Origin of the sequence: Micromonospora sp. NPDC005171, assembly GCF_040608575.1 — a bacterium.
Classification (GTDB): domain Bacteria; phylum Actinomycetota; class Actinomycetes; order Mycobacteriales; family Micromonosporaceae; genus Micromonospora.
This window is the reverse complement of the sequence record NZ_JBEXIM010000039.1, coordinates 1-54,764: the sequence shown is the minus strand read 5'-3', so window position 1 is coordinate 54,764 and position 54,764 is coordinate 1. Positions and strand designations below refer to the sequence as shown.

Here is a 54,764-nt window from a genome sequence, read left to right as displayed (position 1 = left end):
AGGTACGGATCCAGCCCGCCTCCGGGGAGGCGTCACTGGCCCGCTCCAGCTTGCCGACCTCGCGCATGGCCGCCTCGCGTACCTTCTCCGGCAGCTCGGCGGACTCGACCCGGGACCGGTAGTCGGCGGAGCCGTCCGGCTCGTCCTCGCCCAGTTCCTTGCGGATCGCGGCGAGCTGCTGGCGGAGCAGGAACTCGCGCTGGGACTTCTCCAGCCCCTCGCGGACGTCACTGTTGATCTGCTCGGTGACCTCCTGCTCGGCCAGGTAGTCCTTCACCCAGCCGACCAGCAGCTCCAGCCGGGCGGTGACGTCCGGCGCGGCGAGCAGTTCGGTCTTCTGCTCCAGCGTCAGCCAGGGCGCGTAGCCGGCCGAGTCGGCCAGCTCGGAGAGGTCGGTCATCCGCTCCACGGCGTCGATGACCTGCCAGGCGCCCCGCTGTTGGAGCACGGAGGTCATCAGGGCGCGGTACTCGCGGGCGAGTTCGCGGGCCCGACCGGCGTAGGCGGGTTCGTCGAGTTCGGTCGCCTCGACCCAGAGGGCGGCGCCGGGGCCGGGCACGCCGGAGCCGATCCGGGCACGGGACAGGCCACGGATGACGGCGGCGGGCTCACCCTCGGGCAGCCGGCCGACCTTTTCGATGGTGGCGACCACGCCGACCGGCCCGTACTCGCCGTCGATGCGCGGAACGGCCAGCAGCTTGCGGTCGCCGGTCGCCCGCGCCGCGTCGATCGCGGCCTGGGTGGTCGGGTCGAGGGTCACCGGGATGACCATGCCGGGCAGCAGCACGGCGTCGGTCAGGGGAAGTACCGGAAGAGTTGCCATCGAACACCTGCTATCGCGTTGAGTTGAGCGTGTCTCACTCAAGTAACAAAGCGTTCCCCTTGTTCCGGCATGTGACCCAGACCACTCCTCCGATCGGTCCGGCGGGTCGCCCGGGACCGGCGGGCGACCCGCCGCGACACCTCAGGTGAGCTTGCTCTTCACCGTGTTCTTCACCGAGCCGACCACCCCCGGGTTGGTGCCGTAGAGGCGGGGGTCACCAGGGGGCAGCACCGGCTCCGGCGCGTTCGCCCGCGGGTTGTCGTCGTACCGGAACTCGCCCTTGCCGTCCGGCGAGGGCCCGGACGCCCAGCGCCCCTGGGCGGCGTCGGTGCCCGAGGAGAAACCCAGGTAGGTGTAGGCGTACTCCTCGGTGAGCTCGCCCGGGTCCGGGAACGCCTCCGGCACCGGCATGTCCTCCAGCCCGTCCTCCTTGAGCTGCTCGATCGCCGCCAGCCACATGTTCTGGTGCATCGTGTCGCGGGCCAGCAGGAAGCGCAGCATCTGCTTGACCCCCGGATCGTCGGTCATGTGGAACAACCGGGCGACCTGGAGCCGGCCCTGCGCCTCGGCGGTGACGTTGAGCTGGAAGTCGGCCAACAGGTTGCCGCTGGCGGTGATGAACGCGCCGTTCCACGGCACCCCGTTGGAGTCGGCCGGCAGGGCGCCACCGCCGCCGTGGATGAAGTGCGCCGGGTTCTCGCCGGCGTAGGTCGCGGCGCCTCCGGGATCCTCCGCGATCCCCTCGGTCAGCGACAGCGGCGCGCTGTCCAACAGCCGGGTGATCATCGTGACGATCATCTCGACGTGGCCCATCTCCTCGGTGCCGACGTCGAGCAGCAGGTCCTTGTACTTGCCGGGCAGCCGGCAGTTCCACCCCTGGAAGAGGTACTGGTTGGCGACGGTCATCTCGCCCCACTTGCCGCCCAGCACCTCCTGCAACCGGCGGGCGAACGCCGCGTCCGGGCCGTCCGGTTTGGCCTCGAACTGCAGATCCTTGACGTGGCTGAACATGCGACCTCCTCGGTACCGGGAACAGGTAGCGAGGCCGTTCCCGTCCCGGTGACCCGCGCGGGCCAACCGGTGTCCCGGACGGGTCAGAGCAGCGGGCGGGCCATCGGCAGCAGCACCTCCAGCGCCACGCCGCGGGGCCGTAGCCGGTGCGCCCGCAACGCTCCCCCATCCGTCGCGAGGAGCTGCCGGGCGATCCACAGGCCCAGCCCGGACATCCCCACCGCCGGCGCCGTACGCCGCAGCGCGACCAGCAGCGCATCGTCGACCCGGCCCTCGTCGGTGACCAGGATGCTCAGGGCAGGGCCACGCACTGTGGCGTAGAGCCCGACCTGTCCATCCGGTGGCCCGTGCCGCAACGCGTTCTGCACCAGGTTGACCAGTACCTGTCGAGTGCGTCCGGCCGGCACCGGGCTGGAGGCCGCCCGCCGGGTGGCCCGCGCCCGCCGACGGGTGGCCGGCACCAGCGCGGCGGCCTCCCGCATGAGGCCCGCCAGCGGAACGGCCGGCTCCGACTGCGGGGGCAGCGTCAGCACGCCGGTCCCGGCGGTGGCGTCGCGCAGCAGGCCCTGCAGGTGGGCGGCCTGGTCGCGGGCCAGCTCACTGATCGCCCGCCGGTCGGCACCGGTCAGCTCGCGACGCTCGTCGGCGAGCGCGCGGGTCAGCGAGGTCAGGGTGCTGATCGGCGTCCGGAACTCGTGACACAACACCCGCAGCAGCAAATCCGAATCGGCCGCCGTGGGTCGACTGTCGCCGGGTGTCGGCTCGATGAGGCGCAACCCTCGCAGCAGGTCCCGCAAACCGTGGCGTACGCGCATCCACCCGACTCCCCTCGTTCGGTGCGAACCCGCATGATCGGTACCCGGTGGGGAACGGCGCAGACATGCCGGGAGCCTCCACCTTGCGACTCGTCGTCGTGGACGATCACCCCCTTTTCGTCCGCGGCCTGGAGTTGCTGCTCCCGATCACCACAGACGGCCGCGCCGAGGTGGTCGCCTCGACCGGCGACGCCGCCGCGGCGGCGGGGCTGGTCAGCACCTGCTGCCCCGACCTGGCCCTGGTCGATCTGCACATGCCACCGCCCGGCGGTATCCGGGCGCTGGCGGCGATCCGGCGGACCACCCCACGGGTACGGGTGGTCGCGATGTCGGGTTCGGCCGACCCAGGGCCAGCCGTGGAGGCGCTGCGGGCCGGCGCCGAGGGGTTCCTGCCCAAGACCAGCGAACCGGAGGAGTTGCTGCCCCCGCTGCTGGCCATCCTCGACGGCTGGGCGGTGCTGCCGGCCGAACTGCTGCGCGCCATGCTGCGGCCCACCCGCTACGCGCCCGTCGACCTGGACGGCGAGGAACGGCGGTTGCTGCGGGCGATCGCCGCCGGCCGCAGCACCGTCGACATCGCCGAAGAACTGCACGTCTCGGAACGGACGGTGAAACGGATGACCGCCGCGTTGCTGCGCAAGTTGCGGGTCTCGAACCGGGCCGAGGCGGCCGCCGTCGCCGGTCACAGCGGCATCCTCGGCGAATGAAGCCCCGCCCTCGAACCGATTCACGGTTTTGCTCGGTAACGGAATCGCGACGCGCCGAATGAATGGAAGGCATATTGTTGCGGATTACCGGGGTGATAGGTCAGACTTTGGACACATCCCGCCGCACACAGGGAGTAATCGGCAATGGCGAGAAAAGTAATCACGGTCCTGACCGACGACCTCGACGGTGGGAAGGCCGACCGGACGGTTGAGTTCAGTCTCGACGGCGTGGCCTACACGATCGATGTCTCCGACGAGAATGCCGGCGTCCTGCGCAAGGCGCTGGATCCGTACATCAATGCGGGTCGGCGGATCGGGCGCGGTCCGGTGGAGAGTGCCCGTTCGGTCCGACGGCCGGGGCGACCCGCCGGCGCGGGAATGGATCGGGAGCAGAACCGGGCCATCCGGGAATGGGCCGTCAAGAACGGCTACAAGATTTCCGAGCGGGGTCGGATCCCGGTCGAGGTCGTCGAGGCGTACAAGAGCCGCTGACCAGACTCGACGACGGGGCCCCACCGGAAACGGCGGGGCCCCGTCGTCTGTCCGGGCACCGGTTCCGACGCGGCGGCCGGCCACCCCGGGTTGTCGCCCCGGGTGGCCGGCCGCCGTTGGTCCGTCAGCTCAGTTGACGTCGATGCGCACCGAGTCGAAGGCGGGGGTCTGGTTGGCCCGCTCCATCATCGGCAGGCGGTGCGAGCCGTCACCGGCCCAGACGGAGCACTGCGCGGTACCCGACTCCGGCAGGCCCGGAATCTGGATCGTCACCTCGTCGGGCTGGGCGCCACCGCGGCCGTCCTCGGTCGCGACGAAGAACGCCGGCACCTCCTGCGGCTCCGGCGGAGCGGTCAGGCTGTCCAGCATCCGGCAGGCGGTGTGGAAGTGACCGCGGACCAGGCCCTGGTCGTTGAGCAGCGAGCTCTCCACGTAGTAGCCACCCTGACCGGCGGCCAGGAAGCGGTCCCGGACCAGGTTGCGGGTGCTGACCCGCAGGGTGAAGGGCTGGTTCTGGCCGACCTGCTCGGGGAACTGGGTGATCAGCAGCGACGGGTTGTTGGCCGCCGCGCCGACCTCACCGAACTCGGTGCTCACGCAGCGGTTGCCGTTCTGGAAACCGTCGTGCGGCTGGAGCCGGCTCTCGTCGCAGTCGTTGGCGAGCACGCCGAGCCCGGCGCCGGGCTCGGTGCCGCCGCCGTTGTTGCCGCCGCCGTTGTTGCCGCCACCGTTGTTGCCGCCACCGGGGGTGGTGGTGGGCGTGCTGCCGCCACCGTTGTTGCCGCCCGTGTTGCCGGTGGGCTGCACCTGGCACTCGGCGAGCTGCGCGAGGCCCTGCGGCCGAGGTCCGACCCGGTCGATGGCGGTCGTGATCCGGTCCAGCACGGCGCGCCGCTTGCCGGCCAACGGCTGCAGGATCGCGTTGCGGATGAACGCCTCACCCTTGTTGCCCTCGGCGGCCAGTCGGCGGTCCGCCTCGGCGATCTGGGTTTGCAACTGGGCGAGGTTGCGGTCCACCTCGGCCCGCGCCCGGTCCGGCACCTGCGGCAGTTTGGCCGCCACATCCGGACAGGCGACGGCCGTGCCGGTGCCCACAGTGCCGTCCTTGCCGTCCTCGCACTCGGGGACCGACTGCTGTCCGTCACCCCAGTGATTACGCACCCACCGACCGTTCTGCCAAGTCCGGCTGGTCGAGCCACCGCCAGTCGGCGCGGTCGCGCCCGGGCTCGGCTCCACGCACTGCCCGGAAGCCGGACGTGGCTTATTTGTCCGCCGGTCCTGGGCCGACGAAATCTGAGTCACGGCGACAACTCCGCCGAAGACCGCGAGCGTGCCGACAACTGCCAGCAGACGCTTGCTCCGCGTGTTGCCGGAAGGCCGGCGCGCCCGAGTGGACCTGCGCATCGAATTGCTCTCCTTCTCGATCCGGTAGTGGATTTCTGCCCTCGGCGGACCGACGGATGTGAGTTGGCACGCCGCGGCGGGGAGCCGCCGTGACCTACCCGGTAATGCGTCGATGGCCGACGATGCCCTTTCCGCACCGTCTCACGCGCCCGGTGGACGCGGATGGGGAGATCCTGTTCATTCGCGCAGGAGTACGGTGCGGCGGCCGGGAAGGTTCAACAGACGCACAGGAAATTGCCGCGACCCGACACGGAGCCGGTGCGGAGCTGGGATCAGCAGGTGAAACGGGCGCCGGTCAGTCGGCGCAGAGGTGGTCGAAGGCGAACCCGCCGACCAGTTCGTGGCGGCGCTGGCTCAGCGCGGCGATCTGCGCGGTCCACTCGGCGCGCGGCAGCAGGTCCGCGACCGCGTTCTCCCGCAGTCGCTCCCCCACCGCGACGGTGGCGAGATCCTCGGCCAGTCGGGCCGCGTCGATGCCGCAGGAGAAACGGTGTTCGGTCACCGAGACCCCCTCGACGAGGCACGCGTCGGGGCGTACCTGCACCCAACTCCACCCCTGCGCCGGCCCGTCCACCCAGCGCACGTGCAGCCCTCGCACGATCGGGTCGGCCACCCGCCCGGCCACGTATGCCTCGACCGCCGCCGCGCGGGTCAGCGTGCCGAGGTCGTTGACCGGCCCGGTACGCCCGTCCGGCAGCCGGCCGAGGATGTCGCGGAAGCCCACCGGCGCCGGTTCGGTCGCGCCGGCGGGAGTTCCGCCGGCGGCGTAGCCGCGGGCGTCGATCACGTACTCGACCAGGCGGCGGCCGTGCTCGACGGCCCGCAACGTCGGTGAGCCGATCCGCAGCACGGGCAGGCCGGCGGCGGCGCTGACAGCGTCCTTCAGTCGCTCCACCCGCTGCTCCGCCGAGCCGGCCGGCGGCACCGGGCCGATCTCCACGGCGACGACCGGGCGGCCGGTGTCGGCGGCGTAGACCACGAAGTCGAAGCTGGCGCGGCTCGCCGAGGTCCACTGGCTGCCTGTCACGCCGGGTGGGCGGCCCTGGACCAGATCGCTGAGCCGGCGCGCCGACAGGACGCGGTGGCCGTCACGGCTGAGCAGCGCGTTGCGCCCCGCCTCGGCGGGCATCGCCCGCAGCCAGCCGCCGTCGCCGCTCCCGATGCTCGTCATCTGCCTGATCCATCCGCCGGTCCGGTCGAGCCGGGCCGAGTCTAGGTGGTCGATCATGGGCCACCGACTTCTGATGTGACCGGGATCACAGCAGCGTCGACGTTCCAGGGATGGCCGCCGGGTGTATCCACCCACCGCCGGCACCCGACCGGCCCGGAGGTGACCATGTCGCGACAGCAGTTCGGCTTCCTCGCCGGGTTCCTCGCCGTGGCGGTCTGGGCGCTCGCCGGCGTCGGTGTGGCCGCCCTCGCCGTACTCGCCGGCCTGCTCGGCTGGCTGGTCGTCCGGGTGCTCGACGGCGACCTCGCGGTGACCGGTCTGGGCGACCGCGCCGACGCTCGGCGACGCCGGTGATGACCCGCCCGTCCACCGGGACGAACCCCAGCACCGGGTTGGCCGCCGGGACGGCCGGCTCGCAACACCGCCCGGGCGACGCCGCGGACGTCGCACAGATTGCGGTACGGGCCGCCAGCCTCGTGCCGGGCGTGTCAGTCGTCCGCCCGGCGGCGGTCCGCCTGGACGATTGGTCCGTCGGACTCGACCTGCATCTGATCACCTGGTACGGGCACAGCGTGCCGACGATCGCCGAAACGGTCCGGGCGGTGGTCGCCGAGCGGGTGGCCGCCCAGACCGGGCTCAGCGTGGCGGTGGTGACCGTCACCGTGGACGACCTGCTCGTCCCCGGCGTCGACGGGCCGGGTGCCGACACTGCCGCCCACGAGGACGGCTGAGATGCGCGCCGCCAACCGGGTTGCCTCGTTGCTGCTGGCCACCGTCCTGCTCATCGGCGGCGCGGCGGTGGCCGTCCAGGCGTTGCTGCTCACAGTGCACCGCCCGACGCCGCTGGACACCACCGGCTGGTTCGACGCCCTGAACGGCACCCGGTGGGGCGACCCCAGGGTCCGGGCCGTGGCCGGCGGTGCGCTGCTGCTGGGTCTGGCCCTCCTCGTGGCCCAACTGCGCCGCTGGACACCGGTCCGCCTGCGTGCCGACGACCGCGACGGCTGGTACCTGCACCGACGCTGTGTGGAGCGGCGGCTCGCGGACGCCGCCGGCGCGGTGCCAGGCGTCCGCCGCGCCCGGGTCCGGGTCCGACGGCGCGGCGGCCAGTGGCGTCCCAGGGTCCGCGCGACCGGCGACCCGGCCGCCCGGGCGGAGATCGAGTTCGCCGTGCACCAGGAGTTGCACCGCCTGACCGCGCCCCGTCCCGCCCGGATCGACGTCCGGCTGTTGCCCCGGCGGCGGCCGGCGTGACCAACGCCGAGCACCGACTGTTGTGGACGGTCATCGCGCTGCTGCTGGTGGCCGGCGGCGCGGCGGCGTTGGCGGCCAGCCTCGGCACGCTGCCCGGCGCCGACCCGGCGGCGGTGCTGCTCAGCGACGAACTGGTCACCAGCTGGCGGATGGCCGCGCCGTGGAGCACCCTGGCCGCGGCCGTCGCCGGAACGCTGTTCGCACTGGCCGGGCAGCGGCTCCTGGCCCGGGAACTGCGGGGTGCGGACGGCACGCTGCGCGGCACCCTGAGCCACCCTGGACGCCGGCCGGGCCGGACCCGGCTGGCCGCCGACGTACTCGCCGACGCGCTGGCACGCGACCTGACCAGCAACCCCGGGGTACGCCGGGCCCGGGTGGTGCTCACCGGCCCGCCACCGCACCCCGACGTGTGGATCCGGGTGGACCTCACCGCCGCCGCGCCGGCCGCTGGCGTACGCGAGCACGTTCGCGCCGCGGTCCGCCGATTCGCGGCGACGACCGATTGCCAACCCGCACACCTGGACGTGACCGCCCGCATCGACCCCGGCCGCCCCTGAGCCGACACCGACCCGAGCAGGCATGATCGGGACGGGCGGCGAACGGAGGTACGCGGTGCGGGTGGTGTCGCTGGTGCCGTCACTGACCGAGGCGGTGGCGCTGACAGTGCCGGGTGTGCTGGTCGGGGCCACCGACTGGTGCAGCCACCCGGCCGGGCTCGACGTGGCCCGGGTCGGCGGCAGCAAGTACCCCGATCTGGACCGGGTGCGCGCGCTGCGGCCCGACCTGGTGCTGCTGAACGTGGAGGAGAACCGCCGGGCCGACGCGGAGGCGCTGCGGGCGGCCGGCGTACCAGTGCGGGTCACGTATCCGCGGACCGTTCCCGGCGCGTTGACCGAGCTGGGCGACCTGCTGACCGAACTGGGTGCGCCGACGGAACCGGCCTGGCTGCGGGCCGCCCGACGGGCGTGGGCCACGCCACCCCGACTGGCGTCGACCCGCCGCGCGGTGGTGCCGGTGTGGCGACGGCCGTGGGTGGTGCTCGGCGGCGACACGTTCGCCGGTGACGTGCTGCGCCGCCTCGGCGTGCTCAACGCCTACGACGAGCACCCCGAACGCTATCCCCGTCCGACCCTCACCGAGCTGCGCGAACGAGAGCCCGACCTGGTGGTGCTGCCCGACGAGCCGTACCGGTTCACCGCCGACGACGGACCGGAGGCGTTCTCCGGCGTACCGTGCGCCCTGCTCTCCGGCCGGCACCTCACCTGGTACGGCCCGTCGCTGGCCGAGGCGCCCGCACTGCTCGCCGACCAGCTGTCCCGGCCGGTGCGGGTCGGCTGACCCCGACCGCCGCCCGGCGGTCGAGACGCAGCCCGACGGTCGAGACGCAGCCCGACGGTCGAGACGCCACCCGGCGGCTCAGCCGGCGGGTTTGCGGCGGGCGGCCAGGGTGCTGGCGCCGATGGAGACCGCCAGGGTCAGCACCACAACGGCCAGGGTCAACCAGACCGGCAGCTTGCCGACCGGCGTCTCGGCGAGAATCAGCTTCAGCCCGGCGAAGGCCAACAGCAGCGCGAGCCCGTAGCGCAGGTAGCCGAAGTGGCGTAGCAGGCCGGCGAGGCAGAAGTACAGGCTGCGCAGCCCCAGGACGGCGAACGCCGTGGCCGTCCAGACCAGGAAGGTGTTGGTGGTGATGGCGAGGATCGCCGCCACCGAGTCGATGGCGAAGACCACGTCGGTGGCCTCGATGGCGACGAGCGCCACCAGCAGCAACGTCGCCACCCGCCGGCCGGCCACCCGGGCGGTGAACCGGTCGCCGTGGTAGCGGGCGTCGGTCGGCACCAACCGCCGAAACAACCGGACCACGACGTTGCGTTCCGGGTCGACGTCCGGCTTCCCGCGTACGGCCAGCCGCCAGCCGGTCCAGATCAGGAACGCGCCCAGCACGAAACCGGCCCAGGTGAGCCGGTCCAGCAGTTCCGCACCGGCGAAGATGAACAGCAGCCGGAACACGAGCGCGCCCACGACACCCCAGAACAGCACCTTGTGCTGGTAGCCCGGCGGCACCTGGAAGTAGCCGAAGAGCAGCGCGAAGACGAACACGTTGTCCACCGAGAGCGCCTTCTCCAGCAGGTAACCGGAGTAGTACGCGATGGCCGAATCGCCGCCGAGGCCCCACCAGACGACCAGCCCGAACAGCAGGCCCGCGCCGATCCAGACGGCGCTCCACAGCAGCGCCTCGCGGAGCTCGATGACGTGGTTGTCCCGGTGCAGGAGCACGTCCACGGCGAGCAGCACCGCGATCACCGCGCCGACCGCCGCCCAGGCCCACAGCGGGACCGCGACCGTCGCCTCAGCCACCGAGGCCCACCGCATCGACCACCGCGCACCGCCCGTCAACCAGGCCGGCAGGCCCTTTTCGAGCCTAGGTGAACGCCCGACCCGGCATCGGGCGGTCCACCGAAGTCGGGTCGTGCGCTCCCCAGCGGCTGAGGCTCTGGACGGGCGCAGCCCTCGCTCAGGCGACCGGCATCACCTGACCGGGGTCGGCGACCGTGTCGTCGGCGTCGTAGGCGATCGCGTTTGTCACCCGCACGACGCCACTGACCGCGAGCGAACCGGCGAGATCGACGGCGGAGCGGCGGTCCAGCCGACCGGCCAGAGTCACGTCACCGTGGCGGACCTCGACCGTGACCAGTCCATCCCGCACCGCGAGCACCCGGTGAAGCACCTCCTGCACCACGTCCCCCCGAATCTCGGCGTCCGACCGCAGGTGCACCCGCAGCAGGTCGGCGCGACTGACGATGCCGACCAGCCGGCCCAGGTCGTCCAGCACGGGTAGCCGTTTGACCTGCTCGCGGTCCATCAGCCGGGCAGCGGCGGACAGCGTCGCCTCCGGATCGGTGGTGGCTGCCGGCGCGGTCATCAGGTCGGCGGCCAGCAGGGCCGCACTCTTGCCCCGGGCGCCACGCCGACGGCGGCTCTCGAAGACCCGTCGCAGCGCCGGCTCACCGGCGCGCTCGACCCGGTGCAGCAGATCGAATCACGTCACCCACCTGCCAGGGCCTCATCACGGCCTCCCTCTCGTGGTCCATCTCGGACGCTACGACCGGGCGCCGACCGACGGCAGGGTCGCCGGGCCGGATCGTGAGGGGGTCAGACGTCCCGGGCCGTTGCGGTCTGTCGGCCCTGCCGCCGAGATCGCCGCGGGCGTCCACTGGAGATGCCACCGGGAAGCGCGGTGCGAAGCTGAGAAGGGACGTGGAGACCATGATCGCGACGATCGAGCGGGCCACCGCCGAGAACACCGCTCCGAAGGCCGGCACCGCTCACGAGCGGGCCGTCCGGTACATCCTGGCCGGCACCCGGCTGGCGCTCGGCTGGATCTTCCTCTGGGCCTTCATCGACAAGATGTTCGGCCTCGGGATGGCCACCGAGTCGAAGAACGCCTGGATCAACGGGGGTAGCCCCACCAAGGGATTCCTGACCTTCGGCGTGACCGCCGTCCTGCCTCCGGAGAACAACCCCTTCATGGACGACCACCTGATCTACGCGGCGGTGCTGGCGGTCCTGGCGCTCGTCAACGCCGGCGACACCTGGGGCCTCGGCCGGATGTGGGCGAGGCTGCCGATCGTCCAGCGGACGCCCTGGCTCCGGTGAACACCGCACACCCCCTCGGCGGGCGTCACCAGCACCGGTGACGCCCGCCGCGTCGTCGTCCCACCGCCCGGGCGCGCAGCGCCACCGGGACCGTCGGTGCACGACGGCGGACGGGCCCACGGAGCAGGTTGCGGGTCCGCCGCACATCGGCCACTGGTGATCCGGCAGGATCGACGATGACCGGACACATCACCCAACACGGCAGGAGATCCCCGCATGACCCAGGCAGCAGGCGCCCGTTCGGGCAAGCCCGAGGTTGGTCCGATCGAGGGTGCACCGCCGGCCGACCTCGTGATCGAGGACATCACCGTGGGCGACGGCCCGCAGGCCGAGCCGGGCCAGTTGGTTACAGTGCACTACGTCGGCGTGTCGCACTCCAGCGGCGGCGAGTTCGACTCGTCCTGGGACCGGGGCGAGGCGTTCGACTTTCCGCTCGGCGGCGGTCAGGTCATCGCCGGCTGGGACCAGGGCGTCGCCGGCATGCGGGTCGGCGGTCGCCGCCGCCTGATCATCCCGCCGCACCTGGGGTACGGCGACCGGGGTGCCGGCGGCGTCATCAAGCCGGGCGAGACGCTTGTCTTCGTCGTCGACCTGCTCGGCGTGAGCTGACCGACTGTCGGGGTCGCCGGTCCACGCCGGCGGCCCCGCGCCCGGGTGCGACGGCGGGGGTCACCTCGTCGACAGGGGTCAGGCGGCCAGTTGCAGGTCGGTGGTCGCGACCACCGGGCGACGCGCGGCCTCGATCGGCGAGGCCAGCTCCAGAATCGGCATCACGCGGTGCAGCCCGCTGACGCGCAGCACCCGGGCCACCACCGGGCTCGGGTCGACCAGGACCAACTCGCCACCGCAGGCCCGCACACGCAGATGCGCGGCGAGCAGCGTGCGAACGCCAGCGGCGGAGAGCAGCCGCAGCCCCGACATCTCCAGTTGCAGCACCGGGCGGGCCGGCGCGGACCACAGCGCGGACCGGAACGCGGCCACCGTGGCGATGTCGACCTCGCCGGCAACCCGCACGAGGACCATCTGGTCACCCACGCTGACCTGCACGTCGAGCCGGTCGCTCTGCTCTTCCATGCCCAGAAATCTAGCCGCCACCACCGACACTTTCGCCCCTCCACGGAGTGATTCCGGGTACGCCCAGGGGCATACCCCGAGGTGCCAGATCTCCCTCTCGGGGTGGAGTCAGGGGCCGGGGCGGCGCGCCACGCGGGCGCGAAACCCGGGGGCCGGCCGGGACCGGGGTGGAGAATAGGCCGATGCTGATCCCCCGGCCCCGGCCACCCCGGCTGATCCGCCCCGTCCGCGAGCCGGCGACCAGCCCTCCGGCGCTGGCCGGAGCGTGGGCCCCCACCGACCGCCGGCTCGACCAGGCCGAGCTGCTACCCCTCCCCGCCGGCGCCGTCGGCCCCGAGGACGTGCTGGTCGACGACGCTGGGCGGGTGATCAGTGGCGACGAGGACGGTCGGCTCTGGTGGTGGCCGGTGGACGCGCCGGCCGGCACCCCACCCCAACTGCTGGCCGAGACCGGGGGCCGTCCGCTCGGCATCGAGCTGGACCCGTCCGGCGAGGCCCTGGTGGTCTGCGACGCGTACCGCGGGTTGCTGCGGGTCACACCGGACGGCGCGGTACGTGAACTGACCGGAACGGCACCACCGGTGCACCTGGCCAACAACGCGACGGTGGGCCGTGACGGCACCATCTACTTCACCGACAGCTCCGACCGGTTCCCGGTCTCACACTGGAAGCGGGACCTGCTGGAGCATCGCCCCAACGGTCAGGTGCTGGCCCACCACCCGGGCAGCGGCCGCACCGAGGTGGTGACCGACGGGCTGTACTTCCCCAACGGGATCGCACTGACCCCGGACGAGTCCGCGCTGATGCTCGTGGAAACCAGCACGCACCGCCTGCTGCGCGTCGAGCTGAGCGGCGACGTGCAGGTCCTCGCCGACCTGCCCGCGTATCCGGACAACCTCGCCTCGGTGGGCGACGGAACGTACTGGATCGCGCTGCCCAGCCCCCGGGTGCCGATCGCCGAGCGGCTGCTGCCCCACCCCCGGCTGCGCCAGATCGCCGCCCTGCTGCCCGACGCGATGCAGCCGCAGCCACGCCGCTACGGCCTGGTCGCGCTTGTCGACGGCACGGGCGCGGTCCGCCGGACGCTGCACGGTCCGAGCGGGCACTACTCAATGATCACCGGGGTACGCCAGAACGGCGACCAGCTCTGGCTCGGCAGCCTGACCGGGTCGGGGGTGGCCCGCGTACCCCTGGGGTGACGGCCGAAGTCCACCGTCCCGCCGGTGCGATCGCCAGGGCGGCAACCTGTACCGGACGACGACGGACGAGGAGTTTACCTCCGCCGGCCCTCAGCGCTCCACGGCGCCCCTGGCTGCGCCCGCCGACGCCTGTCGCGGCCGCGCCAGCGAGCGTCAGACCGCGACAGGGCCGGTCCGCCGTGGTGGCGGGCCGGCCCTGTGCTGCGGCAAGGGTGTCTCAGCGGCCGCTGACCGACGGCGCCGGGGCGGGCGATCCGCCAGCCACCGCGCCCGGATGCGCCGGGGCGACAGGTGCGGGCTTGAGCCCGGGCGGCACCGGCAGGGCGCTGCCCCGGGCGAACTCGTCCCAGCTCACGTTCCAGGCGGTCCAGCCGTTGCCCGGCTGCAACTCCACCTCGGTGCCCTTGACGGTGACCAGGTCACCAACCTGCGTCACCCCCATCAACCAGTCGGCCGCGGTGGCGGAGACGTTCGCGCAACCGTGCGAGACGTTGGTGTTGCCCTGGTCCCCCTCCGACCAGGGGGCGGAGTGGATGAACTCGCCGCCCCAGGTGTAGCGCTGGGCGTCGTCGACGTCGACCACGTAGCCACCGTTCGGCTCACCCCGGGTGTCGAAGGTGACCCGCTCGTGCTTCTCCATGATCACCATCTTGCCGCTGGAACTCGGCGTGCTCGGCTTCCCCAGACTGACCGGGATCCGGCGGACCTGCTTGCCGTCGCGCAGCACTGTCATCTGCTTGGTGGCGTTGTCGATCTCCAGTGAGACCTGTCGCCCGATCTTGGAGGTCGCGGTCCGCTCGGCATCACCGACCTTGTCCTTTCCGATCGGCAGCCCCTCCAGACCGGCTCGGACGCTGATGGTCGTACCCGGCTTCCAGAAATCGGGCGCCCGGTAATAGACCTGACTTCCATCCTCAAGCCACGACCAGGTGCCCGGCTGCGGTGGATTGGTCTTTACGAACAACCGGCGCTGGACATCCGCTCTGGCCTCTTTTGGAATTCCCGGGTCGAATGCCACCGTTACCGGCATCGCCGTGCCGTACGTCCGATTACCGTTGAAATAGAGGGTGCTGGTGATCTGCGGCTTGGTCGATTTGGCCATCGTCGTGAACGTGGTGGTGCGGGTGGTGGTGGCGCCGGAGTCACCCGTCGCGGTCACCTCGGCCGTGTAGGTCCGACGCGGTTGCAGCGGAGCGCTCGGCACCCAGCCGGAACCGTCCTCGCGCGGCTCGGCGTTAACCTGCTTGCCCTTGTCGTCCGTGAGGCGTACGCCGGTGACCCGCCCGCCCTTGACCACGGTGCCCACCTCGGCGCTGACCGGGACGTCCCGGGCCTTGTCACCCGGTGTCACGGCGAGCTCCGGTGGGGCGGCGTGCTTCTTGGCCGGGCCGGTCGCCGACCCCCGGTCGACGGTGCACGCACCCAGGACGAGTGGTGCGGCTGCGATGGTTACCGCCAACAGCGTCAATCGCCGCCTAGACGTCATGTTTCAGTCCCCCCGTTTTCGACTTCCCTCCGACACATTCTTGCCCGCTTGAGGAGGCCATTCACGGCATTCGGCAATAACCGGCGGTGCATTTACCGGCGCATTTTCCGACAATGTTCCCGTTGGCGGAACAGGGGTTCAACCGACCCGTGTCATGCGGTCTGCTCCGCTTGAGCGACGCGACGTCGACTGTCCGAATGCCCGAGGGTGCCTGCCGGACCTGAGGTGGCCCGAAGGCCGGGCGGGCCCTTGCCGGACCTGAGGTGGCCCGAAGGCCGGGCGGGCCCTTGCCGGACCTGAGGTGGCCCGAAGGCCGGGCGGGCCCTTGCCGGACCTGAGGGCGGGTTCGATGCGGACCTGCCCGCAGGCCGGCCACGCGCCGTTTGTCCGGTTCATGGTCTTGCGGCGGTCAACCCGTTGCGTGATCGACTCGGGTTCAAGGAAGTCGCGGCGTCAGGACGACCGGGATACCGCGACTTCCATGAACCCGAGTGGATCACGCGCCGGACCGGCCCGAGGCAGGGCTGCGGCCAGGGAGCCGGAACCCGGGGTCCGGGAACGGGCCGGGTCCGGGCGGGGCGGGGCGGGACCGAGGACCGGGCTGGGGCCAGGGCAGTACAGCTAGCGCCGGGACTGGGTCCGGGGCGAGGGTCCAGGGCCAGGGCCAGGGCCAGGGCCGGGCCCGAGGGCCAGGGCCGGGCCCGAGGCCGAGGCCGAGGACTGGGCTGGGGCCGGGGCGGGCTGGGCCGCACGGCGCGCGGGTCCACGTCCACGCGCGGTGCGGTGGGCGTGGGAAGTAGAAGGTCACGCCCGGTGGCGCACCTCGTGGGCAGACTTTTGTCAGTTGAAGCGAAACTTCTGCCGAACGCGACGAAGCTTTGCCTTCGTCCGGGGGCAAGGGTAAGGTCTCGATCTAGATAGAGGGTTGCCCATTCGTCGATCAACTTGCCGCCACCTCTGCCGGGTCGCCGCGTTCCGCTCCCGATGGGTCCGGGCCGCACCCGCGCGCCGTCCCTCACCGTCCAGCCGGAGCCCGCCTCCGGCCTGTTCGGCGCGCCCGGCAGACGGCAGTCAGGTCGACCGCCGCCGACGGCGTACCAGCCGTCAGGAAGGGACCACCACCATGGATCAACAACTCAACCGACCGGAGCCGGCACCGGCGTCCGAGCCGGTCAGTCGGCGTGGAGTGCTGCGCGCCGCGACCGTTTCCGCGGCCGCCGTCGGCGCCGCCGGTCTGCTCGCCGGCCCGGCCGTCGCCGCGCCCGCCGCCTCCACCGCGCCCGCCGCCTCCACCGGGCAGGCCGCTGGCCGGCGTCGGGTGCCGGTGGACCGGATCAGCATTCAGCTCTACACGCTGCGCGACCAGCTCGCCGCCGACCTGCCCGGCACCCTGGACGCGCTGCGCCGGATCGGCTACCGGCGGGTGGAGCACGCCGGTTTCGTCGGGCGCACCGCCGCACAGTTCCGGGCCGCGCTCGACGAGGCCGGGCTGCGGTCCACCTCCGGTCACGTCGGCATCCCGCAGCCGTTCGACGCGGCCACCTGGGAGCAGGCTCTCGCCGACGCCAACGTGGTGGGCTGCAAGAAGATCGTCCACCCGTACTTCGGTCGGGACTCGAGCGGTCAGCCGATCCGGGACCCCGCCGTCTACCGGGCCCTGGCCCGGGACCTGAACCGCGCCGGTCGGCTCGCCGAACGCGCGGGGTTGGACTTCGGCTACCACAACCACCAGCTCGAGTTCGTGCCGCTGACCGGCGGCTCGACCGGGTTCGACATCCTCAGTTCGCAGACCGATCCCCGGCTGGTCCACTTCGAGCTCGATCTCTACTGGACCTGGCGGGGTGCCCACGACCCGGTTGACGTGATCCGGGCCAACCGCGGCCGGATCCGCCAGGTGCACGTCAAGGACCTCGACGTCGAGGGTGGCTTCGCCGACCTCGGCGACGGCGTCATCGATTTCGGTCGCATCTTCGCCCACGAGCGGGAGGCCGGCATCGAGGAGTACATCGTGGAGCGTGACGACGCGGGCACCCCGCCGCGCTCCCCCGCCGACGCCCTGGACACCGCTCGCGTCGGCTTCGACTATCTCGCTTCACTTCGGTACTGAAACCACCCCGGGGGACTCACCTGATGAAAAGGACCGCATTCGCGTCCGCCCTGCTGCTGGTGACGGCCGGTCTGGCCGTACCACCGTCGGCAGCGGCCGCAGCGCCGGCCGCGCCGCCGGACAGCAGCTTCCAGAAAGTGACACTGAACGACTTCCCGGGCGAGCCGATGAGCCTCGCCGTCCTGCCCGACCTGCGGGTGCTGCACACCTCCCGCACCGGTGAGGTCCGCATCCACGACCCGCGCACCGGGTTGAACACCATCGCCGCCGACATCCCGGTGTACGAGCACGACGAGGAGGGGTTGCAGGGCGTCGCCATCGACCCGAACTTCGCCCAGAACAAGTGGGTGTACCTCTACTACTCGCCGCCGATGGACACCCCGGTGGACGACCCGGCGACCCCCGGCGTCAACGAGGGGGACGCGCCGGAGACCGGCACCGCGGCGGACTGGCAGCGGTTCAAGGGCGCGCTGCGGCTGTCCCGGTTCAAGCTGGACGGGACGAAGCTGAACCTCGCCAGCGAGCAGCAGATCATCGACGTGCCGACCGATCGGGGCATCTGCTGTCACGTCGGCGGCCAGATCGACTTCGACAGCAAGGGCAACCTGTACCTGTCGACCGGTGACGACACCAACCCGTTCGCCTCCGACGGTTACGTCCCGATCGACGAGCGGGCCGACCGCAACCCGGCGTACGACGCCCAGCGCACCGCGGCCAACACCAACGACCTGCGCGGCAAGCTGCTGCGGATCAAGGTGAAGGCCGGTGGTGGTTACACGGTGCCGGCCGGCAACCTGTTCAAGCCGGGCACGGCGCAGACCCGTCCGGAGATCTACGCGATGGGGCTGCGTAACGCGTTCCGGTTCGCCGTCGACAGGCGTACCGACAACGTGTACGTCGGCGACTACTCGCCGGACGCCTCCAACCCGAACCCGGAGCGCGGCCCGGCCGGTCACGGCCGGTGGATGCTCGTCGACAAGCCGGCGAACTACGGCTGGCCGTACTGCGTGACGCCGACGATCGCCTACCGCGACTACGACTTCGCCACCGGCGAGTCCGGCGCCAAGTTCAACTGCAAGCGCCCGGTCAACGACTCACCGCACAACACCGGCAAGCGCGTGCTGCCGCCGGTCGAGCAGCCGGAGGTCTGGTACGCAGCCGCCGCCTCGGCCGAGTTCCCGCAGTTGGGCACCGGCGGCATCGCTCCGATGGGCGGCCCGGCCTACGAGTACGACGGGACCAGCACGTCGCGTACCCGCTGGCCGGCGTACTACGACGGGGTGCCGCTGTTCTACGAGTGGACCCGTGACTACATCAAGGAGTTCCGCCTCGACGAGGATGGCGACGTCGACGACATCCGCCCGGTGGCGCCGTCGCTGGTGGTGGACAACCCGATGGACATGGAGTTCGGCCCGGACGGCGCGCTCTACGTCCTGGAGTACGGCGACGGTTACTTCGCCGAGAACCCGGACGCCCAGCTGTCCCGGATCGACTTCGTCCGGGGCAACCGGACGCCGATCCCGAAGATCAGCGGCACGCCGACCGTCGGGCAGGCCCCGCTGACCGTGTCTTTCTCCAGCGCCGGCACGACCGACCCGGACGGTGACAAGCTGAGCTACGCGTGGGACTTCAACGCGGACGGTTCGGTGGACAGCACCAACCCGAACGCGACCTGGACGTTCCCGGAGAACGGCTCGTACACGCCGACGCTGAGGGTGACCGACCGCACCGGACGCTCCGCCTCGGCAACCCTGCCGCTGGTGGTCGGGCCGACCGCGCCGGTCGTCGAGTTCGTCACCCCGGAGGCCGGGCAGCCGTTCCAGTTCGGGCAGACGGTGGCGTACGAGGTGAAGGTCACCGACGACCTGCCGGTGGACTGCTCGCGGGTGAAGGTCACCTACGTGCTCGGGCATGATGAGCACGGGCACCCGCTCTCCACCTCGACGGGTTGCTCCGGGACGATCCCCACCTTCGTGGACGGCGGGCACAGCGGTGCGGACAACCTGACTGCGGTGTTCGTCGCGGAGTACACCGACGCGCCGACCGACCCGGGCGTACCCCCGCAGTCCGCCTCGGCGACGGTGGTGCTGGACCCGACCCCGGTGGCGGGCCTGGCTGGCTGACCAGTTCCACTGTGACAGCGGCGGCGGCCGGAGCATTCCGGCCGCCGTCGCAGGTCGTTCAGCGCCCCCCGGTCTTGCCGGGACTACCGATGGTGGCCGGTCAGCTCCAGTCGCTGTCGACGTGGTTGTCGCGCCAGCGTCCGCCGACCGGCGGGGTGTCCAGCCGCATCCCGTCCTCGGCGTTGCCGGCCAGGTCGTTGTCCTCGACCCGGCAGTCCACGCAGCTGCCCCGCTCGGTGATCCACAGCCCGTGCGTCTGGGTCGGGTTGTCGTGGTTGTCCCAGATCCGGTTGCCGCGGATGGTGGCCGAGTCGAACGGCGCGTTGATGGTGATGCCGGCCCGCCGCCCGGGGGCGGGGTCCAGTTCGTACGCGCAGCCCGGCGGCGGCACGTCCCCGCTCCACGCGCTGAACGCGTCCGGACGGACCGGAGCCAGGGTGAGTTCGTCGCCGCTGTTGGCGGCCACAGTGGCCACGGACCGGCCGACCCGCAGGATCTTGCCCCGGTGCCCGTCGTGCGGCCAGTCGGCGGTCCGGTCCACCAGGCTCCGTTCGCTGTAGCGGACTGCCTCGCCCTTACCGCCGGCGGCTCGGGCGTACTGCCGCCCGTTGTTGCGGACCCGGTTGTTGAGCAGCACGGCGTCGGTCATCTGGTGGTCGATGCGGACGGCGTCCAGCCCGTTGCCCCAGAACTCGTTGCTCTCGATCACCACGTCCCGGACCGGGCCCTGGTACCCGCGCCGGAGGTCGCGCGCGTGGTAGCCGTGCTGGCCGTTTCCGCTGATCCGGTTGCCCCGGACGGTATACGGGCCGGGGCTGTTGCCGATGCTGACCCCGTCCCGCAGGTTGCCGTCGATGACGCAGTCGGTGAGGAGTCCACCCCGCCCGGCCACTGTCGAGGTGCCCTGCGACGACACGTCGAAGCCGGCCTCCAGGTTGCCGGTCATCGTGCAGGCGGACACGATCAGCCCGTCCGTGCCCCAGTCGGAGATGCCGAAGCGGTTGCCCTGGCTGTGGCAGCCGATGATGCGGTAGCCGCGGGGCGGCTCCCAGTAGTCCTTCTGCAACTCCAGGAAGATCCCGTTGGTGCCGTTGGCCAGGGCGGTGCAGTTGGCGATGGTCAGCCGCTCCACCGGTCCCCACCCGCCGACGCCGATACCGATGCCGGCGCCGCCCATCTGCTCGCCGTTGTCCAACCGGCCGCAGCCGACCACGACGACGCCGTCGATCAGGGAGTCCTGGAGGAAGTCGCAGCCCAGCCCGCTGGCCGCGGTGTGGTGGATGTAGAGGTTACGGAACACGCCCCGCACCATGTACTGCAGGCCGAGGCCCTTGGCCAGGTAGTTGTACTCGGCCATCGCCACTCCCGAGCCGTCGATCTGGAAGTCGGCGAACGTGCAGTCGGCGATGTGCCGGTCCCGGCCGGCGCCGTGCTGGAGCGTCGTCCAGAACGCCAACGGGGTCGGGTCGGCCCGGTTGCCCTCGTTGCTCAACATGAACCGGGTCGCCGCCGGGCCGGCTCCGATCAGCGACACACCGCTGCGCCACACCGTGCCGGCGTCCCGGATCGAGTAGATGCCCGGCGGGCAGTAGATCACCCGGGCCCTCCCGTCCGAGGCGTACCCGGCGCCGAGGCGGTCCACCAGGGCGGCCAGCGCCGGCTGGTCGTTGGTCGCGCCGTCGCCGGTCAGCCCGTACTCCAGTGCGTCGCAGTACATTGGCGCGCCGGCCGCGGCGGGCCGATGTACCCGGACCGAGTTCAGTAGCAGCTCGTTCGCCACGGCCACAGGTCGGCTCCCTTCGACGCGTTCGGTGCGTTCCGGCGGGGCCGACTTCCCGGTGGAGCTGCCGGGAAACCCCGGCCCGATGACACCGCCGGGAAACCCCGGGCGTGCGCCGGCCCCGGCGCCGCACGGGCGCCGGGGCCGAGGGGGTACGCGTCAGACGGCGGCGATGAGCAGCGCCGGGCGCTCCACGCAGTCGGCGACGTGCCGCAGGAAGCCACCGGCCACCCCGCCGTCGCAGACCCGGTGGTCGAAGGTGAGGCTGAGCTGGGTCACCTTGCGGACGGCGAGTTGCCCGTCGACCACCCACGGCTTGTCCACGATCCGCCCCACCCCGAGCAGGGCGGCCTCGGGGTGGTTGATGATCGGCGTGGAGCCGTCGACGCCGAACACCCCGTAGTTGTTGAGCGTGAAGGTGCCGCCGGTCAGCCGGGCCGGGGGCAGGCTGCCGGCCCGTGCGGCGGCGGTGGTCGCCGCCAGTTCGGCGGCCAGTTCGGCGGTGGTGAGCCGCTGGGCGTCGCGCAGCACCGGCACCAGCAGACCCCGGTCGGTCTGCGCGGCGATGCCGAGGTGCACCCCCGCGGACTGGACGATGCGCTGCGCCTCGGTGTCGACCCGGGCGTTGAGCTGCGGGAACCGGCGCAGCCCGCTGAGGCAGATCCGGGCCAGCAGGGCCAGGATGCTCACCGGCGCGTCGGGGGTCGCCGCGTTGATAGCGGCGCGGGTCTCCAGCAGCCCGGTGGCGTCCACGTCGACCCAGATGGTCACCTCTGGGATCTCCCGCCGGCTGCGGGAGAGCTTGTCGGCGATCACCTTGCGGACGCCGGTGAGCGGGACGATGACGTCGCCGTCCCCGACCAGGGCCGACCCGACCTGCGGGTCCGGCACGGCGGCGAGCCGGGCGACGGGAGCGGTCAGCGCAGCCTGCACGTCGGCGCGGCGGATCACTCCCCCGGGTCCGGTGCCCCGCACCGTGTCGAGGTCGACGCCGTGCTCACGGGCCAGCCGACGCACGATCGGCGAGATGACCAGGGCGGCGGACGACCGGGTCGGGTCGCCGGACGCGGCGGGCGTGGCACCGGCAGACGGGCCGGTGTCGGCCGGTTCGGGGGCCACCGCCAGGCGGGGTCGACGCCGACGGCGGGTCACGCTGCCGTGGCCGGTGCCGTACCCGATCAGCACGTTGCCGGAGCCGGCCCGCTCCTCCTCGCGGTAGGTGGCGTGCCCGGTCGGTTCGTCGCCCCCGTCCAGCGGGGCGATGGTGATCAACGGCTGGCCGACCGGGCGTACCTCACCGACCGCGCCGTGCAGGGTGACCACCCGGCCGGCGTACGGGCAGGGCACGTCGACGACGGCCTTGGCGGTCTCCACCTCGACCACGCTCTGGTCGACGGTGACCACGTCACCGACGGCGACCCGCCACTCGACGATCTCGGCCTCGCTCAGCCCTTCGCCCAGGTCGGGCAGGAGGAAGACCTGCGTCCGTTCGACGATCGTCATGCCGCCGCCCAACGCGCGTCCGGCTGGTCGTCCCACTGCAGGCGGGCCACCGCGTCGAGCACCCGGTCCACGCCGGGCAGGTGGGTGTGCTCCAGCATCGGCGCCGGGTACGGGATGTCCAGCCCGGCGACCCGCAGCACCGGGGCGTGCAGCGCGTGGAAGCAGCGCTCCTGCACCCGGGCGGCGATCTCCGCGCCGACGCCCGCGAAGCCGGGCGCCTCCTGGATCACCACGCACCGACCGGTACGCCGGACCGAGGCGGTGATGGTGGCGTCGTCGAACGGCACGATCGTGCGCACGTCGACGACCTCCAGGTCCCACCCCTCCTCCCGGGCGGCCTCGGCGGCCTCCAGCGCGACCGGCACCGCCGGCCCGTACGCCACCAGGGTGGCGTCGCGCCCGGGCCGGCGCACGACGGCCCGGCCGAACGGCTCGGTGCGAGCCGGGAGAGACGCCTCGTCGCTGGCGAAGTAGAGCTTCTTGGGTTCCATGAAGACCACCGGGTCGGGGTCCTCGATCGCCTCGCGCAGCAGCGAGTACGCGTCGTCGACGGTCGCCGGGGTGACCACCTTCAGCCCGGGGGTGTGCGCGTAGTACGCCTCGGACGAGTCGCAGTGGTGCTCGACCCCGCCGATGCCGCCGGCGTACGGGACGCGGATGACGATCGGCACGCTCAGCGCGCCCCGGGTGCGGTTGCGCAGCTTCGCGACGTGCGAGGCGATCTGCTCGAACGCCGGGTACGCGAACGCGTCGAACTGCATCTCGACCACCGGGCGCAGCCCGGACATGGCCAGGCCGACGGCGAAGCCGACGATGCCGGCCTCGGCGAGCGGGGTGTCGAAGCAGCGCTTGTCGCCGAAGCGGGCCTGCAGGCCGTCGGTGATCCGGAAGACACCGCCGAGCGCGCCGACGTCCTCACCGAAGACGACGACCCGGTCGTCGGCGGCGAGCGCGTCGGCGAGCGCCGTGTTGAGCGCCTTCGCCATGGTGGTGGCCATCAGGCGTCACCCTCCTCGGTGTGGGCGGCGGCCAGCTCGGCGCGAACCTGCTCACGCTGCTCGATCAGCTGCGGGGTCGGCTCGGCGTAGACGTGGTCGAAGAGGCTCAGCGGGTCGACGGTGGGCTGCTCGTTCATCCGGGTCCGGAGGTCCGCGGCGTACGCCTCGGCCTGCTCGGCGATCTCGGCGACCGCCGCGTCGTCGAGCACACCGCGGGCCCGTAGGTAGGTCTCCAGCCGGGCGACCGGGTCCCGGTCCCGCCAAGCGTCGACCTCGGCGCCGTCGCGGTAGCGGGTGGCGTCGTCGGCGTTGGTGTGCGGTTCCATCCGGTAGGTGTGCGCCTCGACCAGGAACGGCCCCTTGCCGGCCCGGGCGTGGGCGACCGCGCGGGTGAGCACGGCGAGCACCGCGACCGGGTCGTTCCCGTCGACCTGCTCGCTGGGTACGCCGTAGCCGACGCCCTTGTAGGCCAGCGACGGCGCGGCGGTCTGCCGCGACAGCGGGACGCTGATCGCGTACCTGTTGTTCTGCACGAAGTAGACCACCGGCGCCTTGAACACGGCGGCGAAGTTGATCCCCTCGTGGAAGTCGCCCTCGCTTGTGGCACCGTCGCCGATGAAGGCCAGCGCGACCGTGTCGCGACCCTGGTACGCCTCACCGTGCGCCAGCCCGGCGGCGTGCACGCACTGGGTGGCCAGTGGGGTGCACTGCGGTGCGGTGTGCACCTCGGTCGGGTCGTAGCCGCAGTGCCAGTCGCCGCGCAGCAGGGTGAGCACCTCGACCGGGTCGATGCCCCGGGCAACCAGCGCCATCGACTCGCGGTACGTGGGGAAGACCCAGTCGGTGTCGCGGACGGCGAGCACCGCGCCGACCTGGCAGGCCTCCTGGCCTCGCGAGGACGGGTAGACGGCGAGCCGGCCCTGCTTGGTCAGAGCGGTCGCCTGGGTGTCGAAGCGGCGGCCGCGCACCATCCGGCGGTACAGCTCGCGCAGCACCTCGACGGGCGGCTCCGGATAGTCGGTGCGGGCCGGCAGCGGCGTGCCGTTCTCGGCGAGCAGGCGAACCGGCTCGGCGTCGGGCAGCAAGGAGCGCGCCGGGTCGGGCGGGGTGACCGTCCGACGGGTGCGCGGGGATGCCCTGCGGACCGCCTGGGGAGTGGTCGTCACGGCGGAACCTCCTGGGACGTGTGGTGAGCCTATGCTTCCGCTTGTGGATGATTGACTCAAGATCGACACGGAAGGCGGGACGGTTGGCATGCGGAGGGCCCATCAGTGAGCCAGGAGACCGCCGACGAAGCGAGCCGGGGCGCGGGATCGGGACGATCGGCCCGAGCCCTTGACGAGGTGGACCGGCGGATCCTCGACGAGCTGGTCCGCGACGGTCGGACCTCGGTGCGCACCCTCGCCGAACGGATCCACATCTCCCGCACCAACGCGTACGCGCGGGTGGAGCGGTTGCTGCGCGACGGGGTGATCACCGGGTTCCGCGCCCAGGTGGCGCCCGAGGCAGCCGGGCTGGGCACCTCGGCGTACATCGCCCTGACCATCGAGCAGAACACCTGGCGGGAGGTGTCGGCCGAGCTGGCCCGGGTGCGCTACATCGAGCACGCGGCGTTGCTCGGCGGTGACCACGACGTGCTCGCGTTGGTGCGCGCGCCGGACAACGCCGCGCTGCGCGACGTGGTGTTGGGCCGGGTGCAGAGCATTCCCGGGGTGCTGTCCACCCGCACGTGGCTGGTCTTCGAGGAGTTCGACGGGGCCGGCAGCCCCTGGGCGTGACCGGCTCGGCTCAGCGCTCCGGCGGGGCTTCCAACCCGTCGCGGTCCGCCAGTTCCAGCAGCGGTTCCAGCGAATGCCGGTCACCGTCCAGGCCGGCGTGCGGGTCGCCGCGCTCGGCGAACCGGGCCGGCATGCTGCGCACGTCGAAGTCCTCAGGTCGGGCCTGGTCCAGCTCCGACCAGTCCAACGGCGCGGAGACCAACGCGGCCGGCGTGGGCCGGATCGAGTACGCCGACGTCACCGTGTGGTCCCTGGCCATCTGGTTGTAGTCGACGAAGACCGGCCGGTCCCGTTGCTCACGCCACCAGGTGGTGGTGACCAGGTCCGGCAACCGGCGCTGCATCTCCCGACCCAGCGCGAGCACCGCCCGACGGCAGTCACCGAAGCTCCACCGCGGCTCGATCGACAGGTAGACGTGCAGGCCCCGACCGCCGGTGGTCTTCGGGTAGCCGGTCATGCCCAGCTCGGCGAGGAACGCCCGCACCTCGTGCGCCACCGGCACCACCTGCTCGAAGCCGACGCCGGGCATCGGGTCCAGGTCGATGCGCAGCTGGTCGGGGCGTTCCACGTCGGCGGCGGTGACCGGCCACGGGTGAAACCGCAGGGTGCCCAGGTTGGCGGCCCAGATGACCACGGCCAACTCGCTCGGCGCGACCTCGTCGGCGGTACGGCCACTGGGGAAGGTGATGTGCGCGGTCCGCACCCACTCGGGCGCGCCCGCCGGCAGCCGCTTCTGGTAGAACGCGTCGCCCCGGTTGGTCTGCCGGGTGGCGATCGTCGCGCCCTCGAAGACACCGCGGGGCCAGCGTTCCAGCATGGTCGGCCGATCCCGCAACGCCCGCAGGATGCCGTCACCCACCGCCAGGAAGTAGCGGACCACGTCCAGCTTGGTCAGCCCCCGCTCCGGGAAGTAGGGCTTGTCGGGGCTGGAGACGCGGACCAGCCGCTCCCCCACCTTGATCTCCTCCGCCGCCGTCGCCATCTGCCGAGGGTACGACGCGCAGGCACGGCGTACGACCATCGAACGGACACCCGTGCGGCGCGGCGGCGGAACTGTCCGGCGACGGCGGGGCTCGCGCGCCCGGTCAGGTGATCAGCAGCACGCCGACCACGATCATTGGCAGCCCGACGAAGAGGAAGAGGCCGACGCCGGTGAGCACCTGGCCACCGCCGGCCGTCTCGCGCTCCGGTGCGGCGCCGAAGGTGGCGCGCGGGCCGAGCATGCCCATCCGGCTCAGCGTCAGGTCGCCCGTCACGCCGATGAGCCCGCCCACCACGACCAGGCCGATGCCCAGCCGGTTGGTGTAGGCACCGCCGGCGATCGCCACCCAGATCGCTGCCGCGACGGCGACCAGCACCCCGGCCATCACGAACATCAGAAACGCTTCCCGCAGACCTCGCACGACGGTCACCGTCGACACCCCCGTTGGCTGTCGAACACATTGTTCCGCATCAACCCGTCGCGGCGCTGCCCCAAAGGACGGCCGCGACCTGCACGGTCGTCAGGCGGCGGGCGATCGGCGGGGCCACGGTTACCGCGGCGGGCACCCGGGTAGGGGGTCGGCATGGCGGAACTGGCGACGCTCTGGATCATCCGGCACGGTGAGAGCACCGCGAACGTGGCGGCGACGCACGCCGAGGCGACCGGTGAGGAGTTGATCGGCCTCAGGCACCGCGACGCCGACGTGCCGCTCTCCCCCACCGGGGAGGAGCAGGCCCGGGCCACCGGTCGTTGGCTGGCCGGGCTTCCCCCGGACCGTCGGCCGGACGTCGCGGTGGTCTCGCCGTACCTGCGGGCAGTCTCCACCGCCGAGTTGGCACTGGACGGCACCGACATCCCGGTGAGCCGGGACGAGCGGCTGCGCGACCGGGAGCTGGGCATCCTCGACGGGCTGACCGGCCACGGGGTACGTCAGCGGTACCCGGACGAGGCCGCGCGCCGGGAACGACTCGGCAAGTTCTACTACCGGCCGCCGGGCGGAGAGTCCTGGACGGACGTGGCGCTGCGGTTGCGCACGCTCCTCGGCGACCTGCGCCGAGACCACGAGGGCCAGCGTGTTCTGCTCTTCGGCCACGACGCGCTGGTCTTTCTGCTGCGCTACCTGGTGGAAGGGCTGACCGAGACGGACCTGATGGCGCTGACCCGCCAGCACGTGATCGCCAACTGCTCCATCACCGACTGGTCCGCCGACGCGGAGCACCGGCTGACGCTTGATGGCTTCAACGAGGTCGGCCACCTGCACCGACAGGGCGCCCAGCCGACCAGGGAGGACGAGATCCATGCCGAGCCGGTCTGAGGTGAAGGTAATCACCCCGGCGTTGCTGCGGGACTGGGCACTGCCGGTGCCGGTCGGTGGGAAGGAGAGCCGGGGCACAGTCCTGGTGGTCGGCGGTTCCCGCTTCACGCCGGGCGCGGTGCTGCTCGCCGGGGTGGCCGCGTTGCGCGCCGGCGCCGGGGTGCTCCAGCTGGCCGCCGCCGAGTCCACCGCCGCCGCGCTGAGCATCCAGGTGCCCGAGGCGCTGGTGGTCGGTCTGCCGGAGACCACCGACGGCGCGGTGGCCGCCGACCGGGACGGCCAACTCGGTGAGCTGGTCGGGCAGGCCGACGTGGTGACGCTCGGCCCCGGGTTGAAGGCGATCGACGAGACGAACCGCCTGCTGGGCCTGGTCCTGGAGGCGGCGCGGCCGGACACGTCGCTGGTGCTCGACGCGTACGCCCTCGGTGCGCTCAGCCACGCACCGGACCTGCTCGTCGGCTCGGGTCGGCCCGTGGTGCTCACCCCCAACGTCACCGAGGCCGGGCACCTGCTCGGGCGGGAACCGGGCGACGACCTGGACGCCGAGGCGGCCGAGTTGGCCGCCCGGTACGAGGCGGTCGTGTCGCTGTACGGGCACGTGGCCGCCCCGGACGGGCGGGGTTGGCGGGAGGAGAGCGGCGACGCCGGGCTGGGCACCTCCGGCAGCGGGGACGTGCTCGCCGGGTTGCTGGCGGGGCTGCTGTCTCGGGGGGCCGACCCGGCGCAGGCGGCCTGCTGGGGTTCGTTCGCGCACTCGGTGAGCGGCCAACGACTGATCCCCCGCTACGGCCGGATCGGTTTTCTGGCCCGGGAGTTGCTCGACGAGATCCCCCGCACACTGGCCATGGTCTGAGGCGGTTTCATTTGTTTCCGCATTCGACGTCGGGGTACCGGATCCACACCAGAAGAGACTGTTCAGGGAGGTCATACCGGTGTCGACCGATGCCATCGTCCTGCTCAAAGAGGACCACAAGGAAATGCGCCGCCTGTTCAAGGCCTTCCAGGACGCTGAGGAGGGGCCGGCGAGCCAGCGGCAGAAGCTGGTGGACCAGATCCTGGAGGCGCTGACGGTGCACACCTATCTGGAGAATGAGGTGATGTACCCGGAGGTCCGTCGGCTGCTGCCCGACCTGGAGGACGACATCCTCGAGTCGTACGAGGAACACCACGTCGCCGACGTGCTCTGCGCCGAGCTGGCCAGCATGACCGCCGACGACGAGCGGTTCAACGCCAAGACGACAGTGCTGATCGAGAACGTCACCCACCACGTCGAGGAGGAAGAGGAGGAGTGGTTCCCCAAGGTCCGCGACGCGCTGGGCCGCAAGCAGCTCCAGGAGATCGGCGAGAAGATGATCGCGCTGCGGGCGGACGCGCCGCGTACCCCCACCGCCCCGAAGGCGATCAAGAAGGCGGTCGATGCGGTGACGGCCTGAGGCGCCCGCTCACACCGAAGGGCCCGGCGTCGTGCCGGGCCCTTCGTCGTGCGCCACGGGGTCAGCTGCCCGATCCGGGCTCGCCCATCCGGCGGTGCTGCTCGGACTTGAGCTTGTCCGGGATGATCTTGCCGGCGGCGGTCTGCACCTTGTTCATCAGCGAGCCGGCAGCGTCCTCGGCCGCGATGACCAGGTCGAAGCCGTGCTCGACGAACTGCGCCGCCAGCTCGTACCCGATCCCGCTGGAGGCCCCGGTCACCAGGGCGAGCGGCCGGTCGGAGGTGGGTGTGGTCATGATGGTGACTCCTTTTGTGCGGACCCGCACCGCACCGCGGCGGTGCGGTGGACACCTACCGAGTGCCCCGCGACGGACCGCCCAATCACATCGGCGGGGTCGCCTCCCGGAGGGCGGCCCGAACGGCCGGGCCCGGCCCGGTAGGATCGGCGCGGGCCGTTACTGGCGCGTGGGGATGGAGAACCATCGGGGAGCGGCCTCGTCACGTGGACGTTTGCCGAGCGCCTGGGCCTTCCCGCACGTCTGTTGGAGGTCGCATGTCCCGCAACGCCGAATCCACCGCATTCCGGAGTGCCCTTGAGGTGATCCGGGCTGTCGAGCCGCGGGTCGCCGACGCCATCGGCGCCGAGCTGACCGACCAACGAGAGTCGCTCAAGCTGATCGCCAGCGAAAACTACGCCTCCCCCGCGACCCTGCTGGCCATGGGCAACTGGTTCAGCGACAAGTACGCCGAGGGCACCGTCGGCCGTCGCTTCTACGCCGGCTGCCAGAACGTCGACACCGTCGAGGCGCTCGCCGCCGAGCACGCCCGGGAGCTGTTCGGCGCCGCGCACGCGTACGTGCAGCCGCACTCGGGCATCGACGCCAACCTGGTCGCGTTCTGGGCGGTGTTGGCCGACCGGGTGGAGTCCCCCGCCCTGAAGAAGGCCCAGGTCCGTCAGGTCAACGACCTCACCGAGGCCGACTGGTTCGCGCTGCGCCGCGAGCTGGGCAACCAGCGGATGCTCGGCATGTCGCTGGACGCCGGCGGCCACCTCACCCACGGTTTCCGGCCGAACATCTCCGGCAAGATGTTCGACCAGCGCAGCTACGGCACCGACCCGGCGACCGGTCTGATCGACTACGACCGGGTGGCCGAGGCCGCCCGCGAGTTCAAGCCGCTGATCCTGGTCGGCGGCTACTCCGCGTACCCCCGGAAGGTGAACTTCCGGATCCTGCGCGAGATCGCCGACTCGGTCGGCGCCACCTTCATGGTCGACATGGCGCACTTCGCGGGTCTGGTGGCCGGCAAGGTGTTCACCGGCGACTTCGACCCGGTGCCGCACGCGCACATCGTCACGACCACCACGCACAAGTCGTTGCGCGGCCCGCGCGGCGGCATGGTGCTCTGCCAGCCGGAGCTGGCCGACCAGGTGGACCGGGGCTGCCCGATGGTGCTCGGCGGTCCGCTGCCGCACGTGATGGCGGCGAAGGCGGTCGCGCTCGCCGAGGCCCGCCGGCCCGACTTCGCCGACTACGCCCAGCGGATCGTCGACAACGCGCAGGCGCTCGCCGAGGGGCTGCTGCGCCGGGGCGCGAAGCTGGTCACCGGTGGCACCGACAACCACCTGGTGCTGATCGACGTGTCCGGCTACGGGCTCACCGGTCGGCAGGCCGAGCAGGCGCTGCTCGACTCGGGCATCGTCACCAACCGCAACTCGGTCCCCCAGGACCCGAACGGGGCCTGGTACACGTCCGGGATCCGGGTCGGCACCCCGGCGCTGACCACCCGGGGCCTCGGCACCGCCGAGATGGACCAGACCGCCGAGCTGATCCACACCGTGCTGACCCAGACCACCGCCGGCGCCAACGCCGACGGCACCCCGTCGAAGGCGAAGTACACCCTGGACCCGGGCCTGGCCGACAAGGTCGCCCGGCAGGCCACCGACCTGCTGGCCACGCACCCTCTCTACCCCGGCATCGACCTGGCCTGAGCGGCGGAACTCCTGACGGCAACGCCGCCGGTGGCGTCCGCTCGGACGAGCGACATACCTCCACGTCACAGTTATGACGGAGGTATGTCGCCCACTCGGGAAGTGCCACCGGCGGCGGGGCCGGCGCGGGCCGGTGACCTTCAGGCCATCGGGCGCTTCAGGTGGTAGCGATGGACTTCGGTGCTGCCCTGGACGTTGTTGACGTCCTCGGCGGCGGACACCAGCTCCCACCCCTCCCGGCCGGCGCGGTTGAGGTGCGCGATCGCGGTGTCGCCGTAGGCGGTGATGTCCTTGCGTGACCCGTCCGGCGCGTACCAGACGAACGAGACGTGAAAATTGCGGCCCTGTCCCTGATAGCGACGGACGAGCAGGGCGTACTCCCAGGCAACCATGCGGCTTATTATGACCGTCCACCCAGGACGACGGCACGCGGGTCGTCGCGCATTGCCATCCGATGAACGCGGTGTGTCAACCCACCCGACGGGTCACCTCGTCGGCGGTCAGCGCCGCGAGGCGATCGAGCCCGACGTCGATCTGCTCCGGTGTGACCGCACTGACCGACAACCGCAACGCGTGGACCGGCGCGGCGTCGTCGTAGACGTGCGCCATCGGAACCCCGTGGTCCCGCGCCGGCCACCCCTCAGCCCACCCCGAGGGTGCGCAGCGAGCCGGCCGCCACCGGATCGGCGCAGCCGGCCAGGGTGAGCGCGTCGGCCACCTCGGCGGCGAGCAGCGCCAACGCGTCCCGGGCCGCTGGTTCGCCACCGGCGGCCAGCGCCCAGAGCAGCGGCCGACCGACGAGCACCCCGGCCGCGCCCAACGCCAGCGCCCGCAGCACGTCGGTGCCGCCGCGGATGCCGCTGTCCAGCAGCACCTGGCAGCCGTCCCCGACCGCGCCGACGACCTCCGGCAGCATGGTGACGCTCGCCGGGGCGCCGTCCAGTTGCCGCCCGCCGTGGTTGGAGACGACCACCGCGTCCGCGCCGACCCGTACCGCCTCGGTCGCGTCGCGCGGGTCCAGCAGCCCCTTGACCACCAGCGGCAGGCCGACCTGCTCGCGCAGCCACGCCAGGTCCGCCCAGCGCAGCGCCGGCGCGAACGACGCGGCGGTGTGCGCGGCGGTCGCGGACACCCCGGGGGCACCGGAGTGCGCCAACGCGTCCCGACCGTCGGGAAGGTTCGCGGCGACCACCTCCGCCGGCAACCGGAACGTGTTGCGCAGGTCCCGGGGACGTCGGCCGAGCACCGGGACGTCCACGGTGACCACCAGCGCCCGGCAGCCGGCCGCGACGACCCGGTCCAGCAGGTCGCGTACGAGAGCCCGGTCGCGCAGCCAGTAGAGCTGGAACCAGACGTCCGCGCCCACCCCGGTGACCTGTTCGATGGGGGTGCTGCCCAGCGTGCTCGCCAGGTACGGGATCCCGGCCGCACCGGCAGCCGCCGCCAGGCCCAACTCCCCGTCCGGGTGCACCAGCCGCTGGTACGCCATCGGCGCCACCCCGACCGGCATGGCGTACCGACGGCCGAGCAGGTGGGTGCCGAGGTCGACAGTGTCCACCCCGCGCAGCACCCGGGGCAGCACCGCCACCCGGTCCAACGCGTGACGGTTCGCGGCGAGGGTCACCTCGGACGCGCTGCCGCCGGCCAGGTAGTCCCACACGTCCGGCGGCAGCACGGCCCGGGCCCGCTCGGCGTAGTCGGCGAGCGACACGGCCGGCATGTCGGCCGGCACCCGTTCACCCATCGCCCACCCCCTGCCCGTTCAGGTCGGTCAACGGCGCACCCGACAGCGCAGGTGAAGCACCCAGTTTCCCTGAATCACCACGTCAGGATCCTCCAACAGGTGCTGCCCGTAGACCGACCCGAAGTAGCGCTTGCCGGAGCCGAACACGACGGGTACGACGTCCATGCGCACCTCGTCGACCAGGCCCGCCGCAAGGACCTGGCCACCGACGTCGCCAGCGGCGACCTCGACGATGCGGTCACCCGCAAGCTCCTGTGCCGTGGCCACGGCTGCCTCGACGCCGTCGACGAAGTGAAACGGCGCCTCGGGGTCCCAGCCCTCGGGCGCCGGCCGGTGCGTCACGACGACCACGTGGTCGATCCCGCTCGGAGGCTTGCCGTCCCAGCCGTCCGTCATGTCGAAGACGTGACGGCCGACGATTGTCACCCCGATCTGGTCCCAGTACGGCCGGGTGTAGTCGTAGGACGCCTGGGACACCTTCAGCGCGCCACTGGAGTCCAACGGGACGTCACCGCTGGACAACCAGTCGAACAGCGGGCCGGGCTGGTCGTTCTCGTCCGCGACGAAGCCGTCCACCGACACCAGGTCACCGATCGTCATCGCCCCGCTGGTCGCCGCGATGACGCTGCTCGTCTGGCGGACCAGCCCCAGGCCGGCCGGTCTCGCACAGCCGCCGCATCAGCTCCTCCTCGAGCAGCGTCAGCATCTCGTGCGGCCCGTCCGCCGTGGCCAGCCGGTCCCGCAGCTCAGCGACGGCGGGCCGGCCCCACACCTGCTCCAGCGTCACCGGCCGGTCACACAGCTCGGCCAAGGGCATCGGCAGGAACGGCGCCAGGCCCCACGGCTTGACGTGCGCGCCGACGGACCGGGGCGGGCGTGGGTAGCCGAACTCGAACGCGCGGGTGGGCGTGGTGACCACGCAGCCGTCGGCGTACTCGGCCGCCTCGATGTCGGTGCCGGCGCGGATGCGGAACGGCGCCCCGAGGTTCACGATGAGCAAGGCCGCCGGCATCGGCGGCAGCGTCAGCCGGCCGTACGGCGACGCACCCGCCAGGTAGTAGAGGTCGTCGATCAGCCCGTCCAGCGGCGGTCGCGGCACTCTGGACACGTACTCCACGCCCACAGCATCGCCGACGCCCCGCCGGCATCGCGTGCCGAGGCGCGCCCCGGCAAGCGCGATCATCCCGGCAAGCGCGGGTCGTCAGGCCAGCGCCGGCGTCTGCGCGTGGATGTGGAACCGCAGCGAACGGGCGTCGGTGAAGCACTCCCGCATCGGGCGCACCAACTCCCGGTGCTCCGGGCTGCGTTCCCAGTCCTCGAAGTCGGCCAGGCTCGCCCACTCACTGGTGATCAACCACTGCTCCGGGTCGGTCGACGAACGGCACACCTGGTCGACCAGGTGCCCCGGCACCCCACCGGCGACCAGGTGCCGCACCTGCTCGTACGCGGCGAGGAACTGCTCGGTGCGCGGCACCGGCACCCGTACCAGGAAGACCACCCGGGCCCGTTTGTCGCTCATGACGCCTCTCCCCTCATCGGCGCGGCCCCACGCAGGACCAGCGCGCTGTTGAACCCGTCGAAGCCCCGCGCGCAGACCAGCGCGAGCCGGCTGCGCGGCCGACGGTGCTCGCGCAGGAAGTCCAACTCGCAGCCCTCGGCCACCTCGTCCGGCCCCGCCGAGGCGGGCAGCGTGTCGTGGGCGAAGGCGAGCAGCGCGGTGGCCACGTCCAACGCCGAGCCGCCCTGGTACGCCCGACCGGTAAGCGGTTTCTGCGTGGTCACCGGGGGCGGACGGTCGGCGAACACGGCCCGCAGCGCCTCGGCCTCGCTGCGGTCGTAGCGGGGCACCCCAAGCGCGTCGGGCAGCACCACGTCGATGCCGGCCGCGGCGACGCCCGCCCGGTCCATGGCCAGCCGCATCGCCCGCGCGTACTGCGCCGGGTCACCGGCGCTCTCCGCAGTGGTGTGCGCGGCGTCGTGGGTGGAGCCCCACCCGCTCACCTCGCCGTAGACCCGGGCGCCCCGGGCCAGGGCGTGCCCCAACTCCTCCACCACGAACACCGCTCCCCCCTCGGCCGGCAGGTAGCCGCTGGCCGTGGCGTCGAACGGCCGGTACGCCCGCTCCGGGTCGGCGACGTCACTGAGCAGCCCCGAACGCAGCTGGCAGGCGAGCGCGTACGGACTCAACGGGCACTCGGTGGCCCCGGCGATCACCACCGGGGTGCCCCGGCGCACCGCGCGGGCGGCGTGCGCCAAGCTGTCCAGCCCGCCGGCCGACTCCGCGACCAGCACCCCACTCGGGCCCTTGAACTGGTGGTGGATGGAGAGCTGCCCGACGCTGGCCGCGTAGAACCAGGCGATCGACTGGTACGCCCCGACCGTCCGGGACGTGCCGCCCCACAGTCGTTGCAGCTCCCGCTGACCGAACAGGTTGCCCCCGGACGAGCTGGCCAGGGTCACCGCGTAGCCGTACGGGTCGGGGGCCCGGTCGGGCAGACCGGCGTCGGCCAACGCCAGCCGGGTGGCGGCGAAGCCGAGGTGCGTCCACCTGTCGGTCTGCACCAGTTGTCGACTGTCGGCGTAGGAGTCGGCGGTGAAGCCGGGCACCTCGCCACCGAATCGGGTCGGATAGCCGGACGGGTCGAACAATGTGATCGGCCCGGTCCGGCGGGTACCGGCGAGGACCGTGCGCCAGTGGGCGTCCGCGCCGACGCCGCTCGGCGCGACCACCCCGATGCCGGTCACCACGGCGCGAGCGACGTCGGCGCTCACGCCAGCACTCCGCTTCGCTCCGCGTCGGCGCGAGACGCCACGCTGCTGTGCCTGATGGCTCGCTCGCTACGCTCGCTCACGCCGCCACCGCGCCGAGCATCCGCCGGAAGACCATCGCCGACTGGAAGCCGCCGAACCCGCTGCCCACCGAGAGGGCGACGTCCACCGGAACCTCCCGCGCCTCGTTGGGTACGTAGTCCAGGTCGCACTCCGGGTCCCGGGTGCTCCAGTTCGCCGTCGGCGGCACCACGCCGAACTCGATGGCGAGGGCGCAGGCGGCCATCTCGATCGACCCGATCGCGCCGAGCGAGTGCCCGACCATCGACTTGATCGAGCTGATCGGCACCCGGTACGCGGCCTGGCCCAGCGCCCGCTTGAACGCGGCCGTCTCGTGCCGGTCGTTCTGCCGGGTGCCCGAGCCGTGCGCGCTGATGTAGGAGACCTGCTCGGGCAGGATCCGGCCCTGCTTGAGCGCGTCGGTGACGGCGAGGCCCATCTCCAGCCCGTCCGGCCGCAGCCCGGTCATGTGGAAACCGTTGCTGCGGCTGGCGTAGCCGGCCACCTCGCAGTAGACGTGCGCGCCCCGCCGCCGGGCGTGCCCGGCCTCCTCCAGCACCAGCACCGCCCCGCCCTCGGCCAGCACGAACCCGTGCCGGTCGGCGTCGAACGGGCGGGACGCGTGGGCCGGGTCGTCGTTGTCCGGGCTGGTCGCCTTGATTGCGTCGAACGAGGCGACGGTGACAGGTGAGATCGGCGAGTCGGACGCACCGGCCAGCATCACGTCCGCCTCACCGTCCACGATCATCTGATGGGCGTACCCGATGGCGTCGATGCCGGAGGTGCAGCCGGTGGAAACCACCTGCGCCGGGCCGTGCAACCCGTGTCGGCAGGCCACGTCCGCCGCGAGGCTGCTGGGCACCAACGCCTGATAGAGGTACGGGCCACCGCGCGCCCCGTCCACCAGCCAACGCCTGCCGTGGTCGCTCACTGTGACGTACTCCTGCTCCAACGCCATCGTGCCGCCGACCGCCGTGCCCAGCACCACACCGGCCCGGTCCCGTTCCGCGTCGGTGAGCACCAGCTGGGCGTCGGCCACCGCCTCGGCGGAGCAGGCCAGCGCGAACTGCACGTACCGGTCGGCCCGGCGTCGCTCGGCCTCACTGAGCCCCGCCGCGACCGGGTCGAAGTCGCACTCAGCGGCGATCTGGGACCGGAACGCCGACGGGTCGAAGAAGCTGATCCGCCGGGTTGCGGTCCGCCCCTCGGTGATGGTCTTCCAGAAGCGGTCCCGGCTGGCGCCGCCCGGGGCGACCACCCCGATCCCGGTCACCACCGTGCGGCGCCTGGTCATCGCGCCACCTCTGTTCGCGACTGCGGGGCTCGCAAACCCGGCTCACTCCTCGCGCTCACGACGTGCCCCGCTGTTCGACCAGTTCGGTGTCGACGTGGCCCAGCTCGGGCCGGGGGGCGAGCGGGCCCAGGTGGAAGACCACCTCGGCCGGTTCGACGCCGGTGTTGCGCAGCCGGTGCCGCACGTTCACCGGCACGAACAGCCCCTCGCCGGCGGCCAGCAGCGTCGGCTGGTCGTCCAGGTCGACGGTGATCGCGCCCCGCACCAGGTACAGGAACTCCTCGCTGTACGGGTGGTAGTGCTCGGCGATCCGCTCCCCCGGCTCGAGGGTGGCCACCCCGAGGAAACCCGAGGCGCTGCCGACGGTGCGGGGGCCGAGCAGCACCCGCAGTTCGCCGCCGCGACGGCGGTCGGCGGGTACGTCCCGGGCGGCGATCGGGCGGGTGCTCAGGTCACTCATCGTCGGCCTCCGTCGGGGCGGCGCTGGCGGTCGTGCTGCCCTGGTCGGCGCGCTGCCAAGCGATCCGCTCCAACCTGTCCTTGATCACCGCGAGTTGGATCACGCTGTTGGTGTTGATCCGCTCGGTCATCGCGGCGTTGTCGACAGGCGCTGTGGGCTTCATCGCGAAGTCCTGCGTCCAGGTCATCCGGGTGCCGCCGGCCTCCTCGGTGTAGCGCCAGTGGATGCGCATGTACTCGAACGGCCCGGTCTCCACCCGGTGCGCCCGGACCTGCCTGCTCACCGGGTCGGCGGTGCGCTCGCTGACCCAGCTCCACGACACCCCGTTCTCGTCGGGGTACATGGTGAGCCTGAACCGCACCGTGTGTCCCTCGCGGTGCAGGATCTCCACCACCGCGTACTCGGTGAACAGTTCGGTCCAGTTCGCCACGTCGTTGGTGACCTCCCAGACCAGGCCCAGCGGCGCGTCGATGACCACGCTGTTCTCGGTGTGCCCGGGCGGGTCGGCGCGGCGGGCGACCAGGTCCGCCACCGCCGGGATGCTCAACTGCCCGGCCTGCTCGGGGATGTTCACCTGCCAGCGGTCGGCGACGACCGCGGAGAGCTCCAACAGGGCGAGCGAGTCCATGCCCAGCTCCTCCAGCGACGCGGCGGGCGCCCGGGCCGCGGCGTCGGCGTCCAGCCCGCAGTGCGCCACCAGGATGTCGGTGATCTCGGCGGTCATCGGGCGACCATGGGTGACGGTCATCGGGTCCTCCTGTGGGTTGCGTCGGGATCTGCGGCAGGCGCGGTGCGCGGTGCGGGGGTGGCCGCCGGCCCCCGCACGGGCGGGGCGAGCAGACGGTCGACCAGGCCGGTGGTGTAGCGGCCCTTGCGGAATGCGGCGTCGTCGAGCACCCGCCGGACGAACGGGATGGTGGTGTGCACGCCCGGACCGGCGACGTCGAACTCGTCCAGCGCCCGTTCCAACCGGTTGAGGGCCAACTCCCGGTCGGGCGCCCAGACGATCACCTTGGCCAGCAGCGAGTCGTACCAGGGCCCGATCAGGTAACCGGCGCTGGCGTGGGTGTCCACCCGGGTGAACGGGCCGCCGGGTGGGGTGAACCGCTCCAACCTCCCGGGGGTGGGGGCGAAGCCGCGCTCGGGGTCCTCGGTGTTGACCCGGCACTCCACCGCGACACCGTGCAGGCGGATCTCCTCCTGCCGCCAGCGCAGCGGCACCCCGGCGGCGATGTGCAGTTGCTCGTGCACCAGGTCGATCCCGGTGACCATCTCGGTGACCGGGTGCTCCACCTGAATCCGGCAGTTGATCTCCAGGAAGTGGAACTTCTCCTCGGCGTCGACCAGGAACTCCAGGGTGCCGGCACCAACGAAGCCGACCTGGAGCGCGCCGCGCAGGGCAGTCTCGGCGATGGTGTCGAGAACGGCTGCGGGCAGCGCCGGGGCGGGCGCCTCCTCAACCAGCTTCTGGTGCCGGCGCTGCACCGAGCAGTCCCGGGTGCCCAGGTGCACCCCGTTGCCGTGAGCGTCGCAGAGCACCTGCACCTCGACGTGCCGCGCCTCGGTGAGGTACCGCTCGACGTACACCCGGTCGTCGCCGAAGGCGGCCTGCGCGGCGGCCCGCGTGCGCCCGTACGCCCGGCGCAGCTCGCCCGGGGTGCGCACCACCGTCATCCCCCGGCCCCCGCCCCCGGCGGCGGCCTTCACGATCACCGGGTAACCGACGGCCTCGGCCACCTCGGCCGCCGCGGCGGCGGTCGGCACCGGCGCGACACTGCCCGGCGACAGCGGCAGGCCGGCGCGGCTCATCAGTGCCCGCGCCGAGGACTTGTCGGCCAGCGCGGCCATCACCGCCGGCGGTGGGCCGATGAACGTCAGCCCGTTGTCGGCGCAGATCTCGGCGAAGTCGGCGTCCTCGGAGAGGAAGCCGTAGCCGGGGTGTACGGCCTGCGCGCCCACCTGCCGGGCCGCCTCCACGATGGCGGCGGCGTTGAGGTAGCTGCGCCGACTTGATGCCGGCCCGATCCGGACGGCCTGGTCGGCGAGGCGGACCACCGCCGAGTCGGCGTCGGCGGCGGAATAGACCACGGCCGTTCGGACGCCGAGCTCCTTACAGGCGCGCAGCACCCGCAGCGCGATCTCGCCCCGGTTGGCGATCAGCACGGTCTCGAACATGGTCAACCACCTCGCGCCGTCACGCCGGGTCCAGTTCGACGAGCGGCTGGTCGTACTCGACCGGCTGGCCGTCCTCGACCAGGATCGCGGCCACCCGGCCGGCCCGGTCGGCCGTCACCTCGTTCATCAGCTTCATCGCCTCGACGATGGCGACCGGCTGGCCCGGACGGACCAGGTCGCCCACCGCGACGAACGGTCGCGCGCCGGGCTCCGACGCCCGGTAGAAGGTGCCGACGATCGGTGCGCGCACCGCGGCGCGCCCGGGCACCGGCGGCCGGAGCACCGCGGGCGGGGCGCCGGGCGCTGGCGCCGCCGGCGGCGCCTGAGCCGGTACGGCAGGCACGTCCGGTCGGGTCACGTCCTCGGGATGCCACTCGACCTCCAGCACCGCCGGCCCGCTGCGCAGCCGGATCCGGCGCACCGGCCCGGCCAGCTCGGCGATCAGGTGCTGAGCCTGCCGGCGCAGCCCGGCCAGCGCCTCCTCGCCGTCCACCCCCACGTCGTCGGACGCGTGCACTGTCGACAGCGACCCGTCGCCGGCGGTCATCGCCGGCCTGCCCGGGCGCCGACGCGGTTCGCGCCGAACCGTCGGAAGCGTTGCCGGCGCAGGCGGACCAGCATGGCGGGCGGCACGTCCAACAGCGGCAGGAGGTTGGCCAGCAGGGCGGCACGCAACCGGTGGGCGGTCCCCGCCGGGTCGTCGTGCGCGGCGGTCGACGGCTCCGGCACGACCTCGTCGACCACGCCGAGCCGGCACAGGTCGGGCGCGGTCAGTCGCAACGCGCGGGCGGCCTGCGGCGCCTCGGACCGGTCCGGCCAGAGAATCGCCGCACACCCCTCGGGGCTGATCACCGAGTAGACGGCGTTCTCCAGCATCAGCACCCGGTCGGCCACCGCCAGCGCCAGCGCCCCGCCGCTGCCGCCCTCCCCGGTGATCACCGCGAGCACGGGGGTGGGCAGCACGGTGAGGGTCAGGATGTTCTCGGCGATGGCCGCGGCCTGGCCCTGCTCCTCGGCGCTCACCCCGGGGTCGGCGCCGGGGGTGTCCACCAGGGTGACCACGGGCAGGCCGAGGCGGGCGGCGAGGCGCATCAGCCGCAGGGCCTTGCGGTGCCCGGCCGGGCTGGCCATGCCGAAGTTGCGGGCGACAAGCTCGGCGGTGGTGTGCCCCTTCTGGTGACCGATGACCATCACGTGCCGGCCGGCCAACCGCGCCACCCCACCCACGATGGCCGGGCAGTCCGCGCCGAGCCGATCGCCGTGCAGTTCCACGAACCCGTCGAAGACCGAGTCCAGGTAGTCCAGTGTGGTGGGTCGCCCGGGGTGCCGCGCCATCCGGACGGTGTCCCACGCGTCGCGTACCGCCGGGGTGTCGCCCGCTCCCGGGGTGCCGGCCTCTCCCTCGGTCGCCGGCCGCGCCAGGGCCACGCCGTCGTCGGCGAGGCGCTCGCGGCGCGACGCCGGCTCCTGCCGGGGTACGGGCGGACGCGCCGGACGGCCGGCGCGGGTCGCGGCGAGCAGCGCCACCAGCCGTCCGCGCAGCGACCGGCGCTGCACCACCATGTCGACCTGCCCGTGGCGGAGCAGGAAGTCGGCGGTCTGGAAACCCTCCGGCAGGGCCCGCCCGGTGATCTGGCGGATCACCCGGGGGCCGGCGAAGCCCATCCGCGCGCCGCTCTCGGCGAGCACCAGGTCAGTGTTGGTGGCGAACGACGCGGCCACCCCGCCGTAGGTCGGGTCGGTGAGGACGCTCACGGTGAGCAGTCCCGCCTCGCGCAGCGCGGCGATGGCCTGGCTGACGGTGGCCATCTGCATCAACGACAGCGCGCCCTCCTGCATCCGCGCCCCACCGGAGGCGGTGACCAGGACGAGTGGGGTGCGGTCGTCCAGCGCCCGCTCGGCCGCCCGGGTGATCAGCTCGCCCACCGCGCAGCCCAGGCTGCCGCCGAGGAAGCGGAAATCCATCACCGCCAGGGCCACCGGGTGCCCACCGATGGTGGCGGTGGCGCAGACGACCCCCTCGGCCAGGCCGGTGCTGGCCCGCGCGCCGGTGAGCCGGTGCGGGTACGGCAGCACGTCGACGAAGTCGAGCGGGTCCGCCTCCGGCAGCCGGTCGGGCAGCAGGCGCAGCGAACCCGGGTCGACCAGTTGGCGCAGGCGTTCCGGCGCGCCGAGTCGGGCATGTTCCCCGCACTCCGGGCAGACGTCGAGGTTGCGGCGCAACCGTTTGCGGTAGAGCAGGCTGGCGCAGCCCGCGCACCGGGACCAGAGCTGCTCCTCCCGCGACGCGGTGGCCGTCACGACCGCCGCCCGGTGTCCGGGGCGTCGAACCGGTAGAAGCACCGCGCCATCGCGTCGCGCGGCGAACGCCAGGTCGACAGGTACGGCGAGACGTACGGGCGCAGGCGGTCACTGACCCGGATGAACTCGGGGTGGTCACGAGCGGCCTCCACCGCGCCCTCGGCCGGCTGCGCGGTCTCGAGCAGGTGCACATAGAGGTCGTGCAGTCGGTACAGCGAGCGGTGCCGGACACCGACCAGGCGCGGCAGCTCCGTCGCGTCCGACTCGGCGAAGATCTCGGCGACCCGCTCCTCAGCGGTCGGATCAACCTTCGCGACGATCAGCGATCGGTCCATACTGGGCCTCCCCCCACAGCGTCCGGCCGGCGACGGGTGGCCCCCGGACGCGCTGGACGACTGCCGACACGATGCGCCGCTCCTCGTCACGGCGGCGTCACCGCCCCGGGCCGATCAGCGACGCATGGTGGTGACGCAGCGTTGACGCAACCTGTGTATCAGCTATGCGCCCGGCGCGCTCCGCCCGCTATCGTTTATGCAGTTCAGAACCGATCTCGGGTTGACTGTCGCCATAGAAGGCGCACGACGACATTGACTCAACGTGACCATTATTGATAATCTTCAGCATGGTCAGCCCGGCGGCCTCGGCGGGTGGAGTCGCGCCCGGCCACGCCGTCATCGGTGGGGTCGACAGTGGCGTCGCGGGCAACCGATCCGGGACACAGCAGACATCGGGACGAGCGTTCCGCAGGGGGTGCCGCCGTGGCCGCTGATCCGTCCGTGCCGACCGCCGGAGACCCGCCCGAGGAGGGCGTCTCGCTGCACCTGCTCGGAGGCTTTCGACTCCTCCGCGAGGCGGTTCCGGTCGTGGTGCCGCGCGGGTTGCAACGGGTGATCGCGCTGATCGGGCTCCGCCCCGGCGCCACCCGCAGTCAGCTCGCCGGGCTGCTCTGGCCCGACGCGTCGGAGGAACGGGCGCTGTCCTCCCTGCGTACCGCCCTGTGGCGGCTCCGACAGGACCCGTGCTGCCCGATGACAGTGGCCAGCGACACCGTACGACTCAGCCCGGCGGTCCGGCTCGACGTGGACGACCTGGTCGGCACCGCGGCCCGGGTCCGGGACGGCGACGACCCCCGCACCGCGGCCGGGGCGCTCGCCGCCGGGCGGCACGACCTCCTCCCCGGTTGGTACGACGACTGGGTGCTGCTGGACCGGGAGCGCCTGCGCCAACTGCGCCTGCACATGCTCGAACAGGTGGCCGGGCACCACTTGGCCGCGGGGCGGCACGGCGAGGCCCTCGAAGCCGCGCTGGAGGCGATGGCCGCCGAGCCGTTACGCGAGACACCACACCGGCTGGTGGTCCGCATCCACCTGGCCGAGGGCAACGCCTTCGAAGCCGTGCACGCCTTCTACGTCTACCGGGACCTGCTGCGCCGGGAGTTGCGGCTGGAGCCGAGCCCGGCCATGAGCGCCCTGCTCGACGACACGCTCGCCCCGATCCGGCAGGCCAGCCGCGAGGCCATCACCGACCGACCGTCACCCACCGTGAGGCGTACGTGACGGTGCCGCCCGTCACCGACCGGTCGGCGAACGTGACGGTGATGTGACAGGCGCTGCGGCACGGTGGGCGCACAGAGCACGTGGCACCGACCCCCGGAGGGATCGGGCAGGCCACCGGCGGAAGGGGCCCCATGAGTCGTCTACTGATCGTCAGCCGGATCATCCCGGGAGCGGAGGGGCGGGTCGCGCAGATCTTCGCCGAATCCGACGCCACCGAACTCCCCGGCCTGACCGGCGTCACGCACCGATCCCTGTACTGCCTACACGACCTGTGCGTACACCTGCTGGAGACCTCGGACGACGTCGACCCGGACGCGCTCGCGGCGGCCCGCAACCACCCGCTCTTCAAGCAGGTCAACGAGCGGCTCTCCGCGCACACGTCGCCGTACCTGCCGACCTGGCGCTCCCCCCGGGACGCGATCGCCGGCTGCTTCTACCGGTGGGACGCCACCGACGAGCCCACGGCGCGCCCCGCCGACACCACCGCGCGCCCCGCCGACGCCACCACGCCCGTGGCGCGCCCCGCTGGCACCGCCGCACGTCCAGCCGACACCGCCGCGCGCCCGGCCAGCGCCGACGCGCCCGCTCCCCGCCCGGCCGGCACCGAGGCACCCGCCGCACACCCGGCCGGCTGACATGTCCGCCGCGCCGCCGCACGTCCTGATCATCGGCGCGGGCACGGGCGGGCTGTGCCTGGCGCACGGCCTGCGCCGCGCCGGGATCAGCGTCGCCGTCTATGAACGACACCGCGACCGCGCCGAGGGGCTGCTCGGCTACCGGGTCGGCATCGGCCCCACCGGTAGCCGGGCGCTGCGGGAGTGCCTGTCCCCGGAGCTGTTCGCCACCTTCCTGGCCACCTGCGCCCGGCCGCCGCACTACTTCAACGTCGTCACCCAGGGGCTGCGCCAGACCGCGTCGTTCGCGCTGCGGCCGAGCGCCGACCCGGTGCGCACCGAACACTCGGTGGCCCGGATGGTGCTGCGCCAGGTGCTGCTGACCGGCCTGGAGGACGTGGTGCAGTTCGACAAGACCTTCATCCGGTACGAGCAGCGCGACGACGGCACTGTCACCGCGCACTTCGCCGACGGCACCAGCGCCACCGGCGACCTGCTGGTGGCGGCCGACGGCACCCACTCCGCCGTACGCCGCCAGTACCTGCCGCACGCCGTCACCCGCGACGCCGGGACGATCAACATCGCCACCCGGATCCCGCTGACCCCGCACACCCGCGGGCTCATTCCGGAGCGGGTCCAGCAGGGCATCTCGCTGATCTTCGGCGTCGGCGGGATGATGGGCGTGCTGCACGTCATGGAGTTCAAGTGGGACGCCGAACGCGCGATCAAGCCCGGCGTCAGCGAGCCCGACGCCGCCCTGCTCCGAGACTGGCCCGGCCTGGCCCACGACACCACCACCGACAACATCAACCTGATCATCTGGAGTGCGGCCAACCGTTTCCCTGCGGACATCATGGAGCGCCGCGGCGAGGACCTGGTGCAGGTAGCCCTGGACCTCACCTCGAACTGGCACCCGCACCTACGGGAACTACTCGCCCACGCGGACCCGGCCAGCGCCCTACCGATCAAAGTGTCCACCTCCGAGCCGGTGCCGCCCTGGAAGAGCAGCACCGTCACCATGCTCGGCGACGCCATCCACACCATGACCCCGGGTCGCGGCGTGGGCGCGAACACCGCGCTGCGCGATGCCCGCCTGCTGTGCGCGCAGCTCAGCCGCGCCACCGCCGGCGACAAGACACTGCTCCAAGCGGTCGCCGACTACGAGGCCGTGATGGCGCCGTACGGCTTCGCCCGGGTCGCCGAATCGTTGAACCGCAGCGGCACCAGCGGCGACGACCGGATGTACCGGCCCGTGGTGGGTCGGCTCGCGCTGCTCGGCGCGCGCGGCTACTTCGGAGTGACCAGCCGGGTACCACCGCTGCGGCGCCGGTTCGTCGACGAATTCCACACCTACGAGGGCGACCGGGACTGAAGCCATTGCCCGACCCGGGCTCAGTGTCCCTCGCCGAGCCCGGGTCTCATCGCGTCCGGCGCACTCTGACCGACCGATCCATGCCCGGCCACTCCATTCCCGGCCCGGTCTCATCGGGTCCGGACCTTGCCGCGTCCCGCATCTCATCGAATCCGGACCTTGCCGCGTCCCGCGCCTCCTCGCGTCCGGGCCTTGCCGGGTCCCGCATCTCATCGGGTCCGGGCCTGCCGGGTCCCGCATCTCATCGCGTCCGGAGCTTGCCGGGTCCCGCATCTCCTCGCGTCCAGGGCCTCATCGCTTTCTCGGTCTTGCCGGGCCTGGTTTCATCCGGTCGAGTTTTAATGCGATTGGGCGACGCTGTGTCACCCGGCGGGCACCGGCTGAGGTGGCCGGCCCACGCGCAACGCTGACGACCGATCCTGTCTCTCGTCCGCAATACGCGTGTGCGAAGCTGCGGCGAGTTTTTCTCGTGACTTTTCCAACGAGGTGAGAGGGAGGTTCGCCGTGGCGTGGTCTTTCGGACACTCGCTGATAGTGGTACTGGCACTGTTGCTGGGCCTGGCTGCCGGGTGGCTGCTGCGCGGCCGGCGGGGCGTGCAGGGCAAGTCGATAGTGGATGGTGACCCCGTCGCCGGCCTGGCTGTGATTTCCACGCCCACGCCGGCTGCCACCACCGACGAGGCCCAGCCTGCGGCCGCCGTCGACCCGGCGCCCAACGCGGTCGCCGACGAGCCGGTACCTGTCGACACGGTCAGCGCGCCAGCCGCGATGACCGAACCGGACGGTCCCACTCCGGTGCCCGTGCCGACAGACGTCCCGAGCGGCGTCGACCCGGCGGACATGGCGCTGACCGAGGACCCTCCGCCGGTGCCGGCCACCGAGCGGTCCGACGCTGCTGAGCTGCGGCCGGAGCCGGCTGCGGAATCGGCCCCCGAGCCGGTCGCGGTCGACGAGCAGCCCGCCCCGGCGGCCGTTGTCGCTCCCCGCCAGCCCGCGGACGACCTCCCGACCGCCGACACCAGCCCGGCCGACACGACGCCGGCCGACGATACGTCGGTCTCCGTCGGTGTGGCCGACGATGCGGAGGCCAAGGCCACGGCGCTCGACACGACGCCGGCACAGGCGCCCGCCGACACGACGCCCGCCGACCAGGCGACCGCCGAGCCGGTGGCATCCGAGCCGGTGGCATCCGAGCCGGTGGCATCCGAGCCGGTGAACGTTGATCCGGCACAGGCCGAGTCCGCGGCCGACGCTGCGGGGGCCGAACGGTCGGCGGTGGCCGCGCCTCCGGTCCGGCCGGTCAGCACGGCGACCCCTGCGGTCGGTTCGGCCGTCGACCCGGCGATCAGCAGCCTCGACACCGACCCGACGGGCCCGGCCGACGACTTCCGCCGGATTCAGGGAATCGGGCCGAAGATGGCGGCCGCGTTGCAGGAGGCGGGAGTGCGCACGTACGGCCAGCTCGGCGAATTGGACGAGCCGGCGCTGCGCGACCTGATCCGGGCCGCCGGCCTGCGCGCCGCACCTGGGCTGGCCAGCTGGCCGCAGCAGGCACGCGTGCTCGCCGGCGCCGGCGACGAGATGGCCTCCGTGCTGCCGAACGGCAACCAGGCCTGACCGCCTGCATTCGAGCCCCCGGCAGCCGTCTTCGCGACGGCGCGCCGGGGGCTCGGCCGTAGCTGCCGAGAAACCTCCGACGCCAAGCGCCTCGGTGATCGACTCGGCATTCAGGAATCCGCGCCATCCACCCGACCCGAACACCCCGACTTCCAGGAACCCGAGTCGATCACCCCGGCAAGCGACCGGCCAACCCGCAGCGCCACCGCACCGACCGAGCACGCCGCGACCAACTGACCAGCCAAAGCGCAGCGGCCGGCCCCTCACCCACCGTGCGGCTGCGCCGGAGCGGCGACGCGTGGGGTGACGTGCGGTCTCAGGCCCGCAGTTCGGCCGCGAGGTCGCCGATCGCGCCCATCGCGTACCGCTGCATTCCGGGGCCGAAGGTGATGCGTGTGGCGCCCTGCCGACCCAGCTCGGCCACGGACTCCCGGTCCGGTCCGGCGACCATGTTGATCGGCCCGGAGATGCCGTCCCGCAGCTGCGGGAGCACCTGCGTCGGGGCCAGGATCGGGTAGACGCAGTCGGCGCCGGCCGCCACGTAGAGGCGGGCGCGTTCCACCGCGTCGGCCGGGTCGCCCGTCCCGACAAGGAACGTGTCGACGCGCGCGTTGATGAAGAGCGCGTCGCCCGCCTCGGCGCGTACCTCGGCCAGCCAGTCGGCGTGCCGCCGGGGGTCCTTGAGGGTGGTGTGCCCCTCCGAGTCCTCCAGGTTGCAGCCGACGGCGCCGGCTTCCAACAGCCGCCCGACCAACTCGCGTGGGGCGAGACCGTAACCGTCCTCGACGTCCGCGGACACGGGAACGGACACGGCGCGGACGATCCGCGCGACCGCCGCGAACATCTCGTCCGGCGGGGTCGCGCCGTCCTCGTGGCCGAGCGAGGCGGCGACACCCGCGCTCGGGGTCGCGAGCGCCGGGTAACCGGCGTCGGCCAGTACCCGGGCGCTGCCCGCGTCCCAGGGGCCGGGCAGGACGAGCGGGTCGCCGGACGCACGGTCGTGGTGCAGGGCACGGAAGGTGGCGGCTGTCATCGTTGGGGTCTCCCGACGGGCTGCGGAGGGGCGGGGCTCAGGCGGTGTATCCGCCGTTGGAGTCAAGCACGGCGCCGGTGATGTACGAGGCCGCGGGGCTGGCCAGGAACGCGATGGCCGCGGCGGTCTCGGCGGGGTCGCTGACCCGTTGGATCGCGAGGCTGGACACCATGCCCTTGAGCATCTCCGGGTCCGGCGGCTCCATCCCGGTCAGCATCAGCCCGGCTTGCAGCATGTTGACGGTGATGCCCCGCGGCGCCAGGTCGCGGGCGACGCCCCGGGTGTAGCCGATCAGCCCGGCCTTGGTCGCGGCGTAGTCGGCGAGACCGGGTACCCCGACGCGGGTGCCGATTCCCGAGCCGATGTTGACGATCCGGCCGTTGTCGCGCAGCACCTTCGCCGCCGCGCGGATGATCGCGATGACGCCTGCGTAGTTGGTGGCGTGCATCCGGTCCAGGATGGCGACGTCGACGTCCGGGTCGTCGACAGTCCTGCCCTGCTCCAGCGAGATCGCGGCGTTGTTGATCAGGATGTCCAGGCCGCCGAGCTGGGTGACGACGTCGTTGATCAGCTGCGGGGCGCGGGAGCTGTCCGCCTGGTCGTTCTGCAGGGCGAGGGCGCGCACCCCCCGACCCTCCAGCTCCTTCACGACGGTGGCGGCCTTGTCGGCAGAGCCGACGTAGGTGATGGCGACGTCCGCGCCGGCGTCGGCCAGAGCGCGGGCGGTGGCCGCGCCGAGACCGCGGGAACCGCCGGTGACGAGGGCGACCTTGCCCGTAAGAGGCTGTGCCATGGGTTGATCCTCCAGTGACCTGAGTTGTTGACTGATCGGTCCACCATACGTTTGGTGGACCGATCGGTCAGTAATTGCTACGCTTGTCACATGGCGAGGCCACGGCAGTTCGACGAGGAGCAGGTGATCCGCGCGGTCCGGGACCAGTTCTGGGACGCCGGCTACGCGGCGACCTCGCTGGAGGATCTGGTACGCGTCAGCGGGCTGGGCAAGGGCAGCCTCTACGGCGCATTCGGGGACAAACACCGGTTGTTCCTGCGGGCGCTGCGGGGATACACCGACACCAGCGGCGGCCACGTGCGCGAGATGCTCGCGTCCGCTCCCCGCGCCCTGGACGCGCTGCGCGCGTTCGTCATGGCGCCGGTGAACGACCCGGGTGGAGCCGCCGCCCGGCGCGGTTGCCTGATGGCCAACAGCACGTACGAGCTGGCCACCAGCGACCCCGACGTTCTCGCCGAGGCGCGGCGCACCTACGAGGCGACGACAGCCCTGGTCGCCGAGAGCGTCGGGCGGGCCCAGGAGGAGGGTGACCTGCCAGGCGACGCCGACCCGGTGGAGACGGCGCGCGCGCTGCTCGCCGCACAGCAGGGGCTGGTGTTCATGGGGCGGACCGGGCTGGATATCGACACCCTGACCGCGACCGCCCGCACCCTCGCCGCAAAGCTCCTACCGGACGCCTGACACCAGCCGACCCGAGCGCGGTTATTTAATCTTGCGGGTGGACCGGACCACGATGTCCTCGTACTCCGGGTGCTTGACCAGCCAGTCGGCGATGAACGGGCAGATCGGCACGACGGTCCGGCGCTTGCCCCGCGCGTCGTCAAGCACCGCCCGCGCCAGCGTCGACCCGACGCCCCTGCCCTCGTACGCCGGATCGACCTCGGTGTGGGTGTAGGCGATGATCGAGCCGGTCAACTGGTAGGTGACGAACCCGACGACCGCGCCCGCCTCGTCGCGCGCCTCGAAACGCTCCCGCGCCGGCGCGTCTGTCACGGTGAACTGCACCCGACCATCCAACCACCCGGCCTGGCGGCGCTCCCCGCGAGGCCGGCAGGGGGACGCCACCGCACGCGCATTGTCACGGCCGAAACGGGAACGCAGCGCCGCCGGGCACACAGTGGGAGGAGACACGCCACCATGACGAATCCATCGACGGACGGCGGCTTCGCCGTCGTCGAGATGTTCACGTCCCAGGGCTGCAACAGTTGCCCTCCCGCGGAGGAGTTGCTGAGCGAGATCGAGCGCGACGCACGGGCTCGGCGACAGAACGTCTTCGCCCTCGGATTCCATGTCGACTACTGGGACGACCTGGGCTGGCCCGACCAGTTCGCGGACGCGGCGTACACCGCGCGACAGGAGGCGTACGCCCGCGCGTTCGGCACCCGAGGTCTGTACACCCCGCAGATGGTCGTCAACGGCAGCGTCGAGTTCGTCGGTTCCGATCGTCGACGGGCGGCCGGCGCGATCATGTCCGCCATGGCCTCGACCGCCACCACAGCACTGGCGCTCTCCATTGCCAACCGCAGTGCCGACCGGGTGATTGTTGACTACCGGGCCGAACGCCCGCCGGAGCGCGCGGTGCTGCACGTGGCGGTCGTGGAACGGGACCTGACCAGCGACATCGCCCGGGGGGAGAACGCCGGGCGGACACTGCGGCAGGACAACGTCGTCCGCGCCTTCCGGTCGGTGGGCCTGGACGCCGACCGGGGGCAGGTGGAGCTGGTGACACCACCTGATCTCGATCCGCGGAACGCGAGCGTGGTCGGCTATGTCCAGGAGAACGGCGAACGGAGCATCGTCGGCGTGACGGCCGTCGAGCTGTCCACCGCGTAATCTCGGCGCATGCGGATGGTGCGCGGTGCGAGGGGGTTCGGTGGCTGACGCGGACGACGTACGCCGGGTGGCGCTGGCCCTGCCGCACGCGGTGGAGATTCCCAGTGACGGCTTCGACTTCCGGGTGGCCGACAAGGGCTTCGTCTGGTCCTACCCGGAGCGGATACCGGGCAAGCCTCGGGTGATCCGGCTCGACATCGCTGTGCTGTTCGTCGGCGACGAGGCCGAGAAGCAGGCTCTCCTGCTCGGGGAGCCGGAGGTCTTCTTCACCACGCCCGGCTACCAGGGCCTGCCCCTGGTGCTGCTGCGCCTGGCGGCGGTCGACCTCGACCGGCTGACCGAGCTGGTGACCGACGCGTGGCGGATGCGCGTGCCGGACGCGTGGCTGAGCGATCCTGCGGGTGCCGGCAAATAGCGACATCAGCACGCAACGGGTTGGACACATTGACGTGGATCTCGGTACTCCATTACCGTGGCCGAGAGAGCGCTCTCTCACCCGACCTTCCCCCCAATTCAGACGCAACGCGCTGGTCCCCGGCGAGGTCCGCAACCGGCGCGCGCGATGGAGGCACGATGAAACCTCCCGTCCCCCACCGCCGATGGGCCCTGGCCGCCGCCACCGCGCTGGCCCTGGTCGTCGGCGGCCTCGCCATCCCCGTCACCCGCGCGGCCGAAGCCGCAACCGTCGGCGCCGGCAGCTACACCACCACCCCGGTCGGCCCGCTCCCCAGCGGCTGCGGCGCGATGTCCAGCAACCCCCGACAGTTCGCCACCGCCAACGCGCCCGCCGGGCCGATACCCACCAACGACTGGTGGTCGTCCCTGTTGTGGAAGCGCACCGACTGCTCCTTCAGCGAACCGCTGCACGCCCACCCGATCTCGTACGACACCTTCACCGACGGGCTCGGCTTCTCCGCCAACTCCACGCCCGCCATCAGCGGCACCGCCACCGGTGTCGGCGAGTTCCACTACCCGTACGTGCAGGACATCCGGGTCGGTGTGGCCGGGCTCGCCGCACCTTTGGTGAAGGTCGACGGCTGGACGGACTGGACGGTCAGCCCACACTGGAGTGACGGCACGCGCACCATGCGCGCCACCATCGGCCACGGTCTGCCCTTCGCGTACTTCCAGACCACCGGCGGGAACGCGGAGATCAGCACCGCCGGCACCCCCGACGTCTGGTCCAACAGCGGCGCCACCATCGGCTTCCGGGTCAACGGCCACGACTACGTCGGGTTCGCCCCCAGCGGCGCCAGCTGGACCGTGGCGTCCGGTCGGATCTCGTCCACCCTGGCCGGTCGCGGTTACTTCTCCGTCGCCCTCCTGCCGCCCACGTCGAGCACCACCGAGCGCGCCAGCCTGGCCGCCACCTACGGCCAGTACGCGCACGCCCACGTGACCGGCACCCAGGTGTCGTACGCCTACAACCCGGCGACCAGCGGCCTGACCACCACGTACTCGTTCACCACCACCGCCCGGGAGGGCACCGCCACGCAGACAGTGGTCAGCCTCTACCCCCACCAGTGGAAGTCGCTGAGCGGCTCCACAGCGATCACGCCGACCTACCCGTCCGCGCGCGGCCGGATGAAGGTGCTGACCGGCGTCAACCAGTTCCGTACCGCGATGAAGTTCCAGGGCATCCTGCCGGAACTGCCGGCCGTCGGTGACGGCAGCGGTGGTGACCTGGCGACCCTCACCGGGCACCTGGCCGCCACCCGCGCCAACCCGATGGACCAACGCGGCAACGACACCTACTGGACCGGCAAGGGGCTCGGCCGGGCCGCGCGGATCGCCGAGATCGCCGACCAGGTCAACGACACCACGACCCGCGACAGCGCGCTGAACGCGATCCGCAGCACGCTCACCGACTGGTTCACCGCGTCCAGCGGAAAGACCAGCCGGGTCTTCTACTACGACAACAACTGGGGCACCCTGATCGGCTACCCGGCGTCGTACGGGTCCGACCAGGAGCTCAACGACCACCACTTCCACTACGGCTACTACATCGCCGCCGCCGCGACCCTGGCGAAGTTCGACCCGAGCTGGGCGGCCACCAGCCGCTACGGCGGCATGGTCGACCTGCTGATCCGGGACGCCAACAACTACCGACGCGACGACACCCGCTTCCCGTACCTGCGGGACTTCGACATCTACGCCGGCCACGACTGGGCGTCCGGGCACGGCTCCTTCGGCTCCGGCAACAACCAGGAGTCCTCGTCCGAGGGGATGAACTTCGCGAGCGCCCTGATCCAGTGGGGGCAGACGACAGGCAACACGGCGGTCCGCGACGCGGGCGTCTTCCTCTACACCACGCAGGCCGCGGCCATCCAGGAATACTGGTTCGACGTCAGCGACCAGAACTTCCCGAGCGCGTTCGGGCACTCGACGGTCGGCATGGTCTGGGGCGACGGCGGCGCGTACGCCACCTGGTTCAGCGGCGAGCCGGAGATGATCCAGGGCATCAACCTGCTGCCGGTCACCGGCGGTCACCTTTATCTGGGCAACAACCCGGCGTACGTGCGGACCAACTACGCCGAACTCGTCCGCAACAACGGCGGGCAACCGACGGTGTGGCAGGACATCCTCTGGCAGTTCCAGGCCCTCGGCGACCCCGACGCGGCACTGGCGAACCTGCGCGCGAACCCGGGCTACACCCCGGAGGAGGGCGAGAGTCGGGCACACACGTTCCACTGGATCCGCAACCTCGCCGCCCTCGGCAATGTCGACACGACGGTGACCGGCAACCATCCGCTGTCCGCGGTCTTCTCCCGCAACGGGGCCCGCACCTACGTGGCGTCGAACCCGACGGCGACGCCGATCACTGTGACGTTCTCCAACGGCACCACGCTCACCGTGGGCGCCGGCAAGACGGCCACCACCGGGGCGTACACCTGGAGTGGTGGCAACGCGGCCGGCGGCGTTCCCCCGACGACGCCGACCGATCCCCCGCCGACGACCACCCCGCCGCCGTCCACCGGCGGGCCGACGCGGTACCTGCTGCCCGGTGGTGGGTTGGGCGCCGCTGGTAGCGCGGCCACGACGACGGTCGCGGCGGCGAACGGAAACCACGACGGTACGCCCACCAACGCCCAGGTGTTCACGGCGACCGGCCTGAACCTCGCCTACACCGGAGGGCAGACGGCGTTCGACCTGTTCGTGGACGCCGGGACGGCGGTCGGCAACGGTGTGCAGGTGCGGATCTCCTACGACCTCACCGGTAACGGCAGTTGGGAACGGGTGGAGACGTTGCGCTACTTCGCCACCGACCCGGTCACCGGTTACGAGCACTACACCCAGAACGCCGGCCTGGCCTCGGCCACCGGCACGTTGGGGGCGCTGAGCAACGGCACGGTCCGGGTGGAGGTCTGGTCGGCTATCGGCAACAACCCGACCACTGTGGGCATCGGCAACCAGTCGGTGCTGCGGCTGCCGTACTCCTGATCGACCCGCTCGTCGCGACATGAGGTCGGCCGGTGTGGAGGACCAGATCGGTCCCCCACACCGGCCGACGTGTGCGGTCAGTCAGTCGTTCTCAGGAGGCGGTGCAGGTGGGGGTGATGCCGGCCCCACTGCCCGTGCCCTGGAAGCCGAACTCGGTGACCTGGCCCGGGCTGAGCCGGCCGTTGTAGTCCACGTTGGCGAACCGCACCGCGCCGGTGGAGCCACTGGCCGTCGCACTCCAGGTGTTGGTGACGCTGGCACCACTGGCAAGCGTGACGCCGACGTTCCACCCGTTGGTGCCGGCGGAGCCGGCGGTCACCTTCACGGTGGCCACGAACCCGCCGTTCCACGAGTTCAGTGACACCGATGCCGAGCAGCCATCCGGCGTTCCCGGCGGCGGCGTGGTGGGCGGCGGGTCCGTCGGCGGCGGCGTGGTGGGCGGCGGGTCCGTCGGCGGCGGGGTGGTGGGGATGGCGGGGCCGGCGTTCAGGGCGTTCAGGACGTTCGTGTACGCGGCCTTCTTGTTGCCGTTGCAATCGAACAGCAGGGCGTTGTCGGAGCCCCGCCACGAGTCGCAGTCCCGCACACCCCAGGTGGTGAT

At 72.2% G+C, this 54,764-nt stretch carries 57 protein-coding genes, 2 pseudogenes and 1 riboswitch (1 of these 60 running past the window's edge); of the genes and pseudogenes, 25 read left to right on the top strand and 34 right to left on the bottom strand.

Annotation, left to right across the window (positions count from 1 at the left end; translation table 11 throughout):
* The 3 genes from lon to ABZU74_RS28760 form a co-directional block, all read right to left on the bottom strand.
* A protein-coding gene (gene lon, locus ABZU74_RS28770; protein WP_355430175.1) for an endopeptidase La crosses the window boundary here: on the bottom strand, positions 1-823 show its start. Its footprint begins 1,508 nt before the window's first position; only the first 823 of its 2,331 coding nucleotides appear in the window; the start codon lies at positions 821-823; the stop codon falls past the left edge of the window.
* Between the two features lie 141 nt (positions 824-964).
* Positions 965-1,834 carry a manganese catalase family protein gene (locus ABZU74_RS28765; RefSeq protein ID WP_355430173.1) on the bottom strand — a complete coding sequence of 290 codons (870 nt, stop codon included), beginning with the start codon at positions 1,832-1,834 and terminating at the stop codon, positions 965-967.
* Between the two features lie 83 nt (positions 1,835-1,917).
* Positions 1,918-2,649 (bottom strand): HAMP domain-containing sensor histidine kinase, encoded by a 732-nt coding sequence (locus ABZU74_RS28760; protein ID WP_355430170.1) that lies wholly within the window; start codon positions 2,647-2,649, stop codon positions 1,918-1,920.
* 98 nt (positions 2,650-2,747) lie between these two features.
* Here ABZU74_RS28760 and ABZU74_RS28755 point away from each other — a divergent pair, with 98 nt between their 5' ends.
* The gene (locus ABZU74_RS28755) at positions 2,748-3,356 is read left to right on the top strand and encodes a response regulator transcription factor (protein WP_355430167.1); all 609 of its coding nucleotides are present in this window, start codon (positions 2,748-2,750) and stop codon (positions 3,354-3,356) included.
* 144 nt (positions 3,357-3,500) lie between these two features.
* Positions 3,501-3,848, top strand: coding sequence for an Lsr2 family protein (locus ABZU74_RS28750; protein WP_088989485.1), 348 nt, complete (start codon positions 3,501-3,503; stop codon positions 3,846-3,848).
* A gap of 129 nt (positions 3,849-3,977) precedes the next feature.
* Here the strand turns inward: ABZU74_RS28750 and ABZU74_RS28745 are convergent, their stop codons facing one another.
* Complete coding sequence (locus ABZU74_RS28745; protein ID WP_355430163.1) at positions 3,978-5,252, bottom strand: hypothetical protein; 1,275 nt, start codon at positions 5,250-5,252, stop codon at positions 3,978-3,980.
* 295 nt (positions 5,253-5,547) lie between these two features.
* Entirely contained in the window at positions 5,548-6,423 is an 876-nt protein-coding gene (locus ABZU74_RS28740) for a DUF2726 domain-containing protein (RefSeq protein WP_355430160.1), read from the bottom strand.
* 165 nt (positions 6,424-6,588) lie between these two features.
* On the opposite strand from ABZU74_RS28740, the gene ABZU74_RS28735 reads away from it, so the two are divergent.
* Genes ABZU74_RS28735 through ABZU74_RS28715 form a run of 5 tightly spaced genes read left to right on the top strand, consistent with a single transcriptional unit; the run spans position 6,589 to position 9,015 of the window.
* Complete coding sequence (locus tag ABZU74_RS28735; RefSeq protein ID WP_355430157.1) at positions 6,589-6,777, top strand: hypothetical protein; 189 nt, start codon at positions 6,589-6,591, stop codon at positions 6,775-6,777.
* Positions 6,777-7,154, top strand: a complete 378-nt coding sequence (locus ABZU74_RS28730) for an Asp23/Gls24 family envelope stress response protein (RefSeq protein WP_355430155.1) — start codon at positions 6,777-6,779, stop codon at positions 7,152-7,154. The genes ABZU74_RS28735 and ABZU74_RS28730 overlap by 1 nt, the downstream gene beginning before the upstream one ends.
* 1 nt (position 7,155) lies before the next feature.
* Positions 7,156-7,677, top strand: a complete 522-nt coding sequence (locus ABZU74_RS28725; protein WP_355430153.1) for a DUF6286 domain-containing protein — start codon at positions 7,156-7,158, stop codon at positions 7,675-7,677.
* Positions 7,674-8,234 carry a hypothetical protein gene (locus ABZU74_RS28720; RefSeq protein WP_355430150.1) on the top strand — a complete coding sequence of 187 codons (561 nt, stop codon included), beginning with the start codon at positions 7,674-7,676 and terminating at the stop codon, positions 8,232-8,234. The genes ABZU74_RS28725 and ABZU74_RS28720 overlap by 4 nt, the downstream gene beginning before the upstream one ends.
* A gap of 55 nt (positions 8,235-8,289) precedes the next feature.
* A complete protein-coding gene (locus ABZU74_RS28715; RefSeq protein ID WP_355430191.1) occupies positions 8,290-9,015 on the top strand; it encodes a helical backbone metal receptor in 726 nt (241 codons plus the stop codon).
* A gap of 78 nt (positions 9,016-9,093) precedes the next feature.
* Here the strand turns inward: ABZU74_RS28715 and ABZU74_RS28710 are convergent, their stop codons facing one another.
* Both ABZU74_RS28710 and ABZU74_RS28705 read right to left on the bottom strand, forming a co-directional pair.
* Positions 9,094-10,035 (bottom strand): TerC/Alx family metal homeostasis membrane protein, encoded by a 942-nt coding sequence (locus ABZU74_RS28710; RefSeq protein WP_355430147.1) that lies wholly within the window; start codon positions 10,033-10,035, stop codon positions 9,094-9,096.
* A 157-nt stretch (positions 10,036-10,192) separates the two neighbouring features.
* On the bottom strand, positions 10,193-10,600 hold the full coding sequence (locus ABZU74_RS28705) for a CBS domain-containing protein (RefSeq protein ID WP_355430145.1): 408 nt from the start codon (positions 10,598-10,600) through the stop codon (positions 10,193-10,195).
* Between the two features lie 335 nt (positions 10,601-10,935).
* Between ABZU74_RS28705 and ABZU74_RS28700 the strand changes: the two genes are divergently transcribed.
* Positions 10,936-11,334: a hypothetical protein gene (locus ABZU74_RS28700; protein WP_355430142.1), complete on the top strand. Its 399-nt coding sequence runs from the start codon at positions 10,936-10,938 to the stop codon at positions 11,332-11,334.
* Positions 11,335-11,550: 216 nt separating this feature from the next.
* On the top strand, positions 11,551-11,943 hold the full coding sequence (locus ABZU74_RS28695) for an FKBP-type peptidyl-prolyl cis-trans isomerase (protein WP_355430139.1): 393 nt from the start codon (positions 11,551-11,553) through the stop codon (positions 11,941-11,943).
* A gap of 78 nt (positions 11,944-12,021) precedes the next feature.
* Here the strand turns inward: ABZU74_RS28695 and ABZU74_RS28690 are convergent, their stop codons facing one another.
* Complete coding sequence (locus tag ABZU74_RS28690; protein ID WP_355430136.1) at positions 12,022-12,408, bottom strand: STAS domain-containing protein; 387 nt, start codon at positions 12,406-12,408, stop codon at positions 12,022-12,024.
* 182 nt (positions 12,409-12,590) lie between these two features.
* Between ABZU74_RS28690 and ABZU74_RS28685 the strand changes: the two genes are divergently transcribed.
* The gene (locus ABZU74_RS28685; RefSeq protein WP_355430134.1) at positions 12,591-13,607 is read left to right on the top strand and encodes an SMP-30/gluconolactonase/LRE family protein; all 1,017 of its coding nucleotides are present in this window, start codon (positions 12,591-12,593) and stop codon (positions 13,605-13,607) included.
* A gap of 217 nt (positions 13,608-13,824) precedes the next feature.
* On the opposite strand, the gene ABZU74_RS28680 is transcribed toward ABZU74_RS28685, so the two are convergent.
* Positions 13,825-15,093, bottom strand: a complete 1,269-nt coding sequence (locus tag ABZU74_RS28680) for an Ig-like domain-containing protein (protein ID WP_355430131.1) — start codon at positions 15,091-15,093, stop codon at positions 13,825-13,827.
* A 1,123-nt stretch (positions 15,094-16,216) separates the two neighbouring features.
* On the opposite strand from ABZU74_RS28680, the gene ABZU74_RS28675 reads away from it, so the two are divergent.
* Together ABZU74_RS28675 and ABZU74_RS28670 are read left to right on the top strand one after the other, a co-directional pair.
* Positions 16,217-17,200 (top strand): sugar phosphate isomerase/epimerase, encoded by a 984-nt coding sequence (locus tag ABZU74_RS28675; RefSeq protein WP_355430128.1) that lies wholly within the window; start codon positions 16,217-16,219, stop codon positions 17,198-17,200.
* A gap of 23 nt (positions 17,201-17,223) precedes the next feature.
* Positions 17,224-19,323 carry a PQQ-dependent sugar dehydrogenase gene (locus ABZU74_RS28670; protein ID WP_355430125.1) on the top strand — a complete coding sequence of 700 codons (2,100 nt, stop codon included), beginning with the start codon at positions 17,224-17,226 and terminating at the stop codon, positions 19,321-19,323.
* Positions 19,324-19,423: 100 nt separating this feature from the next.
* On the opposite strand, the gene ABZU74_RS28665 is transcribed toward ABZU74_RS28670, so the two are convergent.
* The 4 genes from ABZU74_RS28665 to pdhA form a co-directional block, all read right to left on the bottom strand.
* Positions 19,424-21,040 carry a right-handed parallel beta-helix repeat-containing protein gene (locus tag ABZU74_RS28665; protein ID WP_355430188.1) on the bottom strand — a complete coding sequence of 539 codons (1,617 nt, stop codon included), beginning with the start codon at positions 21,038-21,040 and terminating at the stop codon, positions 19,424-19,426.
* 222 nt (positions 21,041-21,262) lie between these two features.
* On the bottom strand, positions 21,263-22,618 hold the full coding sequence (locus ABZU74_RS28660) for a dihydrolipoamide acetyltransferase family protein (RefSeq protein WP_355430186.1): 1,356 nt from the start codon (positions 22,616-22,618) through the stop codon (positions 21,263-21,265).
* Positions 22,603-23,607, bottom strand: coding sequence for an alpha-ketoacid dehydrogenase subunit beta (locus ABZU74_RS28655; protein ID WP_355430183.1), 1,005 nt, complete (start codon positions 23,605-23,607; stop codon positions 22,603-22,605). The genes ABZU74_RS28660 and ABZU74_RS28655 overlap by 16 nt, the downstream gene beginning before the upstream one ends.
* A complete protein-coding gene (pdhA, locus tag ABZU74_RS28650; RefSeq protein ID WP_355430181.1) occupies positions 23,604-24,803 on the bottom strand; it encodes a pyruvate dehydrogenase (acetyl-transferring) E1 component subunit alpha in 1,200 nt (399 codons plus the stop codon). The genes ABZU74_RS28655 and pdhA overlap by 4 nt, the downstream gene beginning before the upstream one ends.
* A gap of 72 nt (positions 24,804-24,875) precedes the next feature.
* On the opposite strand from pdhA, the gene ABZU74_RS28645 reads away from it, so the two are divergent.
* Complete coding sequence (locus ABZU74_RS28645) at positions 24,876-25,382, top strand: Lrp/AsnC family transcriptional regulator (protein ID WP_238685747.1); 507 nt, start codon at positions 24,876-24,878, stop codon at positions 25,380-25,382.
* Positions 25,383-25,392: 10 nt separating this feature from the next.
* On the opposite strand, the gene ABZU74_RS28640 is transcribed toward ABZU74_RS28645, so the two are convergent.
* Both ABZU74_RS28640 and ABZU74_RS28635 read right to left on the bottom strand, forming a co-directional pair.
* Positions 25,393-26,364: a DNA primase small subunit domain-containing protein gene (locus ABZU74_RS28640; RefSeq protein ID WP_355430121.1), complete on the bottom strand. Its 972-nt coding sequence runs from the start codon at positions 26,362-26,364 to the stop codon at positions 25,393-25,395.
* Positions 26,365-26,467: 103 nt separating this feature from the next.
* A complete protein-coding gene (locus ABZU74_RS28635; protein WP_355430118.1) occupies positions 26,468-26,794 on the bottom strand; it encodes a hypothetical protein in 327 nt (108 codons plus the stop codon).
* A 153-nt stretch (positions 26,795-26,947) separates the two neighbouring features.
* On the opposite strand from ABZU74_RS28635, the gene ABZU74_RS28630 reads away from it, so the two are divergent.
* The 3 genes from ABZU74_RS28630 (at position 26,948) to ABZU74_RS28620 (ending at position 29,112) form a co-directional block, all read left to right on the top strand.
* Positions 26,948-27,679, top strand: a complete 732-nt coding sequence (locus tag ABZU74_RS28630; protein WP_355430115.1) for a histidine phosphatase family protein — start codon at positions 26,948-26,950, stop codon at positions 27,677-27,679.
* Positions 27,663-28,532 carry an NAD(P)H-hydrate dehydratase gene (locus ABZU74_RS28625; protein WP_355430112.1) on the top strand — a complete coding sequence of 290 codons (870 nt, stop codon included), beginning with the start codon at positions 27,663-27,665 and terminating at the stop codon, positions 28,530-28,532. Before ABZU74_RS28630 ends, ABZU74_RS28625 begins: the two co-directional genes overlap by 17 nt.
* 79 nt (positions 28,533-28,611) lie before the next feature.
* Positions 28,612-29,112, top strand: a complete 501-nt coding sequence (locus ABZU74_RS28620) for a hemerythrin domain-containing protein (protein WP_355430110.1) — start codon at positions 28,612-28,614, stop codon at positions 29,110-29,112.
* Positions 29,113-29,173: 61 nt separating this feature from the next.
* Here ABZU74_RS28620 and ABZU74_RS28615 read toward each other — a convergent pair whose 3' ends face one another.
* On the bottom strand, positions 29,174-29,407 hold the full coding sequence (locus ABZU74_RS28615; protein WP_355430107.1) for an SDR family NAD(P)-dependent oxidoreductase: 234 nt from the start codon (positions 29,405-29,407) through the stop codon (positions 29,174-29,176).
* 148 nt (positions 29,408-29,555) lie between these two features.
* A riboswitch (ZMP/ZTP riboswitch) is annotated at positions 29,556-29,645 on the top strand.
* Between the two features lie 19 nt (positions 29,646-29,664).
* Here ABZU74_RS28615 and ABZU74_RS28610 point away from each other — a divergent pair.
* Positions 29,665-31,101 carry a glycine hydroxymethyltransferase gene (locus tag ABZU74_RS28610; protein WP_355430104.1) on the top strand — a complete coding sequence of 479 codons (1,437 nt, stop codon included), beginning with the start codon at positions 29,665-29,667 and terminating at the stop codon, positions 31,099-31,101.
* 140 nt (positions 31,102-31,241) lie between these two features.
* Here ABZU74_RS28610 and ABZU74_RS28605 read toward each other — a convergent pair whose 3' ends face one another.
* The 14 genes and pseudogenes from ABZU74_RS28605 to ABZU74_RS28540 all read right to left on the bottom strand — a co-directional run bounded on the left by ABZU74_RS28605 (position 31,242) and on the right by ABZU74_RS28540 (position 42,239).
* Positions 31,242-31,502, bottom strand: a complete 261-nt coding sequence (locus tag ABZU74_RS28605) for a hypothetical protein (RefSeq protein ID WP_091397680.1) — start codon at positions 31,500-31,502, stop codon at positions 31,242-31,244.
* Positions 31,503-31,569: 67 nt separating this feature from the next.
* Positions 31,570-31,731: pseudogene (locus tag ABZU74_RS28600) on the bottom strand (PLP-dependent aminotransferase family protein); the annotation flags it as partial.
* A 10-nt stretch (positions 31,732-31,741) separates the two neighbouring features.
* Positions 31,742-32,845, bottom strand: a complete 1,104-nt coding sequence (locus tag ABZU74_RS28595) for an alpha-hydroxy acid oxidase (protein ID WP_355430101.1) — start codon at positions 32,843-32,845, stop codon at positions 31,742-31,744.
* A gap of 27 nt (positions 32,846-32,872) precedes the next feature.
* Positions 32,873-33,445: a dihydrofolate reductase family protein gene (locus tag ABZU74_RS28590; protein WP_355430098.1), complete on the bottom strand. Its 573-nt coding sequence runs from the start codon at positions 33,443-33,445 to the stop codon at positions 32,873-32,875.
* A complete protein-coding gene (locus ABZU74_RS28585) occupies positions 33,432-33,962 on the bottom strand; it encodes a DUF6597 domain-containing transcriptional factor (RefSeq protein WP_355430095.1) in 531 nt (176 codons plus the stop codon). Before ABZU74_RS28585 ends, ABZU74_RS28590 begins: the two co-directional genes overlap by 14 nt.
* A gap of 84 nt (positions 33,963-34,046) precedes the next feature.
* Positions 34,047-34,364 (bottom strand): antibiotic biosynthesis monooxygenase family protein, encoded by a 318-nt coding sequence (locus tag ABZU74_RS28580; RefSeq protein WP_328654343.1) that lies wholly within the window; start codon positions 34,362-34,364, stop codon positions 34,047-34,049.
* The gene (locus ABZU74_RS28575) at positions 34,361-35,617 is read right to left on the bottom strand and encodes a beta-ketoacyl synthase N-terminal-like domain-containing protein (protein WP_355430092.1); all 1,257 of its coding nucleotides are present in this window, start codon (positions 35,615-35,617) and stop codon (positions 34,361-34,363) included. Before ABZU74_RS28575 ends, ABZU74_RS28580 begins: the two co-directional genes overlap by 4 nt.
* Before the next feature lie 76 nt (positions 35,618-35,693).
* Entirely contained in the window at positions 35,694-36,968 is a 1,275-nt protein-coding gene (locus ABZU74_RS28570; RefSeq protein ID WP_355430089.1) for a beta-ketoacyl-[acyl-carrier-protein] synthase family protein, read from the bottom strand.
* 55 nt (positions 36,969-37,023) lie between these two features.
* Positions 37,024-37,428: a cupin domain-containing protein gene (locus ABZU74_RS28565; RefSeq protein WP_355430087.1), complete on the bottom strand. Its 405-nt coding sequence runs from the start codon at positions 37,426-37,428 to the stop codon at positions 37,024-37,026.
* Positions 37,421-38,176, bottom strand: a complete 756-nt coding sequence (locus ABZU74_RS28560) for an SRPBCC family protein (protein WP_355430084.1) — start codon at positions 38,174-38,176, stop codon at positions 37,421-37,423. Before ABZU74_RS28560 ends, ABZU74_RS28565 begins: the two co-directional genes overlap by 8 nt.
* Positions 38,173-39,603, bottom strand: coding sequence for an acetyl-CoA carboxylase biotin carboxylase subunit (locus ABZU74_RS28555; RefSeq protein ID WP_355430081.1), 1,431 nt, complete (start codon positions 39,601-39,603; stop codon positions 38,173-38,175). The genes ABZU74_RS28560 and ABZU74_RS28555 overlap by 4 nt, the downstream gene beginning before the upstream one ends.
* Before the next feature lie 19 nt (positions 39,604-39,622).
* Positions 39,623-40,150, bottom strand: a complete 528-nt coding sequence (gene accB, locus ABZU74_RS28550) for an acetyl-CoA carboxylase biotin carboxyl carrier protein (RefSeq protein WP_355430078.1) — start codon at positions 40,148-40,150, stop codon at positions 39,623-39,625.
* A complete protein-coding gene (locus tag ABZU74_RS28545) occupies positions 40,147-41,904 on the bottom strand; it encodes an acetyl-CoA carboxylase carboxyltransferase subunit alpha (RefSeq protein WP_355430075.1) in 1,758 nt (585 codons plus the stop codon). The genes accB and ABZU74_RS28545 overlap by 4 nt, the downstream gene beginning before the upstream one ends.
* Complete coding sequence (locus ABZU74_RS28540) at positions 41,901-42,239, bottom strand: TcmI family type II polyketide cyclase (protein ID WP_091408771.1); 339 nt, start codon at positions 42,237-42,239, stop codon at positions 41,901-41,903. The genes ABZU74_RS28545 and ABZU74_RS28540 overlap by 4 nt, the downstream gene beginning before the upstream one ends.
* A gap of 423 nt (positions 42,240-42,662) precedes the next feature.
* On the opposite strand from ABZU74_RS28540, the gene ABZU74_RS28535 reads away from it, so the two are divergent.
* The 4 genes and pseudogenes from ABZU74_RS28535 (at position 42,663) to ABZU74_RS28520 (ending at position 47,063) form a co-directional block, all read left to right on the top strand.
* Positions 42,663-43,460, top strand: coding sequence for a BTAD domain-containing putative transcriptional regulator (locus ABZU74_RS28535; protein WP_355430072.1), 798 nt, complete (start codon positions 42,663-42,665; stop codon positions 43,458-43,460).
* A 131-nt stretch (positions 43,461-43,591) separates the two neighbouring features.
* Positions 43,592-43,909, top strand: a pseudogene (locus ABZU74_RS28530) (TcmI family type II polyketide cyclase); the annotation flags it as partial.
* Between the two features lie 187 nt (positions 43,910-44,096).
* On the top strand, positions 44,097-45,446 hold the full coding sequence (locus ABZU74_RS28525; protein WP_355430069.1) for an NAD(P)/FAD-dependent oxidoreductase: 1,350 nt from the start codon (positions 44,097-44,099) through the stop codon (positions 45,444-45,446).
* A 534-nt stretch (positions 45,447-45,980) separates the two neighbouring features.
* Positions 45,981-47,063: a hypothetical protein gene (locus ABZU74_RS28520; RefSeq protein WP_355430066.1), complete on the top strand. Its 1,083-nt coding sequence runs from the start codon at positions 45,981-45,983 to the stop codon at positions 47,061-47,063.
* Between the two features lie 316 nt (positions 47,064-47,379).
* Here the strand turns inward: ABZU74_RS28520 and ABZU74_RS28515 are convergent, their stop codons facing one another.
* Positions 47,380-48,096, bottom strand: a complete 717-nt coding sequence (locus tag ABZU74_RS28515; RefSeq protein WP_355430063.1) for an isocitrate lyase/phosphoenolpyruvate mutase family protein — start codon at positions 48,094-48,096, stop codon at positions 47,380-47,382.
* A gap of 37 nt (positions 48,097-48,133) precedes the next feature.
* Positions 48,134-48,889, bottom strand: a complete 756-nt coding sequence (locus ABZU74_RS28510) for an SDR family oxidoreductase (RefSeq protein WP_355430060.1) — start codon at positions 48,887-48,889, stop codon at positions 48,134-48,136.
* A gap of 90 nt (positions 48,890-48,979) precedes the next feature.
* On the opposite strand from ABZU74_RS28510, the gene ABZU74_RS28505 reads away from it, so the two are divergent.
* Positions 48,980-49,570, top strand: a complete 591-nt coding sequence (locus ABZU74_RS28505) for a TetR/AcrR family transcriptional regulator (protein WP_355430057.1) — start codon at positions 48,980-48,982, stop codon at positions 49,568-49,570.
* Positions 49,571-49,591: 21 nt separating this feature from the next.
* Here the strand turns inward: ABZU74_RS28505 and ABZU74_RS28500 are convergent, their stop codons facing one another.
* Entirely contained in the window at positions 49,592-49,894 is a 303-nt protein-coding gene (locus ABZU74_RS28500) for a GNAT family N-acetyltransferase (protein WP_355430055.1), read from the bottom strand.
* 132 nt (positions 49,895-50,026) lie between these two features.
* On the opposite strand from ABZU74_RS28500, the gene ABZU74_RS28495 reads away from it, so the two are divergent.
* The 3 genes from ABZU74_RS28495 (at position 50,027) to ABZU74_RS28485 (ending at position 54,163) form a co-directional block, all read left to right on the top strand.
* Positions 50,027-50,722 (top strand): DUF1223 domain-containing protein, encoded by a 696-nt coding sequence (locus ABZU74_RS28495; protein WP_355430052.1) that lies wholly within the window; start codon positions 50,027-50,029, stop codon positions 50,720-50,722.
* 40 nt (positions 50,723-50,762) lie between these two features.
* The gene (locus ABZU74_RS28490; RefSeq protein WP_355430049.1) at positions 50,763-51,137 is read left to right on the top strand and encodes a hypothetical protein; all 375 of its coding nucleotides are present in this window, start codon (positions 50,763-50,765) and stop codon (positions 51,135-51,137) included.
* Between the two features lie 158 nt (positions 51,138-51,295).
* Positions 51,296-54,163: a glycosyl hydrolase gene (locus ABZU74_RS28485; protein WP_355430047.1), complete on the top strand. Its 2,868-nt coding sequence runs from the start codon at positions 51,296-51,298 to the stop codon at positions 54,161-54,163.
* Between the two features lie 91 nt (positions 54,164-54,254).
* Here ABZU74_RS28485 and ABZU74_RS28480 read toward each other — a convergent pair.
* Positions 54,255-54,764 (bottom strand): cellulose binding domain-containing protein (locus ABZU74_RS28480; RefSeq protein WP_355430044.1); only part of this gene is annotated, 510 nt, incomplete at its 5' end.

What these genes read in the sequence shown, in the direction of transcription:
- ABZU74_RS28765 (WP_355430173.1), bottom strand. Translation starts at nt 1,834, where the DNA reads ATGTTCAGCCACGTCAAGGATCTGCAGTTCGAGGCCAAACCGGACGGC.
- ABZU74_RS28760 (WP_355430170.1), bottom strand. Translation starts at nt 2,649, where the DNA reads ATGCGCGTACGCCACGGTTTGCGGGACCTGCTGCGAGGGTTGCGCCTC.
- ABZU74_RS28750 (WP_088989485.1), top strand. Translation starts at nt 3,501, where the DNA reads ATGGCGAGAAAAGTAATCACGGTCCTGACCGACGACCTCGACGGTGGG.
- ABZU74_RS28745 (WP_355430163.1), bottom strand. Translation starts at nt 5,252, where the DNA reads ATGCGCAGGTCCACTCGGGCGCGCCGGCCTTCCGGCAACACGCGGAGC.
- ABZU74_RS28740 (WP_355430160.1), bottom strand. Translation starts at nt 6,423, where the DNA reads ATGACGAGCATCGGGAGCGGCGACGGCGGCTGGCTGCGGGCGATGCCC.
- ABZU74_RS28735 (WP_355430157.1), top strand. Translation starts at nt 6,589, where the DNA reads ATGTCGCGACAGCAGTTCGGCTTCCTCGCCGGGTTCCTCGCCGTGGCG.
- ABZU74_RS28730 (WP_355430155.1), top strand. Translation starts at nt 6,777, where the DNA reads ATGACCCGCCCGTCCACCGGGACGAACCCCAGCACCGGGTTGGCCGCC.
- ABZU74_RS28725 (WP_355430153.1), top strand. Translation starts at nt 7,156, where the DNA reads ATGCGCGCCGCCAACCGGGTTGCCTCGTTGCTGCTGGCCACCGTCCTG.
- ABZU74_RS28705 (WP_355430145.1), bottom strand. Translation starts at nt 10,600, where the DNA reads ATGACCGCGCCGGCAGCCACCACCGATCCGGAGGCGACGCTGTCCGCC.
- ABZU74_RS28695 (WP_355430139.1), top strand. Translation starts at nt 11,551, where the DNA reads ATGACCCAGGCAGCAGGCGCCCGTTCGGGCAAGCCCGAGGTTGGTCCG.
- ABZU74_RS28690 (WP_355430136.1), bottom strand. Translation starts at nt 12,408, where the DNA reads ATGGAAGAGCAGAGCGACCGGCTCGACGTGCAGGTCAGCGTGGGTGAC.
- ABZU74_RS28685 (WP_355430134.1), top strand. Translation starts at nt 12,591, where the DNA reads ATGCTGATCCCCCGGCCCCGGCCACCCCGGCTGATCCGCCCCGTCCGC.
- ABZU74_RS28680 (WP_355430131.1), bottom strand. Translation starts at nt 15,093, where the DNA reads ATGACGTCTAGGCGGCGATTGACGCTGTTGGCGGTAACCATCGCAGCC.
- ABZU74_RS28675 (WP_355430128.1), top strand. Translation starts at nt 16,217, where the DNA reads ATGGATCAACAACTCAACCGACCGGAGCCGGCACCGGCGTCCGAGCCG.
- ABZU74_RS28670 (WP_355430125.1), top strand. Translation starts at nt 17,224, where the DNA reads ATGAAAAGGACCGCATTCGCGTCCGCCCTGCTGCTGGTGACGGCCGGT.
- ABZU74_RS28665 (WP_355430188.1), bottom strand. Translation starts at nt 21,040, where the DNA reads ATGTACTGCGACGCACTGGAGTACGGGCTGACCGGCGACGGCGCGACC.
- ABZU74_RS28640 (WP_355430121.1), bottom strand. Translation starts at nt 26,364, where the DNA reads ATGGCGACGGCGGCGGAGGAGATCAAGGTGGGGGAGCGGCTGGTCCGC.
- ABZU74_RS28630 (WP_355430115.1), top strand. Translation starts at nt 26,948, where the DNA reads ATGGCGGAACTGGCGACGCTCTGGATCATCCGGCACGGTGAGAGCACC.
- ABZU74_RS28625 (WP_355430112.1), top strand. Translation starts at nt 27,663, where the DNA reads ATGCCGAGCCGGTCTGAGGTGAAGGTAATCACCCCGGCGTTGCTGCGG.
- ABZU74_RS28615 (WP_355430107.1), bottom strand. Translation starts at nt 29,407, where the DNA reads ATGACCACACCCACCTCCGACCGGCCGCTCGCCCTGGTGACCGGGGCC.
- ABZU74_RS28610 (WP_355430104.1), top strand. Translation starts at nt 29,665, where the DNA reads ATGTCCCGCAACGCCGAATCCACCGCATTCCGGAGTGCCCTTGAGGTG.
- ABZU74_RS28595 (WP_355430101.1), bottom strand. Translation starts at nt 32,845, where the DNA reads ATGGGTGAACGGGTGCCGGCCGACATGCCGGCCGTGTCGCTCGCCGAC.
- ABZU74_RS28590 (WP_355430098.1), bottom strand. Translation starts at nt 33,445, where the DNA reads ATGACGATCGGTGACCTGGTGTCGGTGGACGGCTTCGTCGCGGACGAG.
- ABZU74_RS28580 (WP_328654343.1), bottom strand. Translation starts at nt 34,364, where the DNA reads ATGAGCGACAAACGGGCCCGGGTGGTCTTCCTGGTACGGGTGCCGGTG.
- ABZU74_RS28570 (WP_355430089.1), bottom strand. Translation starts at nt 36,968, where the DNA reads ATGACCAGGCGCCGCACGGTGGTGACCGGGATCGGGGTGGTCGCCCCG.
- ABZU74_RS28565 (WP_355430087.1), bottom strand. Translation starts at nt 37,428, where the DNA reads ATGAGTGACCTGAGCACCCGCCCGATCGCCGCCCGGGACGTACCCGCC.
- ABZU74_RS28560 (WP_355430084.1), bottom strand. Translation starts at nt 38,176, where the DNA reads ATGACCGTCACCCATGGTCGCCCGATGACCGCCGAGATCACCGACATC.
- ABZU74_RS28555 (WP_355430081.1), bottom strand. Translation starts at nt 39,603, where the DNA reads ATGTTCGAGACCGTGCTGATCGCCAACCGGGGCGAGATCGCGCTGCGG.
- accB (WP_355430078.1), bottom strand. Translation starts at nt 40,150, where the DNA reads ATGACCGCCGGCGACGGGTCGCTGTCGACAGTGCACGCGTCCGACGAC.
- ABZU74_RS28540 (WP_091408771.1), bottom strand. Translation starts at nt 42,239, where the DNA reads ATGGACCGATCGCTGATCGTCGCGAAGGTTGATCCGACCGCTGAGGAG.
- ABZU74_RS28525 (WP_355430069.1), top strand. Translation starts at nt 44,097, where the DNA reads ATGTCCGCCGCGCCGCCGCACGTCCTGATCATCGGCGCGGGCACGGGC.
- ABZU74_RS28515 (WP_355430063.1), bottom strand. Translation starts at nt 48,096, where the DNA reads ATGACAGCCGCCACCTTCCGTGCCCTGCACCACGACCGTGCGTCCGGC.
- ABZU74_RS28510 (WP_355430060.1), bottom strand. Translation starts at nt 48,889, where the DNA reads ATGGCACAGCCTCTTACGGGCAAGGTCGCCCTCGTCACCGGCGGTTCC.
- ABZU74_RS28505 (WP_355430057.1), top strand. Translation starts at nt 48,980, where the DNA reads ATGGCGAGGCCACGGCAGTTCGACGAGGAGCAGGTGATCCGCGCGGTC.
- ABZU74_RS28495 (WP_355430052.1), top strand. Translation starts at nt 50,027, where the DNA reads ATGACGAATCCATCGACGGACGGCGGCTTCGCCGTCGTCGAGATGTTC.
- ABZU74_RS28485 (WP_355430047.1), top strand. Translation starts at nt 51,296, where the DNA reads ATGAAACCTCCCGTCCCCCACCGCCGATGGGCCCTGGCCGCCGCCACC.